This window comes from Achromobacter veterisilvae (assembly GCF_900496975.1).
GTDB classification, from domain to species: Bacteria; Pseudomonadota; Gammaproteobacteria; order Burkholderiales; family Burkholderiaceae_B; genus Achromobacter; species Achromobacter veterisilvae.
The window spans coordinates 162,033-211,727 of the sequence record NZ_UFQC01000010.1 but is presented as its reverse complement, the minus strand read 5'-3'; the positions used below and the strand labels follow the sequence as shown (position 1 = coordinate 211,727).

The following is a 49,695-nucleotide window of genomic DNA, read 5'->3' as shown; positions in this document are numbered from 1 at the left end:
GGCGGGAGCAGGCGCGGGCGTTTGCGCCGCGGCGGGCGCAGGGGCGGCGCTCGAGGCCGCCGGAGCGGGCGGGGCGGAGGGGGCGGCGCCGCTTTCCGCCAGGGCGCGGTCGATGGCCGAGGCGTCCTCGCCCTGCGCCAGCAGCACGCCGATCACGGTGTTCACCGGGACCGAAGCGGCGCCGGCCTGCACCACGATGCGGCCCAGTACGCCGGCATGTTCGGCGTTGATCTCGACGATGGCCTTCTCGGTTTCGATTTCCGCCAGCGCATCGCCCACGGCGACCGCGTCGCCTTCTTTCTTGAGCCACTGGTGCAGCGTGCCGCCCGAGGTGTCGGCCGCGACGGAGGGGAGCTTGATAAGGTGTGCCACGTTGTTCGTCCTATTGTTCGGCGCCGGCCAGGTCCGGCCGGTAGGCGGCGGGATCGTCGTATTCGACCAGTTCCAGCACGTTCCCTTCGGGATCGCGGAAGAACGCCAGCCAGGTGCCGGGCCGCACTTCCATCGGCGCCGGCGTGCTGTCGAACACGACACCCTTGGCCTCCATATCGCGCACCACGGCGGGCAGGTCGCGGACGATGAAGGTGAGGTAGGTCGCGCCCTGCCGGTCCAGGATGGCCTCGCCGCGCGCGGCGGCTTCGGGCGCGGCACTGGGCTGCAGCAGCTTGATGCGTTCGCCATAGGGCGTCTGCAGGCGCGCCACGTCATAGCCGTGCCGCGTCAGGCCGGTGGCCCGCGCCTTGTCGGCGGGGACGCTCACGCGGTTGACGAGCTTCAGCCCGACGACGCCGGTGTAGAAGGCCAGCAGCGCGTCCAGGTCGGCGCAGCAGATGCCGACTTCCATCGGCACGGTCATACGCAGGGGGCCGCTCATGCCTTTTCTCCCAGGTCGGCCAACACGTCTTCCAGGCCGGCCGCGACTTCCTCGGTGTCCGCGAACGCCGCGCGCTCCAGCACCTTGGAGATGCTGGGCGAGGCCTCGCCGCCGGTCACGCGCTTGACGGGCTGGTCCAGCCAGTCGAAGTAGCGGCGCTGGATCTCGTCGGCCAGCATGGCGCCGTAGGAGGTGCCGCGCGCGCCCTGTTCCACGATCAGCACGTTGTTGGTCTTGCGGATGCTGGCGCCGATGGTGTCCCAGTCCAGGCTGGCGCGGTCCAGGGTGCGCAGGTCGATGATTTCCGCGTCCACGCCGGCTTCCTCCGCGGCCTTGAGCGCGCGGCCGACCATGGACAGGTAGGTCAGGATGGTGACCTTGCCGCCGGCGCGGCGCACGCGTGCGCGGCCGAACGGAATCGCATAGTCCAGGTCGTCCGCCGGAACCTCGCCCGACGAGGCGTACAGATCCACGTGCTCGATCACCAGCACCGGATCCTTGGAGGCCAGGGCGGTGTTCATCAGGCCGACGTATTCATACGGCGTGGACGGCGCGACGATGCGCCAGCCCGGCGCGGTGGCGAAGATGCCGGCCGGGTCCATCGAGTGCTGCGAGCCGTAGCCCGTGCCCATCGCGACCTTGGTGCGCAGCACGAAGGGCACGTCGATGTCGCCGCCGAACATATGGCGGGCCTTGCCGATCTGGTTGAAGATCTGGTCGGCCGCGACCCACATGAAGTCGGGGTACATGAATTCCACGATGGGCCTGTAGCGGCCGTCTATGGCCAGGCCGCCGCCCAGGCCGGCGAAGGCGTTCTCGGAAATGGGGGTGCCCAGCACGCGGTCGGGGTACTTGTCCTTCAGGCCGCGCGTGGCGCCGTTGGTGCCGCCCTTCAGGCGGTGCACGTCCTCGCCCAGCACGACCACGCCGCCGTCCGTTTCCATGCGGCGGTCCAGCACGTCGGCCACGGCGTCCACGAACTTGCGTTCCACGGACTGGCCGGCGTAGTCGGCGGCTTCCTGGTAGCGCAGGCCGGCCAGTTCCGAGCCGTCGCTGCGCAGGCCCACGTCGCGGAAGTCGGGACTGGGCCACAGGTCGGTGCGCACTCGGCGCTTGCCGCCGTCGGCCGCTTCCGTCAGGCGGCCGGACACGTCCTTCATCACTTCCTTGCAGCGCTGGCGCAGCGCGTCGACCTCGGCTTGCGAGATCAGGCCGCGGCCGATCATCTCGGCGGCGATGCGGTCCAGCGGGTCGCGCCGGCGCCATTGCGCTTCCTCGTCCTTGCTGCGGTAGCCGAAGGCGCTGCCGGGGAAGGGGCCGTTCTGGTGGAAGAAGCGGTACACGTCCACTTCGACGATGGTGGGGCCGCGGCCGGCGCGCATGTGGGCAACGGCCTCGGACATCGCCAGGTAGACCGCCAGCGGGTCCATGCCGTCCACTTGCCAGGACGGAATGTTGAAGGCCTGGCCGCGCGCCGACAGGCGCGGTTCGGCGGTGGATTCTTCCACCGTGGTGGACACGGCGTAGCGGTTGTTCTCGATGAAGAAGCACAGCGGCGTCTTCCAGGCCGCGGTGAGGTTCATGGTTTCCAGCACGGAGCCGATGTTCACCGCGCCGTCGCCGAAGTAGGTCACCGCCACCCGGTCGGTGCCCGCGTGCTTGTGGGCCCAGCCGGCGCCCGCGGCCAGCGGCACGCCGCCGCCGACGATGGCGTTGGTGCCCAGCGCGCCCGCTTCCAGCCAGCGCAGGTGCATGCTGCCCCCGCGACCGCGGCAATAGCCCTGGGCCAGGCCCATGATCTCGGCCAGCGTCTTCTGCAGCACCTCGTCGATGGCGGGCGTGAGCGGGTTGCGCGGATCCAGGCCCAGCGGCGCGACGTGCTGAAGCGCCTTGGCCAGGAACTGGTGGTGGCCGCGGTGCGAACCGTTGATCTGGTCGCCGGCGCCCAGCGCCAGCACGGAACCGACCGCGCCGCCTTCCTGGCCCACGGACGAGTGCGCGGGGCCGTGCACCAGGCCTTCCGCGGCCAGGTCCAGCACGGCCTCTTCGAAGGCGCGGATCCAATGCAGTTGGGTCAGCATGGTGCCCAGCAGGGCGGGGTCCGCCTGCTGCCAGTCCTTGGCTTCGACCGTCAGTTGCCGCCAGGGCGCTTGGGAGCCAAGCGGTTGGTAGGTGGCCATGAATGAATCTCCAGAATGTGGGTAGGCGTCTTGCGGTTAGAGGTAGCTGTAGCGGCTCCAGCCGCCGTCGGCCACCAGGGTGTGTCCGGTGATGTAGGCGGCCTGGCGCGAGGCCAGGAACACCGCCAGGTCGGCCATTTCGGCCGGCTGCGCCAGGCGACGCAGCGGCGTGCGCTGTTTGAGGCGTTCGGGGTCCAGGCGGCCGCGCGCGGCCAGGTCGCGCACCAGGTCCGTTTCCACGTAGCCCGGCGCCAGCGCGTTCACGCGCACGCCCGCCGGGCCCCATTCGACGGCCAGGGTCTCGGTCAGCAGCACCACCGCGCCCTTGGTGGCGCAGTAGGCGGCGCGGTCGGGCGCGGCCACCACGCCGTACATGGAGGCCAGGTTGACGATGGCGCCCGAGCCGGCGGGCACCATGCGGCGGCCGGCGGCCTGGGCGCACAGGAACACGCCGGTCAGGTTGACGTCCACGGCGCGGCGCCATTCGTCCACGCTGACTTCCAGCGTCGGCTTGTTGGCGGACACGCCGGCGTTGTTGACCAGCACGTCGATGCGGCCGTAGGCCTCCTCGGCCTGGGCGAAGGCGCGTTCGACCGCGTCGGCGTCGGTGACGGAGGCCTGGCAGGCCAGGGCCTCGGCCCCCTGCGCCGCGAGTCCGGCGACGGCCTCGTCCAGCGCCGCGGCGTCCATGTCCAGCAGCGCGATGCGGGCGCCCTGGCGGGCGAACGCCTGCGCCGCGGCCAGGCCGATGCCCTTGGCGCCGCCGGTGATCACGACAGCCTGGCCGCGCAGTTCGGGATGGAGGGGTTCGTTGGTGTTGTCCACGGTACTTGCCTGTAAGAAGGGTGTGGCGCCGGCGGTCAGACCGCCAGCCATTCCTGGACGACGTCCTGGCGCTCATGCAGTTGCGCGGGCGGTCCTTCGAAAACGATGCGGCCGTGGCCCATCACGCTGACGCGGGTGGAAACCTTCAGCGCGATGGTCAGCTTCTGCTCCACCAGCACGACGGACACGCCGCGCTTGTGGATGTCGCGGATCACGTCGGCGATCACTTCCACGATCTTCGGCGCCAGGCCCTCGGTGGGCTCGTCGATCAGCATGACCTTGGGATTGCCCAGCAGCGAGCGGCACATGGTCAGCATCTGCTGTTCGCCGCCCGACAGATTGCCGGCGCGCGTGCCGCGGCGCTCCTTCAGGCGCGGGAAGTAATCGAACATCTGGTCCGCCGACCAGAAGGGCGCGTCGTCGCGCCGGGGCTGTTCGCCCATGCGCAGGTTCTCGTCCACCGTCAGGTTGGCGAACACCTCGCGCTCTTCCGGCACGAAGCCCAGCCCGGCTCGGGCGATCTCGAAGGGGCGCTTGTTGGTGATGTCGCGGCCTTCGACGGCGATGCGGCCGCCGGTCACGTCCACCAGCCCCATGATGCTTTTCATGGTGGTGGAGCGGCCCGCGCCGTTGCGGCCCAGCAGGCTCACGACTTCGCCGCGGCCGATGGCCAGGTCGATGCCGTGCAGGATGTGGCTCTTGCCGTAATGGGCGTGCACGCCTTGCAGGCTCAGCAGGGGGGCGGATGTATTCGTCGGGGTGCTCATACCGTTTCCTCTCCCAGGTAGGCTTCGCGCACACGGGCGTCGCCGCGGATGTCGGCCGGCGTGCCGGTGGCGAGGATCTCGCCGTACACCAGCACGCTGATGCGGTCGGCCAGCGAGAACACCACCTGCATGTCGTGCTCCACGATCAGCAGGGTGCAGTCGCGGGTGACGTCCTTGATCAGTTCGACCGTGTAGTCCACTTCGTGCTGGGACATGCCCGCCATCGGTTCGTCCAGCAGGATGACCTTGGGGCGCGACGCCAGGGTCATGCCGATTTCCAGCGAACGCTGCTCGGAATAGTTCAGGTCGCCGGCGGCCGTGTCCTGCTTCTCCGTCAGCCGGACCTTCTCCAGCAGGCGGTCCACGTCTTCGTTGACCGCGCGGTTGCGCGCGATCGGGCGCCAGAAGTTGTAGACCAGGCCATGCATGCGCAGCACCGCCAGCCGCAGGTTCTCGCGCACCGACAGGCGCGGGAACACGTTGGTGATCTGGAACGAACGCGCCAGCCCCAGCCGGTTGATGCGTTCCGGCGGCAGGCCGCCGATGGAGCGCGACCGCAGGCTGATATCGCCCGAGGTCGGCGCGAACGAGCCCGACATCAGGTGGAACAGGGTGGACTTGCCCGCGCCGTTGGGGCCGATGACGGCGTGGCGTTCGCCCGCCTCCACCTTCAGGTTCACGCTGCGGATGATCTGCGCTTCGCCGAAAGACTTGCGCACGTCGGTCAGGGTCAGGATGTCGTGGCTCATTTCGCGGCCTCCAGCACGGGTGCGGCTTCGGCGTCGTCGCGCCACAGCGCCAGCGCCCAGCGGCAGGCCGCGAGGCCCACGGCGAAGAGCGCCAGCGGAATCAGCCAGGTGGACGGCGCCAGCGGCGCCCAGTCGTGGCCGAACAGCGGGATGGGCGGCCAGCCGGCGTCCGGGTTCATCGCCAGCAGCGAACGGTAGTCGCGGGCGAACATGCGTTGCAGCATTTCCACCGAGAAGACCGTGGCGCAGGTCAGCAGCAGGCCGGCCGCCACCGACACCGCGGCGCGCGGCAGCCAACTGGCCAGGCCGCGTTCGCGCAGCGACTTGGCCGCGCGCTGCACCAGGCCGACCAGCCCGTCCGGCACGAACAGCATCACCAGCACGAAAAGAATGCCCTGGTACAGCAGCCAGGACCGCGTGATGTCGGCCAGCGTCTGCGACAGGAAGGTGAGGATGGAGGCGCCCAGCACCGGGCCGAGGAAGGCGTTGACGCCGCCGATATAGGCGAACAGCACCGCGTCGGTGGACAGCTTGACCTCGAACAGCACGTAGTTGCCGGCCTCGATGTTCAGGGCCTGCAGGCCGCCGGCGATGCCGGCGAACATGGCCGACAGCGCGAACACCATGGTCTTGAGCGTGTGCGGCCGGTAGCCCAGGTAGCGCAGGCGGTGGGCGTTCTCGCGCAGGCCCAGCGTCAGCCGGCCCAGCGGCGTGCGGGTCAGGCCGTAAAGCGCGGCCAGCGACACGACCACCCAGGCCAGCACCAGGAAGTACACCTCGACGTCGGAGCCGAAGGTAAAGCCCCAGGCCGGCATGCGCATGGCGGACAGGCCCGCCTCGCCGCCGAACACGCCCTTCAGGTGCGGCGCCAGCGCATGCAGCAGTTCGGCCAGCGCCAGCGTGATCATCGAGAAATACACGCCGGCCCGCATGGTGGCGAACCACCCGGCGACCAGGCCGAACAGCAGGCCGGCCACGCCGCCGGCCAGCGGCATCAGGGGCGTGGGCAGCAGGCCCGCGCCGCCCAGCGCGTTCATGGCGTGGATGGTGGCGAACGTGCCCACGCCGAAGTACGCGGCGTGGCCGAAGGACAGCATGCCGCCCTGGCCGGCCAGCAGGTTGAAGGCGCAGGCGAAGAGCGCGGCGATCAGCATCTGCACCGCCGCCACCAACTGGCCCGGAGGCAGCAGCCAGGGCAGCGCGCACAGCGCGGCCACGCAGAGGATCAGCAGGAGGATCCCGGAAGTGCGGCGGGTCTGGCTCATGGCTGTTCTCCCTTCAGGCCCGAGGGCTTGACCAGCAGCACCACCAGCATCAGCAGGAAGGGCAGGGTAGCAGCCAGGCTGGAAATCTTCACGGTCATCAGGCCGCCCACGCTTTCGGCCCATTCGCCGGCGCCGAACAGGCCGAACAGGGACGCGAGGCTGGCGTCGATGCCGACGGAAAAGGAACTGATCAGGCCGATCAGCAGCGACGCGATCATCGCGCCTTCGAGCGAGCCCAGGCCGCCCACCACGACCACCACGAACACCAGCACGCCGAGTTCCAGCGCCATGTTCGGGTTGGTGGTGTAGAACGCGCCGGCGACCGCGCCGGCCAGGCCGGCCATCGCCGCGCCCACGCCGAACACGCTCATGAACACCAGCGGCACGTTATGGCCCAGCGCTTCCGCCATGCGCGGGCGGTAGATGGCCGAGCGCACCACGATGCCGACGCGGGTGCGCGACAGCAGCAGGTAGATGACCGCGAACATCGCCAGCGACACGCCGCCCATCAGCAGGCGGTAGAAGGGATAGTCCGCGTCGAACACGCGGAAGGCGGCGAAGTTCAGGAATTGCGGCACCCGGTAGTCGACCGGGAAATCGCCGTAGAACAGTTTGATGAGCTCGGCCACGATGAAGGCCAGGCCGAAGGTCACCAGCAGTTCCTGCGCATGGCCGAACTTGTGGACGCGGCGCAGGAAAAAGCGCTCCACGCCCATGCCCAGCACGCCCGCGATGACGGTGGCCAGCACCAGCGCCGTCCAGAAGCCGGTGACGGGCGTCAGGGTATAGGCGGCGTACGCGCCTATCATGTAGAACGATGCGTGCGCGAAGTTGAGCACCCCCATCATCCCGAAAATCAGTGTCAGGCCTGCCGACACCATGAATAGCAGCAGGCCGTAAATCACGCCGTTCAACAGCGAGACGGTAAAGTATTCCATGTCCGCTCCAGGATTCTTGCGCTAAGACGGCGTGCGTCTTGCGAGCGATCGCGCACTTGTTTTTTCCGGCCCGCGCCGGTGTGCGCATAGTTGTTGCGGGCTTGATGCCACCTTGGCGAGGTGTCAGACACCCATACGCCGGTGGGCCAGGTGTCTGACACCCAATGAGATACCCTTCAAACTTGAAAGGCGCCTACAAGGGTGTCAGACACCCATGCACCGATGAGCCAGGTGTCTGACACCCAATGAGATACCCTTCAAACTTGAAAGGCGTCTACAAGGGTGTCAGACACCCACATGGCATCCCCCCATACAGCATCAATCCGGACGCTGCATCTTGCAGGTCGCCTGGACCGGCGCGGACACGTCGGCCGCGGCCAGGACCTTCACCGGTTCGAAGCCCATATCGGTGCCGTCGGCCTTGTACTTGGCGTTCTTGCCGACCTTGGATACCACCATGGGCAACTGCACCTGGTGGTCTTCGGCGCGCATGGTGTAGGTGCCCAGCGGCGAGGTGTAGGTGACCTTTTCCAGCGCCTTGGCCAGTTCCGGCACCGACAGCTTGCCGTCCTGCGGCTTGACCTGCTTGAGCGCTTCGCCCAGGAAGGTGATGCCGATGACGGTCTGCGGCTCGGTGTAGCTGGGGTAGTGGCCGGTCTTGGCCTTGTAGTCCTCGGCGAACTTGGCGCCTTCCTCGCCCGCGGCCTCGATGTTGTAGGGGTGGGCGATGTAATGGCCCAGCGCCACGTCGCCGGCGTTGGCCAGGTTGCCCACCTGGTCCAGGAACACGGTGGCGAAGCGGACCTTGAGGCCCGCGGCCTGCGTGGCCTTCATCAGCAGCAGCAGGTCGTTGGACCAGTTGCCGGTGACCACGGTGTCGGGGTTGGCCGAGCGGATGCGGGCCACGTAGGGCGCGAAGTCCTGGATCTTGTTGACTTCGTGCAGGGTCTTGCCCACCACCTCGTAGCCGTACTGCTTGGCGAAGCGCTCCGTGGCGCCTTCCATGTCCTGGCCCCAGGAATAGTTCTGGTTGATGGCGTACACGCGCTTGCCCAGGGTGCCGTCGGCCGACATGACCGAGGCGAGCGCCTTGACGCGCACGTCGGCGTTGGTGGTGAAGCGGAAATGGTAGAAATGGCATTTCTGGCCGGTCAGTTCCAGCGCTTCGCCGCCCACGTTCAGGAACACGACTTCCTTGCCCGGGTTGCGCAGATTGTGCTTGCGCACGTCTTCGGTAAGCTGGCCGGAGATGGCCGACGAGGCCCCCTGCACCAGGATCTGCACGCCGTCGGCCACGGCGGCGCGGAAGCGGTCGGAGGCGCCCACCGGGCCGCCCTGGTTGTCGAATTCGACCAGTTCCAGCGGCTGGCCGTTCCAGCCGCCGGCGGCGTTGATGCGGTCGAGCTCATACTTGACCGCGGAGCGGAATATCAGGCCGGTCGAGGCCTGCGGGCCCGACAGCGTTTCGATCAGGCCGACCTTGACGGGCGCGGCCTGGGCGGATGCGGCGATGCCGGCCAGGCATAGCAGGCCGGAAGTGAAAGCAAACTTCATGAGTGTCTCCTCCGTGAATGGGAGTGGGTGAACCCGTGGATCAAGCAAGCGCGCTTATTGCGGCTCTTGTATGCCCAGGAAGCGGGCAATTTCTGCGATCTGTCCTTCCAGCATGTACAGGCCCGGATGCGTGCGGCAGCCGCGCGCGGCGGCGGCGCGCAGCAGGGGCGTGTCGACGCGGCTCATCACGGCGTCGGCGACGACGGTGCCGGCGGCCAGGGCGTCCAGTTGGAAGGGCAGGGGATCGGTGTCGTCCAGGCCCAGCGAAGTCGCGTTGATGGCGATGTCGCAGGGGCCGGGAGCGGAGCTGGCCAGGCTGACGGCCAGGCCGGGGTATTGGCGGCCGAGATGGGCGGCGAAGGACGCGGCCTTGTCGGCGCTGCGGTTGTACAGGCGCAGGCTGGCGGGGCCGGTGTCGGCGATGGCGCAGGCGATGGCCTTGCCCGCGCCGCCCAGGCCGGCCAGGTAGACATGGCGGCCCGCGGGGTCGTGCCCCTGGCCGCGCAGCCCGGCCACGAAGCCCAGGCCGTCGAAGTTGCCGCCGGTGAGCACGCCATCCCGCAGGCGCACCGCGTTGACCGCGCCGCTCAGCCGGGCGGAGGGCGTCAGGGCATCGCACAGGGCGGCCGCGCTTTCCTTGTGGGGCACCGTCACCACGATGCCGCCCAGGTTGGCCAGCCCGCGAAGGCCGGCGAACAGGCCGGGCAGGGCCTCGGCGCGCACGTGGAAGGGAACCATGACGGCGTCGGCGCCGCGCTCGCGCAGCAGCGCATTGAGCCGCTGGGGCGTCTTGACGTGCGCGATCGGGTCCGCCGCGATTGCGAAAACGGTAGTGCTGCCGGTGATTTCCACCTGATTTGTCCCCTGCCGGTGCTGCGGCCTCGAAGCCGTGTGTTGCCGACGCGCTTGCCTGAAAGCGGCAGTTGATTTACGCTTTCGGAATAAGTTGTCAGTCAACTTTATTAAGTTGTCAGATAAATCATAGGGCAAGCGTTTTTCCCGTGTCAAGCGGCCGGTTCAGGAGTTCAATCGGAATTGCAGCGGCGGCCGGGAAGCCGCCGGTCCGCTCGAAAAAGCGCTTCAGGAGACAAGATGATTTCGTTCGAAGGAAAGGTTGCCGTCATCACCGGCGCGGGCAACGGCATCGGCTTGGCCACGGCCCGGCTGATGGCGGCGCACGGCGCCCGGCTGGTGCTGACCGACATCGACGGCGCGCGGCTGGAAGCGGTCGCGGCCGAACTGGACCCCAGCGGCCAGCGCGTCTACACCCGCGCGCTGGACGTGTCCGCTTCGGCGGATTGCGAACGCGTGTTCGAGGCCGCGGCCAAGCACTTCGGGGGGCTGGACCACCTGGTGCACTGCGCCGGCATCTATCCCGAAAACCTGGTCAAGGACACCAGCGACGAGGCCTGGCGCACGCTGATGCGCGTGAACCTGGACGGCACGTTCTACGTGTGCCGCGCCGCCCAGCGCCACCTGCGCCATGACGGGTCCATCGTGCTGCTGACCTCGCTGGCCGCCCAGCGCGGCAGCTACGCGCACGCCGCCTATTCCGCGTCCAAGGGCGCGGTGCAGAGCTTCACGCGCAGCCTGGCGCTGGAACTGGCGCCGCAGATCCGCGTGAACGCGGTGGCGCCCGGCATCATCGCCACGTCCATGACCCATGACCTGATCGGGCAGAAGGGCGGGCAGTTGCTGGAAAGCACGCCGCTGCGCCGTTTCGGCACCGCCGAGGAAATCGCGGGTTCGATCGCGTTCCTGTGTTCGCCGCTGGCCAGCTTCGTCACCGGCGAGGTCATGCAGGTCAACGGCGGCATCTATATCGCGTAAAGTCGAATTCCGCGGCGGCCGCCGCCGCGGCAAACGGGTATTCCGATCAACAGACAGGGCCGCGCGCGCGCGGCCGGCAGGTATTCACGATTCCAATGCAGCCCACCCAAGAACAGGATCCTCCGCGCGCCGCGCCCAAGAGTTCGCTTTCCGCGGCGCTGGGCGACGCGCTGGCGGAGCAGATACGCCAGGGGGTGCTCGCGCCCGGCGATCGCCTGCCCACGGAAAAGCAGTTGACCGAAACCTACTCGGTCAGCCGCGCCGTCGTGCGCGAGGCGCTGGCGCGCTTGAAGTCCGAAGGCCTGATCACGTCGCAGCAGGGCAGCGGCGTTTTCGTCGATCCGAACTTCCAGAAGAACGCGTTCCGCATCGCCGCGCCCACGCCCGGCGACAACCAGGACCTGGAGCACATCCTGGAGCTGATGCTGTCCATCGAGGTCACGGCGGCGCGCTACGCGGCCCAGCGCCGCACCGAGGCGGACCTGAAGAAGATGCGCCAGGCGCTGGTGGGCATGGAATACGCGCTGCTGAACGACAAGCTGGGCGACGAAGAGGACTACCAGTTCCACCAGGCCATCGTGCAGGCCACGCACAACCCGCACCTGGTGGCGCTGAACGACTACCTGGAAGCCAATGTCCGGCGCGTCATCCGCAGCGCGCGCAACAACACGGCGCGCATGTACGCCGAGCGCATGGCCGCGGTGCAGAGCGAACACCAGGCCATCTTCGCCGCCATCGACGGCGGCGATCCGGACGCCGCCGGCCAGGCCGCCGAACAGCACCTGCGCAACGCCGCCGACCGCCTGCGGCTGTTCCAGGCGGAGCGTCCCGCGCCTGTTTAGGGCGTTTTTGCTGCGGAATCCCGCAGTCCGGACATCGGCGGCTCAAGAAAACTCCTACCTCATGCGTTCTCAGGCGAAGGTCTGCTCCATCTCCCGCCGGAACTGCACCGCCGTGGCGCTTTCGTCGAATTCCACGTCGCGCCAGCGGATCGCCTGCGATTGCCGCACCGGGTTCTTCAGCTTGACCTGGTGCGACAGCCCCAGCGGCAGGTAGCCGTCCGCCACCGAATCGCGGGCCGGCATCAGCCGGCCGTACACCGTATAGCCGCCTTCGCCGTCCAGGATCTGGCCGGCGGGGAGGTCGCGCTTGGCGGTGGCGACGACGTCGCCGTGCCAGCCGGCGGGCGCGCCGGTGGGCTCGCGCCGCAGGCCCACGCTGGCCACGCTGATGCCCAGTTCCAGCCCGATCAGGTGATAGGGTTTGTACATGGCCGTGAAGTTGCCGCTGGGATCCGTGACCAGCCCGTATTCCTGGAAACAGCGGCGCACGTAGTCGCTGTCCGCCGCCAGCGTCACGTAGACGCCCCAGCGCAGGTCGCGGAACACCGGCCGGCCGTCGCGTTCCAGCGAGGAAATCACTTCCACCTGCCCGCGGTGGTGCAGGATGCCGCCGCTTTCGCGCGGGCGCAGCACGCGGGCCAGGTCGTCCACGCCGCAGGGCGGGAAATGCAGGCCGGAAGGCGAGGGCAGCAGCCCGGTGGCGTTGGACACCGCGGCCATCTCGATGGCGCTCTTGGTGCCGTCCAGGAAGCTGTTGAACATCTGCGCGTTGAAGTCGCCCGCCGCGACCATTTCGGCGGTGAAACCGTAATAGGGCCAGACGGTGTCGGGCGTGGAGGTATGGAATTCCGGCAGGTACTTGGTGCCCTTGCCCGCGGCCATGACTTCGAAGCCGCTGGCGCGCGCCCAGTCCACCATTTCGCAGATCAGGGCGGGCTGGTCGCCGTAGGCCAGCGAGTAGACGATGCCCGCCTCGCGCGCCCGGCGCGCCAGCAGGGGCCCGGCCAGCGCGTCGGCCTCGACGTTGACCATGATGATGTGCTTGCCGTGTTCGCAGCAGGCCAGCACGTGGCCGATGCCCGCGGCCGCCTGCCCGGTGGCGTCGATGACGATTTCGACGTCGGGGCTGGCGATCAGGGCGTAGGGGTCGTCGCTGAAGTAGACCTTGCCGTTCTTCAGGGCGTCGCCGGTGCTGGTGGCGTGGAGCGCCGTGGCGGGCCAGCCGACGCGGGTGAGCGCCGCGCGGGCGCGGTCGGGGGCGAGGTCCGCCACCGCCACCAATCTCATCCCCGGCGTGCGCGGGGCCTGGCTCATGAACATCGCGCCGAACTTTCCGGCGCCCAGCAATGCGACGCGCAACGGCTTGTGATCGGCTTCTCGCTGCTTGAGCAGACGGTGCAGATTCATGGTGCGGGCTCCTCCGTGTTGGGGGTACGGCAACACAGAATAGTCCCAAATCATGACCGTTGAACAGGACTCACTCTTCTGCCGTATGCCGCTCAGCCGTCATGCTTCAGCCCGGCTACGTGGGCCGTCACCATGTCGAACATCGCTCGGGCCGGACGCGAGAGCTGTCTGTTCTTTCGGGTGAGGACGAAGACCTCCCGCTTGAAGCTATTGTCTTCGATGGCGCGGATGGTGAGGGTGGGGCGCCGGAACTGGTAGAGCGTGAGCGTGGGGACGATGGTCAGGCCCACGCCGCTTTCGACCATGGCGCTGGCGGTGGCCAGATGTTCGACCTCCAGGACGGTATTGAGCGTATGGGGTCCGAAGGCGGCGTCCACGCGCTGGCGCACGCTACTGTGGCTGACAAAGTTGACGATGGGGTACTGGGCGATCTGCTCCAGGGTCACGCGCTTGCGCTGGCGGGCCAGGGGATGGTCGGGCGGGCAGATGAGGTGCAGTTGATCCTGCCACAGGAGCTGGCGTTCGAGCTTGGCGGCATAGTGGTCGACAGTGGCGATGGCGAAGTCGATCTCGCCATTGCTGAGCAATTCCACGCATTCTTGCGACATGCCGTCGCGCAGCACGGTGGTCACGCCCGGGTATTGGGCGCGGAATTGCCGGAAGACGGGCGGCAGCCAACTGGCCGCCACCGAGGGCAGGGCGGCGACCTGTACTGTTCCGATGCGCCCCGCCGCGTAGTCCTGCAGATGTTGCAGCGCGGTGTCGGTTTCATACAGGGAACGCCGCGCAAAGGACTCGAACAGCTTGCCGAAGGCGGACAGTTCGATATTGCGGGTGTTGCGCACGAAGAGCTGCGCGCCCAATTCTTCTTCCAACGACTTGATCAATGCGCTGAACGCCGGCTGCGACAGGCCGATTTCGGCCGCCGCGCGGGTGAAGTTCTGGTGATCGGCGGCGCTGACGAAGGCGCGGAGCTGGCGGGTGGAGAGGTTCATTCCAATTGATTTGGTTTTTGGATGAATGGTTTTGAAATTTCGATTTTACTTCTGAGTTTGCGGCTCCCACAATCCGTTCATTCCAACAACATGACGAGACAATGGTGACGCCGCTCTGGATAGGATGTGGGGCCGGTTTTTCGGGGGATCGCCTGGACGCGCCCCTGCCCGTGGTGCGCACCCTGGCCCGGCGTGAAGGACGCCGGGTATTGATTCTGGAAACGTTGGCCGAGCGCACCCTTGCCCTGGCCCAATTGGCCCGCCGCGAGAACCCGCAAGCCGGTTACGAGCCTCTGCTAGAGCCTTTGCTGCGCCCGGTGCTGGAGCTGTGCCTGCGCGAGCGCATCGCCATCGTGAGCAACTTCGGCGCCGCCAATCCAGAGGGCGCCGCCCGGCATATCCTGGGCCTGGCGCGAGAACTGAAACTGCGCGCCCCGCGCGTGGCCGTGGTGCGCGGCGATGACCTGCTGGCGCGCGAGGACGCCGAGGCCGTGATCGGCCTGGCCGGCCTGGCGCGGCCCGCCTCGCTGGTGAGCGCCAATGTCTATCTGGGCGGAGAGGCCATCGCGGCCGCCCTGCTCGATGGCGCGGATATCGTGGTGACGGGCCGGGTAGCCGATCCCTCGCTGGTGAGCGGCCCGGCCCTGGCGCATTTCGGCTGGGCGGCCGATGACTGGGACCGCCTCGGTCCGGCGACTATGGCGGGCCATCTGCTGGAGTGCGGTTCGCAGGTGACGGGCGGCTATTTTGCCGACCCCGGTTTCAAGGACGTGCCGGGCCTATGGAATCTGGGGTTCCCGGTGGCGGAGATTCTGCCCGACGGGCATTGCATCGTCGGCAAGGCCGAGGATACCGGCGGCGTGGTCGATCGCCGCACGGTCACCGAGCAGTTGCTTTACGAAGTGCACGACCCCTCGGCCTATCTGACGCCGGACGTTTCAGCCGATATCAGCGCGGCCACGGTCACCGAACTGGGGGGCGACCGCGTGGCCTTGAATGGGGTGCGCGGCCATCGCCGTCCCGACACGCTCAAAGTGAGCGCCTTCTATGAGGGCGGCTGGCTGGGCGAGGCCGAGATTTCCTATGGCGGCCCGCGCGCCGAGGCGCGGGCCAGATTGGCCGCCGACGTGATCCGCCATCGCCTGGGCGAGGGCCTGCGCGTCGATCTCATCGGCGTGCAGAGCCTGCTGGCCGACGACGACGGCCGTCTGATGCGCGGCCTGCCCGACAGCGGCGCGCGCGACGTGCGTCTGAGGGTGGCCGGCAAGTTCGCCGAGCGCGCGGCAGCCGACACCCTGGCGCGCGAGGTCAATGCGCTTTATTGCTGCGGGCCCGCCGGCGGCGGCGGGGTGCGCAGCGCCGTGCGGCGGCGTCTGGAGACGCGCTCGGCCTATATCGACCGCGCGCTGGTGAACGCGAGCCATGAGGTGCTGGCATGACGGCCGCCAAGCGGGTGCATTTATTCGAGATCGCGCATGGCCGCACGGGCGACAAGGGCAATCGCTCCAATATCAGTGTCATTGCCTATGACCCGCGCCATTACGACAGCATCGTTGCCCAGGTGACCGTCGCGGCCGTGCGCCGCGTGTTCGCCCACCGGCAGCCCGGCGAAATCCGCCGCTATCTGCTGCCGCAACTGGCGGCGATGAATTTCGTCATCGATGACGTGCTGGATGGAGGCGTCAACGACGCCCTCAACCTGGATTCGCACGGCAAGTCGCTGGCGGGGTATTTGCTGGACCTGGAGATCGATCTTCCCGACGACCCGCGACCCCCGGGTTGAATCCACAGCCATTACAACAGCCGCCAAGTACGGCACACCAACCACCGGAGGAGACACATGAAGACATTGAAGCATTGGCTATTGGCGGCGACGGCCGCCGTCGCCTGCTCGGCGCAAGCCCAGGACATCAAGATTTCGTACAACGGCGATATTTCGGGTTCGCCCTCGGCCGAATCGGGCCAGATCGGCGTACTGGGCATCACGGCCGCGGTGGACGACATCAACAAGCGCGGCGGCGTGCTCGGGCGCAAGCTGACGTTTCTGGTGCGCGACGACCTGGGCCAGCCGCCCAAGTCCATCCAGAACATGACCGACCTGATCGACCGCGAGCGGGTGGCGGTGGTTTTCGGGCCGACCAATTCGGGCAATGCGCTGGCCTGGAAGCACATCGCCAACCAGAAGAAGATGCCGGTGCTGGTTTCCAGCGCCTCGAGCACGGCCATCACCGAGCCGGCCGGCAACAATCCCAATTATCTCTTCCGCATTTCCATGGTGGACCGCGATCAGGCGGCCGCGCTGGTCGCCTATGCCGCCAAGAGTCCGCAGTCCAAGAAGATCGGCTTCTTTGTCGAGACCACGGGCTATGGCCAGGCGGGCCTGAAGGACATGGAGCAGATCGCCGCCCTGCACGGCATCAAGCCGGCGGTGATCGAGAAGTTCGACGCGCGCGACACGGACATGACGTCGCAGTTGGGCAAGGCCAAGGCGGCCGGCGTCGACACGCTGGTGGTCTGGGCCCAGGCCGCGCCTCTGGGCCATCTGGTGCGCAGCATGGAGAAGATCGACTACATGCCGCGCGTGCTGACGACCTGGGCGGCCTCGTTCAGCGGTTTTCCACAGGTGGCGGGCAACAAGCTGATGGAGTGGCCGGTATTTCTGACCACCTCCAGCGAGGCGAAGTCGCCGGCGGCCAAGTCGCTGCTTGAGCGCATCGGCCCCAAGCTGGCCAACCCGTCGATGTTCTGGGCGGCGACCCAGGCCTACGACACGGTGCTGGTGTGGGCAGCCGCCGCCGAGCAGGCCAAGAGCCTGGATGGCGAGGCCGTGCGCCGCGCGCTGGAAAACCTGCAACAGCCGGTCGACGGCCTGGTCAAGCAATACACGCAGCCGTTCTCGGCCGCGAATCATGAAGGCCTGCAGGCGCAGGACTACCATTGGTCGCGCTGGCAAGGCGGCGTCGTGGTGGACTTCAAGGATCCGGTGCTCGATGCCATGACGCCGGCCGACTTCAAGAAGTAAAGGCAAAGTATGTCGACAACCATACTTCAGGCCTTGATCGGCGGGCTGACGATGGGCGGCATCTATGCCTTGATCGCCCTGGGTTTCAGCCTGACCTACACGACCACGCGGACGCTGAACTTCGCGCAGGGCGATTTCGTCTCGGTGGGGGCTTTCGTGGGCCTGGGCACAGTAGGGTTGGTGGGAAGCGCGCTGGCCATAGATCCGGCGACTTCGCCCTGGGCCTATGTGCTGGCCGCGATGGCCGCTACCGTGGTCATGGGCGTGATGGGGCTGCCGCTCTATCTGGCGGCCATCCGGCCTTTTGCCGGCAGGCCCGGCATGTCCTGGGTCATGAGCACCATCGGCTTCGGCATCATCATGCAAAGCGCCGCGCTGTCTCTCTGGGGACCGGGCGCGCGCATGGTGGCGGCCCCCCTGGGCGATGAGGTGATCCGCGTGGCGGGGGCCGGCTTCAGGTCGCAGGAGATCGTGGTGCTGGTGCTGGCCATGCTGCTTCTGGGGGCGGTGGACTTCGCCATGCACCGCACCTCGCTGGGCCGCAGCATGCGGGCCGTCGCCCTGAACCGCGATGCGGCCGCCCTCATGGGCATACGCGTCACGCGCGTCATGGCGCTGACTTTCGTGGTGAGCTCGGCCCTGGCGGGTTTGAGCGGGGTGCTGATCGCGCCCATCGTCTCGGCTTCGCTGTTCATGGGCGTGGTGATCGCGCTCAAGGGCTTTTCGGCCGCCATCGTGGGCGGGCTCACGAATCTGCGCGGCTGCATGCTGGGCGGCATCCTGATCGGCCTGGCGGAATCCTTCACGGGCCTGTGGAGCGCGCAGTGGCGCGAAATCGTGGTGTTCGTGGTGGTGATTGCGGTGCTGGCGGCCTTTCCCAACGGCCTGTTCGGCAAGACACTGGTGGAGAAAGTATGAGCGCGGCCCAGACTCAGGCACAGCCGGCGCCGCGCCCACGCGGCAGCCTGCGGCCGGGCGCCGTCGTGGTGGCGGCCTTGCTCGCCGTCCTGGCGCTGGTGCTGAACAATGATTTCTACCTGCGCATCATGTTCATGTGCGGGGTCTATTATCTGTGCGCGGCCGGCATGAATGTGCTCGCGGGCTATGCGGGCCAGAAGTCCCTGGGGCAGGCCGGCCTGTTCGCGGCCGGCGCCTATGCGGTGGCCTTGCTGACGACGCGATGGGAATGGCACCCGGCGCTGGCGCTGGCGGCGGCTCCCGTGGTGGCGGCCGGGGTCGGCCTGTTGATCGCCTTGCCCTCGTTGCGCGTGAAAGGCCCCAGCCTGGCCTTGGTGACGCTGGCCTTCGGCATCGTGGCCGAGAAACTGGTCACGGAATGGACCGACGTGTTCGGGGGCGCCCAGGGCATCTACGGGATCGCGCCGCTGGCCATCGCCCAGACGCCGTTCTCCTTGCAGCAATGGGTGTGGCTGGTGATAGGGTTGAGCCTGGCGGTGCACCTGGCGCTGGCGCGCGCCTTCCGCGGCCGCTTCGGGCGGGCCCTGCTGTCCTTGCAGTTCGACGAGATCGCCGCCGCTTGTTCGGGCATCGCGGTCTATCGCTACAAGACGCTGGCCTTCATGGTGGCGGCGGCCCTGTGCGGCCTGGGCGGGGCGCTGGTGGCGCAGCAGAATCAGTATTTCAATTCCGACTTCATCACCTTTCACCTTTCGGTCTTCATTCTCCTGCTGGTCCTGCTTGGCGGCGCGGGAACGATTTACGGCCCCCTGGCGGGCGCCGTCGTGCTGACGCTGGCCGAAGTGTTTCTGGCGCAGTGGCCGTTTGCCCAGCATTTCGTCTATGGCGGGATGCTGCTGTTCGCGCTCTATCTCATGCCGCGCGGCATCGTCGGCCTGTTCGACCGTTGGCGGCCCGCGCCGCCCGAGCTGCCGGCCGCGCCGAACGGTGCCGAGCTGCCGGTGCGCCCGGTCGCCAAGGGGGTTCCCTTGCTGCAACTGTCGGGCATCTGCAAGAACTTCGGCGGCGTGGTGACGGCCCAGGATGTCAATCTGGTGCTGGAGCCGCAGCGCATTCACGCGCTGATCGGCCCCAACGGGGCGGGCAAGAGCACGCTGATCAACATTCTGACCGGCGTCATCCCGCCGACCGCGGGCACGCTGACCCTGCAAGGCCGCGACATGACGCGGGCCGGCGCTCACAGGCTGGCGGCCGCCGGCGTGGCGCGGACCTTCCAGAACCTGCGCCTGTTTGGCGCCATGTCGGTGCTGGACAACGTGCTGGTGGGCGCCCATTCGCGCTTGGGCCAGGGCGTGCCGGAAGCGCAGGCGCGGCAGGAAGTCATGGCGGTGCTGGCGTTTACCGGCCTGCTTGCGCACGCCCAGGCCCGGGCGGGCAGCCTGCCTTATGGCGTGCAGCGGCGCGTGGAACTGGCGCGCGCGCTGGCCAGCCGCCCGGCCTTGCTTCTGCTCGACGAACCGGCCGCGGGCCTGAATCCGCAGGAAACCCGCGAACTGGGCCAACTGGTGCGCCGCATCGGCGCGCTCGGCGTCGCGGTGCTGATGGTCGAGCACGATATGAGCCTGGTGATGAATATCTCGGATCACATCGTCGTGCTGGATAGAGGCCTGGTGATCGCGGAGGGAAATCCCAAGGAGATCCAGAGCAACCCGCGTGTGATCGAGGCTTATCTGGGCAGCGACGCGGGATTGGAGGAGTGATGCTCGATATCGACGACATGGAGATCTCGTATGGCCCGGTGCGCGCGGTGCGCGGTGTGTCGATGCGGATCGCGCAGGGCGAGATCGTCGCCTTGCTGGGAGCCAACGGCGCGGGCAAGAGCAGTCTTCTGCGCGGCGTCATGGGCCTGGTGCCGGCCAGCGGGCAGTTGCGTTTCGAGGGCCGCGACCTGCGCGGGCTGCCCACGCCCCAGCGCGTGATGGCCGGCCTGGCCATGGCGCCCGAAGGCCGCCAGGTATTCACCGACCAGACCGTATACGAGAACCTGCTGCTGGGCGGCTACCTCATCCGCCGGGACCGGGAGCGCGTGGCGCGCCAGATCGAGGGCTATTTCGAGATGTTCCCCAGGCTCAGGGAGCGCCGCGAGCAGGTCGCGGGCACCTTGAGCGGGGGCGAGCAGCAGATGCTGGCCATCGCCCGCGCCCTGATGTCCAACCCCCGGCTGCTGATCCTGGATGAACCCTCGCTGGGCCTGGCGCCGCTGGTGACCGTGGATATTTTCCGGGGGCTCAAGCGCCTGCGCGCCGAAGGCATGACGATTCTGCTGATCGAGCAGATGGCCAACCAGGCCCTGGCAATCGCGGACCGGGCCTATGTGCTCGAGGGCGGGTCGGTGATGCTGGAGGGGCCGGCGGCCGAACTGCGACGCGATCCGCGCATACGCGAAGCCTATCTGGGCGGCGAGTTCGCCGCCTGACGCCTCTTATTCATTGAACAAGGATTTGCCATGACACTCCCGCAATACGGTTGCTTCATCGACGGCATCTGGGGCCCCGCGCGTTCGGGCGGCGCGATCGAGGTATTGGACCCCGCCACCGGCCACCCCATCGCCGCGATTGCGCGCGGCCAGGCGGAGGAAGTGGATGCCGCTGTGCAGAGCGCGCGGCGCGCCCTGCGCGGCTGGGCCGAATGCCCGCCGGTGCAGCGCGCGCGCGTACTGGCCGAGATCGCCCGCCGCATCACGCTGGAGCAGGAGCATCTGGCCCGCCTTGAGAGCCAGGACACCGGCAAGCCGCTCAAGCAGGCGCAGGCCGATGCCGTGGCCGCCGCGCGCTTCTTCGAGTATTACGCCGGAGTGGCCGACAAGGTGTTGGGCAGTTCCATCCCGCTGGGCGCGGAATACTTCGATTTCACGGTGCGCGAGCCCATCGGCGTGACCGCGCAGATCGTCCCCTGGAACTACCCCTTGCAGATCGCCTCGCGCGGCCTGGCGCCGGCGTTGGCCACGGGCAATACCGTCGTGATGAAGCCGGCCGAGCTGGCCTGCCTGAGCGTGCTTGAGCTTGCCCGCATCTGCCACGAGGCGGGCTTGCCGGCGGGGGTGCTGAACGTCGTGACCGGGCTGGGCCAGGAGTCGGGCGCGGCGCTGGCCGCGCATCCGGGCGTGGGCCTGGTGGTATTCACCGGTTCGGTGGCTACCGGCAAGGGGGTGATGAAGGCGGCCGCCGAGAACATCGTGCCCGTGCTGCTGGAACTGGGGGGCAAGTCGCCCAATATTGTGCTGGCCGACGCGGACCTGGACGCGGCCGCGCCGCTGTTGCTCAAGGCGGCCTTTCCGCATGCCGGGCAGACCTGCTCGGCGGGCACGCGCATCCTGGTGCAGCGCGGCGCGCACAAGGCGCTGCGCGAGCGCCTGGCCGCGCTGGCCGCCCAACTGCGGGTGGGGCCCGGCTTGAACGATCCGGATATCGGCGCGCTGGTCAGCCGCGACCAGCAGCGCAAGGTGCTGGAATATATCGACATCGGCCGTGACGAAGGGGCCGAGGTCATCGTGGGCGGGCAGCCGCTGGCGGGCGCGGATCTGGATGCCGGCAATTTCGTGATGCCCACCTTGCTCGACGGCGCCCATCCCCGGATGCGGGTGCACCAGGAGGAAATCTTCGGGCCGGTGCTGACCCTGGTGCCCTTTGACACGATCGACGAGGCCGTGGAAATCGCCAATGGCACGGAGTATGGCCTGGTCGCCGGTATCTGGGGGCGCGACGTGGGCCAGACGCACAGGCTGGCGCAGCGCGTGCAGGCCGGGCAGGTCTTCATCAACTGCTATGGCGCCGGCGGCGGGGTGGAACTGCCGTTCGGCGGTTACCGCAAATCCGGCTTCGGCCGCGAAAAAGGCCTGGACGCTTTGTTGTCCTACACCCAGGTCAAGAATATCTGCATCCGCATCTAGGTCATCGCCATGAACGCTGTTTCGAGTTTTGCCTGCCCGACCCGCCTGGTGTTCGGCGTGGACGCCCACCAGCAACTGCCGGCCATCGTCGCCGCCGGCGGCGCGCAGCGTGTGTTTATGGTGGTGGATCCGGCCCTGGTCGAGAGCGAGATCGCGCGCGCGATCATGGCCAGGCTGGGCGAGCGCCAGCTACCGCTGGCCGTGTTTGCCGAGGTCGAGCCCGACCCCAGCGACACCACGGTGCATGCGGCCTACGAACGCTGCCGCGCCCATGGCGGCGAGGCCATCATCGCCATCGGTGGAGGCAGCACCATCGACGTCGCCAAATCCGTGGCCATCCTGATGACCAATGGAGGCCGGATCGCCGATTACGAGGGCATCGAGAAATTCAGCGTACGCCCCATGCCGCTGTATGCCGTGCCGACCACGGCAGGCACCGGTTCGGAGGTGTCCGGCGCCTGCGTGGTCACCGACACCGAGCGCAACGTCAAGATGGCCATCCGCCATGCCGCCTTCAGTCCGGCCCAGGTCGCCGTGCTGGACCCCCTGGCGGTCAGCTCCATGCCGGCCCATGTGGCCGCGCATGCCGGCATCGATGCCTTCGTGCATGCCTTCGAGTCATATCTGTCCAAACTGGCCAACCCCTTTTCGGACGCGGTCAACCTGCACGCCATGACGCTGATCGCCGGCAGCATCCGGCAGTTCGTGGCCAATCGCCGCAATACCCGCGCGGCGATGGACATGCTGTGCGGCTCTTCGATGGCGGCGATGTCCTTCGGGGTGACGGGCCTGGGCAACGTGCATTGCATGGCGCTGCCGCTGGGCGCGGTGTTCCATGTCCCGCACGGGCTGGCCAATGCCTTGTGCCTGCCCACGGTGGCGGAATTCAACCTGATCGCCAACCCGGCGCGCTATGCGGACGTCGCCGGCATCCTCGGCGTGGACCGCCGCGGCCTGTCGCAGCTTGAGGCGGCGCGCCGCGCCGTCGAGGCGATACGTGAACTCTGTGCCGATCTGGGCATCCCGGCCCGCCTGCGCGATGCCGGCGTCACGGAAGATTCGCTCGATGAACTGGCGCGGCGCAGCTATGCGGCGGACTACAACCGCTGGAATCCGCGCCACACCACCGAGGCGGATTTCCGCGCCTTGTTCCGCCGGGCCTACTGAGGACGCCTGTCGGATCCCCGGCGCGCGCGGCCGGCGGACGGGGCTCACTCGTCCGCCGTATACAGCTCTCCGGCCAGCACGCTGCGCCAGTTCTGCCAAGTGATGCGGGGACGGTCCGCGACCTCCCGGTTGTAGGGCGCGTCGAACAGGATGTGCTTCCAGCGGGGCTTCATCGCGCCGTCGATCGCGGGTTTGTCGTCGATCAGCAGGTCGCCGTGCACCAGCGTCTTGTCCTTGGTCAGGATCAGCCGGTTGGTGGCCTCGCGCCCCAGGTGTCTTTCCACCCACAGGTATTTTTCCGCCACGCAATTCTCGAACTGGGAGAGCGGCGACGAGCAGATGCGCACGTCCATGCCCAGCGCCAGCAATTCCTTCACCGCCTCCAGGGAGCCGGGCACGGGCGGCAGGTCGCGGATGAAACCGGGCGCGGTGTAGATGGCTTCGGCCATGCCGCGCAGTTCGGGGGCGTAGTCCTGGCGGATGTAGAAGGATTTGCGGTCCTCGAATTCCACGGGCGGGATGCCGGGATGGCGCGCGCGCCAGGCGTCGATGAAGGCGTGTTCGAAGTCGGCGAGCACGCCGTCTTGGTCCAGCAGGATGATCATGGCGATCCGGCGGTGGTTGCGACCGTCCGATTGTGCCAGAGCGGGACGTTAGCCAGATTGCGGCCGGGACTGCGCCACGATGCGGTAGCGGCTGCCGCCCGTGAGCGACTCGGACGCGACCAGCACCATGCGGTCATAGGGCCACAGCAGGGGCGCCGGCGCGTCGGGGGGCGGTTCCGGGCGCTCGATGTTGCGCAGCAGGGTGACGTGGGGGCGGAAGGGATGGGGCGGCGCGCCCAGGCCGAACCCGGCCAGCCATTGCCATAACCCGTCATGCGCGGCCTGCAGGCCGGCGGGCGTGTCGCCGGGGCCGGCCCACAGAATGCGCTGGCGGCTGAATACGCCGTAGCGGTCCAGTTCGATTGCGCCGGGATCCAGGCGTTTTTCGGGGGTGGCGGCGGCCAGTTCGTCCGCCAGCGCCGCGTCCACCGGCCCCAGGAAGGCCAGGGTCAGGTGCAGGGTTTCCGTGCGCATGGCGCGGCCGCCGCAATTCGGCCGGGCCTGTTCCGCCCAGGCCGCGAGCGATCCGGCCAGCGCGGGCGAAGGCCACAAAGCGTAGAAAAGGCGGACGGTCGACATGCCATGATTGTAGGGGCGCGACCGCGCGGTTCAACTGCCCGCGGTTTCCGGCCTGCGCCGACGGACGACGCCCGTGTCGAAACGCTCCACGCCGGGGCGGGCGGGGCGGTCGAAGCGTTCCACGCCCGGCCGGGAAAAACGTTCGACGCGCGGCGGGCTTTCCGTCTTGGCCTGCACGCTCTGGGCGGCGGCCTGTTCGCGCCTGGCGATGATTTCCTCGGCGCGCTGGTGGTGCGGCGCCATCTTGCGGACCATTACCCGGCCGTCCCGCGGGAAGTAATTGATGCGGCGCGCATGCACGTCGCCCAGGTCCTGCGCCTTGACCGGGATGCCTTCCGTTTTCAGGTACGTGAGCACGAACTGGCCGTTGCGCTCGCCGATGTTCATCTGCTGCATGGCGGAAAGCACCGCGCCGCCGCCGAACACCTTGGCTTCCAGGCGGTCGCGCACGGCGCCGGCCTTCAGCAGTTCGTTGATCAGCACTTCCATGGCGAACGCGCCGTAGCGCATGGTGGCCGAGGCGGGTGATTGCATGTCGCCTTCCGGCAACATGAAATGGTTCATTCCGCCCACGCCCTTCACGGGGTCATGGATACAGGCGGCGACGCACGACCCGAGCACGGTCGAAATCATCAGGTCTTCGTCGGTGACGTAGTACTCGTTGGGCAGTACTTTCACCGCCTGACACTGGAACGCGCTATCGAAATAGTGGCGCGTCGCGCGGGCTTCAAGACGGGCGGCCATGGGACGGAATAAGAGGGAAGGACGGCGAGTGGAGCACGAAAGGAACGGTTCGGTAAAACGGCGATTGTGTCAAAAAGTGTAAGAAAATGTCGCTTTATTCTTGCATATCCAAGCGTCGAGTGGGGGAATTCGTGTGTAACCGTCGATCCGATCCAGGATTGCTCTGGTGTGTCCCCAATTAATATGGGCCGGCGGAGCGCCCGTTTGCCCGCGCCGGGACGCCTCCCGGCATCCTACACAGGCGGACGGGAACCGTTCCCCGGATCACGGGGAGGAAGCGGGGCTATACGGGGCCTTTGGGCGGCCGCTAGAAGCGCGTGCTGCGGGTGACCGACCAGCGGGCGGACAGCGCGCCCAGGGCGGCCGCGGCGGCCACCGCGCCGATCAGCACCGCCGGACCGGGCAGGTGCAGGGCGAATTCCGCCCCGTAGCTGCGGGCCAGCCCGATCAGGGCGTCGTTCAGCGGGGCCAGGGCGATCGCCGCCACGCCGATGGACAGCAGCGCCGCCACGGCGCCCGAGAGCGCGCCCAGGTACAGGAAGGGGCGGCGCACGAAGGACTCGGTCGCGCCGACAAGCCGCGCCACGCCGATTTCCTCGCGTTGCGAGAGCGCCTGCATGCGCACGGTGTTGAAGACGGTCGCCAGCACCACCACCGCGACGCAGGCGGCCAGGAACCCCAGGCCGATGCGGGCGAAGCGCAGGATCGCCTCCAGCCGCTGCACCCAGGCGCTGTCCAACTGCACCAGGTCGACGTGGTTCCATTGCTTCCAGGCCGCCGCGAGCTTGTCCGCCCGCCCGGCCAGGTCTTCGCCGTCGGCCAGCGTGACCACCACCGCGTCCGGCAGCGGATTGCCTGGCAGCACGGCCAGCGCCTGCTGCCAGGCCGGGTTCGCGCGAAGGGCCGCCAGGGCGTCCTCGCGGCCCACCACGCGCACGGCGCGGACGTCCTGCCCGTACTCGCCCTGGATGCGCTTGGCCACGTCGCCGGCGGCGCCGGCCGGGGCGTCCACGCGCATGAACACGGTGACTTCCGGGGTGACGGACATTTCGCGCGCCACGGGCTGCACCGAAACCAGGATGGCGCTGCCCAGGAGCGGCAGGGCCAGGGCCAGCGCCATGACCAGCAGGTTGGCCAGCGAGGAGAAGGGTTGCTTGAGCAGCCGGCGCAGGGTGACCATCAACGCGTAGCGGTGCTGCCGCAGCCAGGCGTTCATGCCGTTTCTCCCGGTTGGCCATGCCCGGGCGCGGCGCGCCCGGCGCCCGCCTCGGGCGGCTGGGCGCCGCCGTGGGAGTCGGCGAACTTGCCCGGTTCGATGCGCAGGGTGCGGGTGGCGTAGCCCGCCATGAGTTCCTGGTCGTGCGAGGCGATCAGGGTGGTGACGCCGACGCGGTTGAAGTCGCGGAAAACATTCATGATGCGTTGCGCGTTGTCGTGGTCGAGGTTGGCGGTGGGCTCGTCCGCGATCAGGATCGCCGGACGGTTCACGATGGCCCGGGCAATCGCCAGGCGCTGTTGCTCGCCGCCGGAAAGCTCGATCGGATTCAGGTCTTCCTTGCCCGACAGCCCCACCTTGTCCAGCGCCGCGCGGGCGCGGGCGGCGGCCGAATTCCAGGCGTGCCCGGTGACGGCCAGGGGCAGCATCACGTTTTCGAACGCGCTGCGGTCGAACAGCAGGTGGGTGTCCTGGAGGATGACGCCCACGGCGCGCCGCAGGTAGGGCCGGGCGCGCGCGGGCAGCTTGTCCAGTCGCTGGCCGTTGACCTGGATGGACCCCCGGCTGGCGGGTTCCAGCCCGCCGATCAGCTTGAGCAGGGTGGACTTGCCGGCGCCGGATGGCCCCGACACGAAAACGAACTCTCCCGCGCTCACGCGGAAGTTGATGTCGGCCAGGATATTGCGGCCGCGACCATATGATTTGAATACGTGCTGGAATTCGATCATGGCGGCTGTCAGATGAAGCCGCAATAGTAACTCGGGGACAGTAAGGTGGCCTAAGGCGACAGAGGGATGGGGCCCGGGAAGTTCCCCGGCCGCCCCGGTGCGACGTCCCTCTTTTCGCAGGAAAACAGCGTTTCATTTCATCCAGTGTCCCTATATTTCAAGGGAATTCCCGGATGCGCCGCGTGCGGCCCGGACGCTACCATCCGCCCCATGCGTAGGCCCAACCCGGCCTCGCGCGAATTCGCCTTATCCCACACGGAGAACACGATGAAAGTACTGAAACTCGCTGCTGTCGGCGCCGCCTTGTTCGCTGCATCCGCGGCAGCCAACGCGGGCGCGACCTTCGATAACGTTAAGAAAAAGGGGTTTGTCCAGTGCGGGGTTTCGACGGGCATTCCGGGATTTTCCATCGCTGACAGCAAGGGCGAATACAAGGGCATCGACGTGGACCTGTGCCGCGCCATCGCCTCGACCATGTTCGGCGATGCCACCAAGGTGAAGTTCACGCCCCTGAACACGCAGCAGCGCTTCACCGCGCTGCAATCCGGCGAAGTCGACGTCCTGACCCGCAACACCACCGTCACGCTCACGCGCGACACGACGCTGGGCCTGATCGGCGTGGGCGTGAACTACTACGACAGCCAGGGCGTCATGGTGTCCAAGGACCTGAACGTCAAGAGCGCCAAGGAGCTCAACGGCGCCACGATCTGCGTGCAGCCCGGCACCACGACCGAACTGAACCTGGCCGACTGGTTCCGCGGCCAGAAGATCGAATTCAAGCCGGTCGTGATCGACAAGTACGACGAAATCATCCGCGCCTTCTCGGCCGGCCGTTGCGATGCCTTCACGACCGACAAGTCGCAGTTGGCCTCGACCCGCACGACGCTCGAGAATCCGGACAAATTCGTCATCCTGCCGGAAGACTTCTCCAAGGAGCCCCTGGGCCCCATGGTCCGCCAGGGCGACGAGCAATGGTTCAACATCGTCCGCTGGTCGCTCAACGCCATGCTGGAAGCCGAGGAGTACGGCATCACCAAGGCCAACGTCGATGAAATGACCAAGAGCACCAATCCCAACATCCAGCGCATCCTGGGCGTGACCCCGGGCATGGGCAAGAACCTGGGCGTGGACGACAAGTGGGCCTACAACATCATCAAGAACGTGGGCAACTACGGCGAAAGCTTCGAAAACACGCTGGGCAAGAACAGCGCGATGAAGCTGGAGCGCGGTTTGAACGCCTCTTACAAGCAAGGGGGCTTGATGTACGGCTGGCCGGTGCGCTGACGCGCGGCTGCCTGGTAAAACGGAGCCTGGCGCTCCGTTTTACCTAGGGCCTGTTGACACCCGACGGAGCGTCGCACAGGCCCTAGCCCGCCACGCGCGGGCGGCAGGAGTGGGCGGCAGGGCCTCGGTCCTCGCCGCCTGATGTCCGACTTCTGTAGATTCATATGACGACTCCCGATAAAAACGCCCCGCTTTCGGCACCTCCCAGGCGCCTGAACTGGAACGACCCCGGCGTACGCTCCGTGGTCTACCAGGTGCTTGCGCTGGCGGCGGTTGCCTGGGCCGTGTGGTTCCTGGTTTCAAATACCCTGCACAACCTGTCCGTGCGCAACATCGCCACGGGCTTCGGCTTCCTCAGTCGAGAGGCCGGGTTCGCGATCGGCGAAACGCCCATCGCCTATTCCCCCGCCAGCGATTACGGCCGCGCCATCCTGGTCGGCCTGCTCAACACGCTGCGCGTGGCCATCATCGGCATCGTGCTGGCGACGATACTCGGCACGCTGATCGGCATCGGCCGCCTGTCCAAGAACTGGCTGGTCGCGAAGGTCGCTTCGGTCTACGTCGAAGTGATGCGCAACATACCGCTGCTGTTGCAGCTTTTCTTCTGGTATGCGCTCATCACGGAAAACATGCCGGGCCCGCGCCAGGCGCACAATCCGCTGCCGGGCGTGTTCATCTCCAACCGCGGCCTGAAAGTGCCGGCGCTGGAAGGGAATTCGCTGGACTGGATGCTGATCGGGCTGGGCGTGGCCATCGTCGCCATCATCTTCCTGGGCCACTGGGGCAAGAAGCGCCAGGAGGCCACCGGCCGGGTGTTCCCGCTGGGCCGCGCGGCCATCGGCCTGCTCATCGGCCTGCCCATCGTCGGCTGGCTGGTCAGCGGCGCGTCGCTGACGCTGGACATGCCGGAACTCAAGGGTTTCAACTTCTCGGGCGGCCTGACGCTGTCGCCGGAATTCGCCGCGCTGCTGGCCGGCCTGGTGATCTACACGTCGGCGTTCATCGCCGAAGTGGTCCGCTCGGGCATCCAGGCGGTGAACAACGGCCAATGGGAGGCCGCGGGTTCGCTGGGACTGCGCCGCAAGCAGGTGCTGCGCCTGGTGGTCCTGCCCCAGGCATTGCGCGTCATCATTCCCCCGATGACCAGCCAATACCTCAACCTGACCAAGAACAGCTCGCTCGCCGTGGCCATCGGCTATCCCGACATCGTCTCCGTGGTGAACACCACGCTGAACCAGACCGGGCAGGCCATCGAGGGCATCCTGATCATCATGGCCGCGTACCTCACGGTCAGCCTGTCGATCTCGATCTTCATGAACTGGTACAACAAGCGCATCGCGCTGGTGGAGCGTTGAGATGAGCAGCACTACGCATACCCCCACCGAGGCCATGCCGCCGCCCAGCTCGCACGTGGGCGCATGGGCCTGGCTCAAGTCCCGCCTGTTCTCGTCGCCGCTGAACATCCTGATCACGGTGCTGCTGGCGTGGTTCCTTCTCATGGCGGTGCCGGCGCTGGTGGAATGGGCCTTCATCAAGGCCGACTTCAACGCCGCCAACGCGCAGGAGTGCCGCGCGTCCGGCGGCGCCTGCTGGGCGTTCATCGTCGAGAAGCACCGGCTGATCCTGTTCGGCACCTATCCGTTCGACGAGCAGTGGCGCCCCTTGATCGCGACCATCATCCTGGTCGCGGTGATCGTGTGCAGCGGCATCCGCCGTTTCTGGAACTGGAAGCTCGCCATCATCTGGACCGTGGGCCTGACGGCCGTGGCGGTCCTGATGTGGGGCGGCGTGCTCGGCCTCACGTACGTGGAAAACGCGCGCTGGGGCGGCCTGCCGCTCACGCTCATCCTGTCCACGTTCGGCATCGCCTTCGCGTTCCCCATCGGCGTGCTGCTGGCCCTGGGCCGGCGTTCGAAGATGCCCGCCATCAAGGCGCTGTGCGTCGTGTACATCGAGCTGATCCGCGGCGTGCCGCTGATCAGCCTGCTGTTCATGTCGTCGGTGATGCTGCCGCTGTTCCTGCCGGAAGGCTTCTCCATCGACAAGCTGCTGCGCGCCCAGATCGCGATCATCATGTTCGCCGCGGCGTACATCGCCGAAACGGTGCGCGGCGGCTTGCAGGCGATCCCGAAGGGCCAGTACGAAGGCGCCGATTCCCTGGGCCTGAGCTACTGGCAGCAGATGCGCAAGATCATCCTGCCGCAGGCGCTGAAGATCGTCATTCCGCCGCTGGTCAGCATCTTCATCGCCTTGTTCAAGGACACGTCGCTGGTGGTGATCATCGGCATTTTCGACCTGACGCTGGCGGCCAAGGCGGCCTTGTCCGACGCGGCATGGCGCGGATTCGGGGTGGAGGCGTACCTGTTCATTTCGCTCATCTACTTCGTCTTCTGCTTCTCCATGTCCAAATACAGCCAGGCGCTGGAAAAACGCCTGGCCACGGGACACGCACGCTAGAACCTTGCAGCGCGCCCGCCCGAGGCGGGCGCGCACCGCGATACTTACGGGAGTACAGGCATGTCTGATGCCATCATTCGAATGCAGGACGTGAACAAGTGGTACGGCCAGTTCCACGTGCTGCGCAACATCAACCTGGAAGTGGCGCCGGGTGAACGCATCGTGGTGTGCGGGCCGTCCGGCTCGGGCAAGTCCACCATGATCCGCTGCATCAACCGCCTGGAAGAGCACCAGAAAGGCCACATCATCGTGGACGGCACGGAGCTCACCAATGACCTGAAGCACATCGAGACCATCCGCAAGGACGTCGGCATGGTGTTCCAGCACTTCAACCTGTTCCCCCACCTGACGGTGCTGGAGAACCTGACGCTGGGCCCCATGTGGGTGCTGAAGAAACCGCGCGCGGAGGCCGAAGCCACCGCCATGAAATACCTGGAACGCGTGCGCATTCCCGAGCAGGCCACGAAGTTCCCCGGCCAGTTGTCGGGCGGCCAGCAGCAGCGCGTGGCGATCGCGCGGTCCCTGTGCATGAACCCCAAGATCATGCTGTTCGATGAGCCCACCTCCGCGCTGGACCCGGAAATGGTCAAGGAAGTGCTGGACGTGATGGTGAGCCTTGCCCAGGAAAGCGGTATGACCATGATCTGCGTGACCCACGAAATGGGCTTCGCGCGCAAGGTCGCCAACCGCGTGATCTTCATGGACCGCGGCGAAATCATCGAGCAGAACAGCCCGGACGAATTCTTCGACAATCCGCAGAACGACCGGACCAAGCTGTTCCTGAGCCAGATCCTGCACTGATTCCGGCCTCGAATTGCCCGGAACCCCCGCCGCAAGGGTTCCACGAAAGAATCCCCGCGCAGCGCTACGCCGCGTGGGGATTTTTTTCGGCCCTACAGCGCCGCGGCGCTGCCGAGGATGACAGTGCTCTGGCTGGACAGCGTGCCGCCATTGCCGTGCGCGAGCGCGGTGTGGCAGTCGGCGACTTGCCGCTCGCCGCATTCGCCCCGCAGTTGGCGGACGGCTTCGATGAGCGCGAAGATGCCGTACATGCCGGGGTGGCAATACGACAGGCCGCCGCCGCTGGTGTTGACGGGCAGTTCGCCGCCGGGCGCGATGCGGCCGTTTTCGACGTAGCGGCCGCCTTCGCCTTTGGGACAAAAGCCCAGGTCTTCGAGAAAGAGCAGCGGCGTGATCGTGAAGGCGTCGTAGAGCTGCAGGACGTCGATGTCCCGGGCCGCGAGACCGGCCATGCGATAGGCCTGGGCGCCGGACGCCACGGCAGCCGTGGCGGTAAGGTCCGGCATGGCGGAGATCGAATAGTGCCCGAGCGCCTCGCCCACGCCCAGCACGTAGACGGGCGGGCGGCGCAGGTGGCGGGCGCGCTCGGCGCTGGCGAGGACTAGGGCCCCGCCGCCGTCGGTGACCAGGCAGCAGTCGCGCAGGGTGAGCGGCTCGCTGATCATGGGCGAGGCGAGGACGTCTTCGACGGTGAGCGGTTTTTTCTCCCAGGCGGACGGATTGCGCAGCGCCCATTGCCGGGCGGCGACGGCGATCTCGGCGAGCTGCCGGCGGGTGGTCCCGTACTGGTGCATGTGGCGCGAGGCGGCCAGCGCGTACGAGCTGGCGGTGTACAGGGGCCGGTAGGGAGCTTCATGCGGGTTGGGGTCGGGCGCGGCAACGTTGGCTCGCCCCAGGCTGCGTTGGGTGCTGCCGTAGGCGATGACAGCCACCTGGCACAGGCCGGCCTCGATGGCGGCCTGCGCGCGCGCGACCATGGTCATGAATGAGGCGCCGCCCATGTTCGTGGCGTCGTGATAGCGTGGCTGGATGCCGAGGTATTCGGCCAGCGCCAGCGTGGGCATGCGGCTTTGCGAGGTGGTCGCGAACAGCCCGTCGACCTCGTCCAGGCGCAGGCCGCAGTCGTCCAGCGCGCGCGCCGCGGCCTGCGCCATGAGGTCGAGGGGGCCGAGGCCGGGCATGACTTTGCCCAGGTCGGATTCGGCGGCGCCGACGATGGCGACGCCGCCGCGTTGCAGCGTGGGGGTCATGCCGACTCCTCGATATCGAAGACGGGATAGGGGGCGCCGCCGTCTGGAGGCGTATGAGCGCGCATGCGCACGCGCATGCCGATGGCGGGCTCGCCTTCGACCCGGCTCATGAGGCGAAAGCCCTCGTCCAGGTCGATCAGGACGACGTTGTAGGGATCCTGGTCGCGCGGATGCACGACCGTCACGGCGTGCACGGTGCCCAGGCCCGCGCTTAGCCGCCATTCGAGCGCCGGGTTGCCGGAGCCCGGGCCGATTACGCGCGGCGGAAAGACCGCGCTTTCTGTGCGCGTATCGTACTGATAGGCAAGGTGCCCGGCCGACAGGTGGCGGTGGTAGATCGCCAGCGGGGATTCCTGTTGCGTCATGGGAGTGTCCATTCAAACGATGCGCTGTTCGCGCAGCCTGGCGATTTGCTCGGCGCTGTAGCCCAGGAGCGCGCTCAGCACGCTGTCCGTGCTGTCGCCCAGCCGCGGCGGCGGCAGGTCGTAGCGCGGCGGCGTATCGCTCAGCCGCAAGGGGCTGGCGATGGTGGACACCAGGCCGTCGATATCGGCGTGGGCGGGCCGGGAAATGTCCACGCGCAGGCCGCGGTGCCGCACCTGGGGATCCTGGAACACTTGCTGGTAGCTGTTGATGCGGCCGCAGGGCACGCCGTTCGCTTCAAGCCTTTCGATCCAGTCGGCGGCGGGTCGCGCCAGCATGCTGCGCGCCAGTTCGGGCACCAGGGTATCGCGGCCCTGGATGCGGCCCGTGACTTTGGTCCAGCGCGTATCGGCGGCGAGGTCCGGGCGCTCGATGGCCGCGCAATAGCGTTGCCATTGGTCGTCGTTGCCCACGGCCACGACGATCTCGCCATCGGCCACCGCGAAGACCTGGTAGGGAACCAGACTGGCATGGGCGTTGCCGTAGCGCTTGGGGTCGTTGCCATTGGCGAAGTAGCCGGTGACCTGGTTGCCGCCCAGGGCCACGATGCAGTCGAGCAGGGCCATGTCGATGTACTGGCCCAGGCCGGAGACATCGCGGTGATTCAGCGCGGCGAGGATGGCGATCGTGGCATACATGCCGGTGATGACGTCGGCGATGGCGATACCGGCTTTTTGCGGGCCGCCGCCGGGCAGGTCGTCGCGTTCGCCGGTAATGCTCATGAGGCCGCCGATGGCCTGGAAGACGAAGTCATAGCCCGGCTTGCTGGCGCTGGGGCCCTCCTGTCCGTAGCCGGTGATGGAGCAATACACCAGGCGCGGGTTGATGGCGCGCAGGCTGGCGTAGTCCAGCCCATAACGCTTGAGGTCGCCGATCTTGTAGTTTTCGATGACCACATCGCTTTGCGCGGCCAGTTCGCGCACGATGCGCTGGCCCTCGGGTTTGGAGATGTCGAGGGTCAGCGATTTCTTGCCACGGTTGGCGGCCGCATAGTAGGAGGAGTCGCGCGTGTCCTGGCCCGCGCCGTCGCGGATCCAGGGCGGCCCCCAGGCGCGCGTGTCGTCGCCCGTGCCCGGGCGCTCGATCTTGATCACGTCCGCGCCCAGGTCGGCCAGGTTCTGCGTGCACCAGGGGCCGGCCAGGATGCGCGAGAGATCCAGCACCCGGATGTGGGAGAGCGCGCCGCGCGCCGGCGCGTTGCTCGAGGGAGTTGCCGTCATGCCTGCTCCTACTGGATGGTGATGTGGGCGTCGTCGATGACCTTGGCCCACTTGTCCATTTCCGCGTTGACGAAGCGCGCGTACTCGGGCTGCGTCATGGTTCCCGGCACGGCGCCTTGCTGCGCGAACTGCTCCTGGATGGACGGAGAACGCAAAGCGGCCAGGACGTCGCCGGATATCTTGGCGAGCAGCTTGGGATCCATGTTGCCGGGCGCGTACAGGCCGAACCAGGCCGTGGCCTCGAAACCCTTGACGCCCGCTTCATCCAGCGTCGGCACATCGGGCAGGGCGGAAGAGCGTGTCAGCGAGGTCACGGCCAGGGCTCGCAGCTTGCCGGCCTTGATGTGCTGAAGCACGCCGGGAACCGAGTCGAACATGATGGGGATCTGGCCGCCCAGCAGGTCGTTCAGGGCCGGCGCGGCGCCTTTGTAGGGAATGTGGACCATGGACACGCCGGTCATGGACTTGAACAATTCACCGGACAGATGGTTGGCGCCGCCAGTGCCCGCCGAGCCGAAGTTCACCTTGCCGGGGTTGGCCTTGGCGTAGGCGATCAGGTCGGCCACGCTATTGATGCGATTGCGCGCGGCGAAGTCCGGGTTGATCACGAGCACGTTGGGCACCGCGGCCACCTGCGCGACCGCGGTGAAGTCCTTCCTGCTGTCGTAGCGCAGATTCTTGTATAGCGCCGGGTTGATCACGTGGTGCGTGGCCGTCACCATCAGCGTGTAGCCGTCGGCGGGCGTGCGGGCCAGTTGTTCGGAAAAGATCGTGCCGCTGGCGCCGGGTTTGTTCTCGACGACCACGGGCTGTTTCCATTCCGTGCCCAGCGCGTTGCTCAGCATGCGTGCCAGGATGTCGGTGGTGCCGCCGGGCGGAAAGGGCACGACCAGGCGGACGGGATGATCGGGAAAGGCCTGGGCGTGCGCGCCCAGGGGCAACAGGCACAGCATCCCCAGGCACAGGGAGGCCGCAGTATGCAACCAGCGATTCATTGTTGTCTCCTCGGTTTTTTTTGAACCGGTATCCGCGCGGCGGATACCGGAGGCTTCAGCGGGGGAACTCCACCATGGCTTCGCCTGACGCCACGGTCTCGCCGCGTTGGTTGAGCACTTGCACGTCCAGCGTCGCCCAACGGCTTTGCTCGGTCTTGCGCGTGGCCGTGATCACCGCCAGCGGGGTGATGGTGTCGCCGGGTTTGACCGGCGATTTCCAGCGCGTTTCCAGGCGGCGCTGCACACCGCCGCGCTCGTAGAGCCAGTCGGTCAGCATGCGCGTGATCACGCCGAAGTTGTTCATGCCGTGCATGATGATGCCGCCGAAGTTGGTGCGGCCGAAGTCGCCCTGCATGTAGTTGTCGTCCAGGTGCAGGGGGTTGTAGTCCAGCGAGGCTTCGCAGAAGGCGCGAATGGATTCGCGGGTGGGCGAGAAGGGCGCCCCTTCGATTTTCTGGCCGATCGCGAGCGAGTCGAAAGCTTGGGTCATCTTGGTGCTCCTTACATGGGCCGGATAGTCCAGCCGCGGCCGGAGCAGATCACTTCGTTGTTCTGGTTGAAGAAAACGTTGTCGTGCACGACGAACAGGCGGTCCTTGCGGATGAACTTGTCGAGCGCGCGGGCTTCCAGCCGGATGACGTCGCCCGGGCGCGCCGGGATGTTGTAGCTCCAGGATTGGCCGGCATTGACCGTGCCCGGGCTGCGCATCCAGTCATCGGCAGGCGTGCAGGAGAACATCAGGAGGATGTGGATGGCCGGCGGGGCGATCAGGCCCTTGTAGGGGGACTTCAGCGCATAGGCTTCGTCGAAGTACAGGGGGTGCATGTCGCCGACGACGCGGCAATACTTTTGAATGGCTTCCAGCGTCAGGGTGTAGGGAATCGTCTTGCGAGGCTCGCCAGGGACGATGTCGTCCCAGATCTTGCGCGTGGCGGCGTCTTTCCAGAAGTCTGTCTCGAATGTGGTTTGAGTCATGGCCTTTCCAGGGCGGGTTGTGGGGAAGGCGCATTGCCGGGCCCGGACTTGCGCAGCACGGTCACTCTGTCTATAATGACCGCTAGGCGGATATATTCATCCGCTATACGGTCATTCTGAGAGTTGAATGCAGACGTGTCAAGCACGTATGCAGGAGCATCTATGGCAACGCCTGAAAGCGAATCCTTCGTCCGCACCTTTGCGCGCGGACTCAAAATCATCGAAACCATGGGGCAGGGCGAAGCGCGCCAGACGCTGGCCGACGTTGCGTCGGCCGTGGAGTTGCCGCGCACCGCGGTGCGCCGCTTCCTGATGACGCTGGTCGAACTGGCTTTCGTGAAAAGCGACGGCAAGCACTACTGGCTCACGCCCAAGGTGCTGCGCCTGGGGCTGTCCTATCTGTACACGCTGCCCTTTTGGCGGCAGTCGCAACTGGCGCTCGAGGAACTGGGCGCGCGCATAGGCCAGTCCTGCGCGGTCTCGGTGCTGGACGAGGAAGAGATCGTCTACGTGCAGCGCCTGCATACCAAGCGCATCCTGCCCATGAGCCCTTCGCTGGGCAGCCGCCTGCCGGCGCATGCGGTATCGATGGGCAGGGTCTTGCTGTCGGGCCTGGAAGACGACGCGCTGCAAAACTATCTGCAAGCGGCCAGGCTGAAAAAGATGACGGCCGCCACGGTTGTGGACCGGGACCGGTTGCGCGAGGCGATCCTGCTTGCGCGAGAGCAGGGCTATGCCTGGGTGGACAGCGAGCTGGACGATTCCATCGCCGGTCTGGCGGTGCCGGTGCGCGATCAAGACGGCACCATCGTGGCGGCCGTCAACGTCAGCCTGACGGCCGGCACCTACCAGGAAGAGGCCGCGGTGGCGGAGTTTCTCCAGCCGTTGCGGCAGACGGCGTCGCAATTGCGGGCGACGATGGTGGGGTTGCGCTAGCTTTCTGACAAAGCCACCGTGCTCGTCGTGCCCTGCCCGCCATCCGTCCGGGCTTCCAAGAAACCGCGCAAGGCGGTTTTTTTTTCGCCAGCCCTGGCGTGGCGCTCGGCTCGCATCACATAAGCAATTCTTAACTGTCGGCGGACGAGTTCTTGATTGTGCGGGCTGTCCGCGTGGCCCATCATAGGCTCACGCTGCCGGTCCGCCCGGCGCTCCCCGGAACTCGACATAAGGTGTCTGCAACCATGGCCGATCTGGAATCCCGCCTCGACAGGCAATCCCCTGCCTATCAGCGCAACCGCGAACAGATGCTGACGCTGCTGTCGGAACTGTCGCAACTGGAGCAACGGGCGGTGGACCGGTCGGCGCAGGCCGCGCCCGCGTTCCACAAGCGCGGCAAGCTGCTGCCGCGGGAACGGCTGGCGGCGCTGATCGATCCCGGCAGCCCCTTTGTGGAATTGATGAAGCTGGCGGGCTATTGCGGCATCGAGAACCCGGATCCCGCCACCAGTGTGCCGGGGGCAGCCATCGTTTCGGGCGTCGGCGAGGTCTGCGGCGTGCAATGCATGATCGTTATCAACGACGCCGGCATCAGCGCGGGCGCCATGCAGGCCATGACGGCCCAGAAGGTCATGCGGTGCCAGGAGATCGCGCTGGCCAACCGGCTGCCTTTCATCCAGTTGGTCGAGAGCGCGGGCGGGAATCTGAAGAAGTACCGCGCCGAACGCTTCGTCCATGGCGGCGGCATGTTCTACAACCTGGCGAAACTGTCCGCCGCCGGGATTCCGGTGGTATCCCTGGTGCACGGTTCCTCGACCGCGGGCGGAGCCTACCTGCCGGGGTTGTCCGATTACGTCGTCATGGTGCGCAACCAGGCGCATGCCTTCCTGGCGGGCCCGGCGCTGTTGCAGGCCGCCACCGGAGAGACCGCGACGGAAGAAGAACTGGGCGGAGCGGAGATGCATGCGTCGGTGTCGGGCCTGGCCGATTACGTGGCCGACAACGACCGCGAGGCCATTCTCCAGGTGCGCGACATCGTGCGCGCCTTCGGGTGGGCGGGGAAAGAGGACGTCCGCGCCGCCGCGCCGCCCCGGCATGACGTCCAGGACCTGCTGGGCATCATGCCCGCCGATTACCGGGTGCCTGTGGATATGCGCGAAGTGATCGCGCGGCTGATCGATGGATCCGATTTCCATGAGTTCAAGCCCGACTACGGAGCGGCCACGGTCTGCGGGTATGGGACGCTGCACGGCACGCCGATAGGGCTGCTGACCAACAACGGTCCGCTCGATACGGCTGGGTCGACCAAGGCCGCGCAATTCATACAACTGTGCTCGCAGTTGGGCAGGCCCATCGTATTCCTGCAGAACATCACGGGGTTCGTGGTGGGCCGCGCGCATGAAGAGGCGGGCATGATCAAGCATGGCGCCAAGCTCATCCAGGCCTTGTCCAATGCCGGCGTGCCGCGCCTGACCGTTCTCTGCGGCGCCTCGTTCGGCGCCGGCAACTATGGCATGTGCGGGCGCGCATTCAAGCCGGATTTCCTGTTCTCGTGGCCGAACGCGAGGACCGCCGTGATGGGGGGCGAACAAGCCGCCATGACCATGCGGCGCGTGGCCGAGAACAGCGCCAGGCGCGCCGGCACGGCGCCCGATTCCGCCGCGCTGGAAGCGGAGAGCCAGGAAATCGTGCGGACATTCGAATTGCAGTCTTCCGCCGTGCATACCAGCAGCCTGCTGCTGGACGACGGCGTGATCGACCCGCGCGCCACCCGGGACGTTCTGGGAGTGGCGCTGGCCGCTTGCACGCGGTCGGCAAAGCGCGACGTTCATCCGATCCAGTTCGGCGTCGCGAGATTCTAACGAGGAGATTCCATGTTTACCCACGAGCACATCGCGTTGCAGGACGGCGTACGCCAGTTGATCGAGAAAGAGATCAATCCTTATCTGGACCAGTGGGAGGAGGCGGAGATCTTCCCCGCCCACGAAGTCTTCAAGAAGCTTGGCAAGGCGGGTTACCTGGGAGTGAACAAGCCGACCGAGTTCGGCGGGATGGGCCTGGACTATTCCTATGAAATCGCGTTCTGCGAAGCGATCGGTTCGGTGCGGGCCGGCGGCGTCGGCATGGCGATCGCGGTGCAGACCGACATGGCCACGCCGGCGCTGGCGCGTTTCGGCAACGACTCGGTGCGCGAACAGTTCCTGCGGCCTTCGATCGCCGGAGACTACGTGGCCTGCCTGGGCGTATCCGAAACCGGGGCGGGTTCCGACGTCGCTTCGCTGAAGACGACCGCCCGCAAGGACGGCGACGATTATGTGATCAGCGGTTCCAAGATGTGGATAACGAACGCCACGCAGGCCGATTGGATGTGCCTGCTTGCCAACACCAGCGACGACAAGCCGCACCGGAACAAGTCGCTGATCTGCCTGCCGCTGAAGCAGGACAACGGCAAGCCGGTGCCCGGCGTCACGATGAGCAAGATCAAGAAGGTGGGCATGTGGTCTTCCGATACCGCGCAGGTGTTCTTTGACGAAGTCCGCGTGCCGCAGCGCTACCGCATCGGCGAAGAAGGCATGGGCTTCACCTACCAGATGCGCCAGTTCCAGGAGGAGCGCCTGAGCGGCGCGACCCGCCGCGTGACGGCCCTGGGCGATGTGATCAACGACACGATCGACTACACGCGCCAGCGCCAGGTCTTCGGCAAGCCGCTGCTCGACAACCAGGCCGTGCATTTCCGGTTGGCGGAGTTGAAGACGGAGGTCGAGATGCTGCGCGCCATGGTGTACCGCGCGGCGCGGGTGCACATGGATGGCGGCGACATGACGGAGCTGGCGTCCATGGCGAAGCTGAAAGCGGGGCGCCTGTGCCGCGAGGTCACGGACTCGTGCCTGCAATACTGGGGCGGCATGGGATTTACGTGGGAAAACGCGGTGTCGCGCGCATGGCGCGACCTGCGCCTGATCTCCATCGGCGGCGGCGCCGACGAGATCATGCTCACCATCATCTGCAAGCACATGGGCATCCTGCCCGCGCGTGCGGCCTGACGCCGCGAGGGGTGGACACGATGAGATTCGATACCTTGCTCGTCGCCAACCGGGGAGAGATCGCGCTGCGGGTCATCCGGGCGGCGCGCGCCCTGGGCCTGCGCACGGTCGCGGTGTACTCGGACGCGGACGCGGAGTCCCGTCACGTCCGGGAGGCCGACATGGCGGTGCGCATCGGCGCCGCGCCAGCGCAGGCGAGCTACCGCAATGTGGACGCGATTCTGCGGGCCTGCGCTTTGACCGGCGCGCAGGCGGTGCATCCGGGCTACGGCTTTCTTTCCGAGAATGCCGAGTTCGCCCGCGCCGTGGCGGAGGCCGGGCTGACGTTCGTGGGGCCGCCGGCCGAAGTCATCGCGCTGATGGGGAACAAGGCCCGCGCCAAGGAGGCGCTGCAACGCGCCGATGTGCCGACGGTGCCCGGCGCGCAAGGCATCTCCGACGACCGGGAATTGTCGGCGCGGGCTCGCGCCATCGGCTATCCGGTATTGCTGAAGGCGGCCGCGGGTGGCGGCGGACGCGGCATGCGGCTGGCGCAGGACGACGCGGCGCTGGCGCAGGCGCTGCCGCTGGCCCGCTCCGAAGCGCTGGGGGCTTTCGGTTCCGATGAGTTGATCCTGGAGAAGGCCATCCTGGCGGCTCGCCATGTCGAAATACAGGTGCTGTGCGATGAGCATGGCAATGCCTTGCACCTGGGAGAGCGGGACTGCTCGCTGCAGAGGCGCTACCAGAAGCTGGTCGAGGAAAGCCCGTCGCCCGCGGTGTCGCCGGCGCTGCGGGAGCGCATGGGCGCCGTGGCGGTGCGCGCGTGCCAGGCGATAGGCTATGTGGGGGCGGGCACGCTGGAATTCCTGCTGGACGAAGCGGGCGGTTTCTATTTCATGGAGATGAACACGCGGCTGCAGGTCGAGCACGGCGTGACCGAGCTGGTCACCGGCATCGACCTGGTGCAGTGGCAACTGAGGGTGGCCCAGGGCGAGCCGCTGGCCTTCCGGCAGGAGGACGTGCGCAGCCGCGGCCATGCGATGGAGTTGCGCGTCTGCGCGGAAGACCCGGCCTCGGGCTTCGTGCCGCAGGTCGGCACCGTGCTCAGATGGATCGAACCGCCCGGGCTGCGCGTCGATACCGCGCTGGAGGACGGCCTGGAAATCACGCCGCACTATGACTCGATGCTGGCCAAGTACCTGGCGTGGGGCGAAACGCGGGAGGAGTGCATCCGCAAGCTGGCGCGGGCCTGCGAGGCCGGCGGTTTGCTGGGAGTCCGTTCCAACCTGCATTTCCTGGCGCGGGCGATCGATCATCCAGAATTCCGCGACGGCGGCGTGACGACGACCTTCCTGGCCGGGCAGGACATGGCGTCCGCGCACTGGCGGGCGGAGCCTTCGGAGCATGCGCTGGCCGCCGCGGCGCTGGCGCTGGCCGGCTGGCCCGCGGGGGGCGCCCCGCAAGGCCTCGCCGCGCCCGGCGAGGTGGCGCTGGACGATGCCTCCGACGGGAAGCCCAGGCTTTTGCGCGTCGCGCAGGAGGCCGATGGCGGCTTGCTGGTGCGCGCCTGGGATGGGCACGTCGCCGAAGGCGAATGCCGGCAGATCCGGATCGACGCGGCTCATCGCCGCGACGGCGAGATGGCGCTGGTCCTGGGCGGCCTGCGCCGGCGCCTGCGCGTGGCCCTGGAAGGAGGAACGGGCATCGCCTGGGTGCAGGACGGCGCGAGCGTCTGGCGCTTCCTGCGGGCCACGCGTTTCGCCGGGCGTGAAGACCAGCAGCCCGGCCAGGCCCGGCTGCTGCGGGCGCCGATGAGCGGAAGAGTGATCAGCGTCGACGTGCGCGATGGAGATAGTGTGACGGCGCAGCAGACCGTACTGGTGCTGGAGTCCATGAAGATGGAAATGTCGATCACCGCGGGCGCGGCGGGCATTGTGGCAAAACTGGCCGTTGCCGCGGGAGACCAGATCAGCACGGGGAAGGCCTTGATGGAGGTGCAGCAATGAACGCGAACCACGACGAGAGCCGGGCGCGCCGGCCGAAAGAGACCGTGCACGTCGGATGCGCCTCGGGTTTCTGGGGCGACTCCCAGATTGCGATTCCGCAACTGCTCACGGCCGAGAAGCTGGACTACATCGTCTTCGACTATCTGGCCGAGACGACCATGTCCATCCTGCAGCGGGCGCGCATGCGCAACCCCGAGCTGGGATATGCGACGGACTTCGTCAGCGTGCTGCGTCCGCATCTGAAAACCCTGCTGGAGCGGGGCGTGCGGCTGGTGTCGAATGCCGGCGGACTGAATCCCCAAGCGTGCCGCGACGCCATTCTGGCCTTCGCCCGGGAACAGGGCCTGTCGCCTCGCATCGCCGTCGTCACCGGCGACGACGTGGCCGAACTGCATGCCGAATTCACCGATGCGCAGGGCTGCCGCCTGCCGGACCTGAACGGCTTCGGGCCTTTGTTGTCGGCCAACGCATACCTGGGCGCCTACCCCATCGTCCAGGCGCTGGCGCTGGATGCGGACATCGTGATCACGGGGCGCGCGGTGGACAGCGCCTGCGCGCTGGCCGTGGCGATACACGAGTTCGATTGGGTGTTTTCGGATTACGACAGATTGGCGCAGGCCAGCCTGGCCGGCCACTTGATCGAGTGCGGTCCGCAGGCGACCGGCGGGCTCTTCACCGACTGGGAGACAGTCCCGGACTGGGCCAATATCGGTTATCCGATAGTGGTGCTGGGCCCGGATGGCGGTTTCGACCTGACCAAGCCCCCCGGAACCGGCGGTCTCGTCAACCGGGCCACGGTGGCCGAGCAACTGCTGTACGAAATCGGCGACCCCGCCGCGTACGAACTTCCCGACGTGGTCTGCGACCTGCGGCAGGTTTCCATCCGCGAGACGGGGCCGGACCGGGTTCGGGTGGAGGGCGCGCGCGGACGGGCGCCTTCCACGCGCTACAAGATCACCGCAACAGGACACGCCGGCTATCAGATCGGCATCATGATGGCGATCCGCGGGCAACGGGCGCGCGCAAAAGCCCTGCGCACGGCGGAAGAGCTGCTGCGGCGCACGCGCAAGCTGCTCGCGCTCAACGGCCTGCCCGACTACACGTCCACCGTGGTGGAGCTGTTGGGGGCGGAAGCCATGTACGGCGGCAACGCGCGCGAGAACGACAGCCGCGAGGTGATCCTGCGCATCGCCGCCTCGCATGCCGAGCGCAAGGGGCTGGAGTTCCTGCAGAAGGAGTCCGCTTCGGCCGGGACGTCGATGGGGCCGGGCACGCGCAGCCACTTCGGCGGCCGTTCCGATATCCAGGCCATCATCAAGACGGGATCGTTCTACATCGCCAAGCAATGCGTGCCGGTCTGGCTCGACTGCGGCGACGTCCACGCCGAGGTCATCGTGCCGGAAAACGGCGAGGAGGGCCCGTCGTTTCCGCCCGCGGCGCAGCAGGCTTGCGCGTCGGCGCCGGCGAGCCCGGACGGCGCCCTGCGGGTGCCGCTGGCGAGGCTGGCCTATGCCCGCAGCGGCGACAAGGGCGACGATTCGAACATCGGCGTGATCGCGCGCTCCGAGGCCTATTGGCCCGTGCTGTTGCGCGAGCTGACCGCCGAGCGGGTGCGCGAGTACTTCAGCCATCTGGTGCAGGGCGACGTGTCGCGCTTCGAGCTTCCGGGGACGGGGGCAGTCAATTTCGTGCTGCGGCGCGCGCTGGGCGGCGGCGGTTCGTCCAGCCTGCGCTCGGATCCCTTGGGCAAGTCGTACGCCCAGATGCTGTTGGACCTGGAAATTCCTTGTCCCGGCGAAATCCTGCAATAGCAGGAGCAAAAGGATGGGAGGAGACTACAAATGGAACAGACCCGCAGGGCATTCATTCAACTGGCCGGAGCCGGCGCGCTGCTGGCCGCTTGTGGCGGCACCCGCGCGCAGACGCTGGACAAGACGGTCCATGTGACCGTGGCATACGGCGCGGGCGGCGCGACCGACACCATCATCCGCTATGTCGCGGACAAGATACGCGAGAAGGTGGGCAGCCCGGTCATCATCGAAAACCGGCCGGGAGCCGACGGCAACATCGCCGCCGAGTACGTATTGCGGCAATCCGGCGACGGCTACAACCTGCTGGTGTCGGGGCCGTCCACGCACGCGGCCAATGCCAGCATCTACAAATCGCTGGCCTACGATCCCGAGCGCGACTTCACGCCGCTGACGACACTGGCGACCGCGCCGTATTTCCTGGTCGTCAATCCGCAGCGCGTGAAGGCGGAAACATTGCAGGCATTCATCGCCGACGCGCGGGCCTCCAAGGGCAGCCTGAGCTTCGCCAGCGCCAACGTCGGCGGCCGCATCGCCGGCGAGCGCTTTCGCGCGATGACAGGCATCAGCGCGGTGAACATTCCGTACCGCGCCAGCACGCAGGCCATGACGGATCTGCTGGGCGGCCAGTACGACTTCTATTTCTGCGACGCCGTCACCGCGACGCCCCAGATGCGGGCCGGCAAGATCCGCGCCCTGGCGGTGTCCACCGCCACCCGCGTGCCCGCCTTTCCGGACGTGCCCACTGTGGCGGAGCTCGGCTATCCGGGCTTCGACGTGTCGTCGTGGATCGCGATCTGGGCGGCCGCCTCGACGCCGCCCGCGGTTTCGCAGCGCCTGGCCGCGTGGATCAACGGCGCGCTCGACAATCCGGAGGGCCGCCGATTCCTGACCGATCGCGCTTTGCTGCCGCAGCCTGGCTCGCCCGAGGACCTGCGCGCGATCCAGCGGCGCGACACGGTGGAGTGGGGCAAAGTGATCGTGGCCGCCGGCATGCAGCAACGGTAGCGGCGGTCAGGAGGGGATGAATAATTCGCTGAGCTTGCGGGCGCCGTCGGAGTTGTCGCCCGCGCGCATGTAGAGATGGTAGCTGGCGGAGGGCAAGGTGGGCAGGCCGAGTTCTTCGCCCACCACCTTGAGGCCGGGGGTGAGCATCTCGATGGTGCGCGGGGTGATGCCCAGGCCGGCCCGCAAGGCGGCGCGCACGCCGGCCAGCGTGGGCGTCTGGAAGGCATTGCGCCAGGGGCGGTTTTCTTGCTCCAGGCGGTTCAGCGCCATGCGCCGGAAGACGCAGGGCGAGTCCACCAGCACCAGGGGCAAAGGGAGATTTTGCTGATGATGGAAATGCGTGCCCGAAATCCAGACCACGGGCGAGGTCCGAAACGTGATGCGGGGGAACTCGTCGAATTGCTCGAGTTCGAGCAGCAGGTCGATGTCGCCGCGCCGCAGCGCCGACGCCAGCCAGCGGCTGCGATTTACCTGGATCTCGATGCGCATGCCGGGATAGGTGCGCGCGCAGAGCGCCAGGTAGTCCGGCAGGATCGTGTCCACGGCGTCGGCGCATACCCCGATGCGCGTGGGCGCGGCGAAGACGCTCTTGTTCATCGCGCGGCAGGTTTCGTCGTTCAGCGCGAGCATGCGCCGCGCGTACTCGCGCAGTCGCACGCCCTGTTCGGTAAGGCGCTTGTGCCGTCCCACGCGCACCAGCAGTTTGCAGTCCAGCAGCCGCTCGAGCCGTTGCATCTGTTGCGAGACCGCGGCCTGGGTGCGGAACACCTGGTCGGCCGCGCCCGCGAAATTCTCGCGGTCGGCCACCGCCAGGAAAGTCCTGAGCAAACCTATGTCCAGATCGCGCACCGCCATGAGATTTCCTTGTGTGCCAGCGTACGCAGACGATTATCCGGGGCCGCGGGCGTCGGGCACAAGCCCAGCCTTTCCCCAAGTCCAGGGAGACAGCCGTGAATTCCGCTATTGATCCGAATCCTTTGCACAGGGTGTATGAAGGCCTGCGCGTGCTCGACTTGTCGCAGGGAATCGCGGGGCCTTACTGCGCGCAGATCCTGCGCCAGATGGGCGCGCAGGTGACGAAGGTGGAACCGTTCCATGGCGACTGGGGACGCAGCATGGGCGTGCCGCGCGGAGGATTCAGCGCCATTGCGCTGGCCTTCAATCGGGGCAAGCGCAGCCTGGCCCTGGATGCCCAGACCGATTCCGGCCGCGAGGTCCTGCACAGGCTGGCGGCGCGCGCCGACGTGGTGGTGCAGAGCTTCCGCCCCGGCGTGGCGGACCGCCTGGGCGTGGGTTATGCCGCGCTGCGCGGCGTCAATCCGCGCCTGGTCTACGCATCGATCTCGGGGTTCGGCCTGTCCGGCCCTTATGTCGACCGTCCGGGCACCGATTCGGTGGTGCAGGCGCTCACGGGCCTGACCACCGCGAATTGCGACGGCGCGGGGCTGCCCCAGCGGGTGAAGCCGTTCGTCGGCGATCTGTCTTGCGGCGTCTACACCGCCAATGCGATCGGAGGCGCCCTATTCGCGCGCGAGCGCGGTCAATCGGGCACGCACATCGACGTCAGCCTGCTGGCCACCATGGCGGCATTGCAGAACAGTTCCTTGATCGACCACGCGTTGCGCCGCGGAGAACCGGCCACCAGCGTCACGTATCCCCAGGGAATCTTCAGCACGGCGGACGGTTATGTACTGGTGTTCGCGATGAACAACGCGATGTTCGCCGCGATCTGCCGGGTGATCGGGCGCGACGACTGGCTGACGGATCCGCGCATGGACACGCCGCAGCGCCGCATACAGGCCGGCGACGAGATCAACGCCGGGGTGGCGCAGGCCTTGCGCTCGCGTCCCACCGCGTACTGGACCAACTGCTTCCGCGAAAACGACATCCTGTACGGCGAGGTCAAGGACTACGACCAGTTCCAGGAAGACGAGCAGGTGCGGCATCTGGGCCTGGTGCAGACGCTCAGCCAGCCGGGCCTGGGCGAGGTGCCATTCGTCGGCCTGCCGGGCGTGCATACCGGAGGCGATCCGGCCGATGGGCGTGTGCCGTCGGTCGGCGAGGATACGCAGGCGGTGCTCCGGGAACTGGACTACTCGCCGGCCGACATCCAGGCGCTGGCACAGGAAGGGATTATCCAACTGGCGGCGGCCCCGGCCGCCGCAGTGTACTGAAGGAGCGGTAACCATGAACCTGGCGCAATCCAACGGCGCGGCGGACGCGCCGCTGCTCACTCGGCGCGACGGCGCGGTTTTTCATCTGATCCTGAACCGGCCCGAGACGCGCAATCCGCTGGGCGGCGAAATGGTCGAGCGGCTGGAGGACGCGCTCGGCCAGGCCGAATCCGACGCCGCCGTGAGAGTCGTGGCCGTCAGCGCGGCCGGGCCGGCGTTCAGCGCGGGCGGCAATCTGGGCAATATCGCGGACCGGATCGCCGCGAGGCCTGGCGCCGACGGCCAGGATCCGGTCGCCCTGGGCAACCGGCGTTACGGACGCTTCCTGGAGCGTTTTGCCGGCAGTTCCAAGATCACCGTGGTGCTGGCGCAGGGCGCCGCCATGGGCGGGGGCGCGGGCCTGGTCTGCGCCGCCGACCTGGCCGCCGGTTCGCGCGATTCGCGTTTCGGCTTTCCCGAAGTGTCGATCGGCCTGGTGCCGGCGCAGATTCTTCCCTTTGTCGCCGCCCGCATCGGCCTGCAAGCAGCCCGGCGGATGATGCTGACCGGCGAACGCATAGACGCGGATGCGGCGCGCGCCATCGGCCTGTTGGACTATGTGTTCGATGCCGGGCGGGACTGGGAGGAGGGAATCGCCGGCGTGCTGCGGCGCTGCGTGGACGCCGCCCCGCGCGCCGCCGGGCAGACCAAGCGGATGCTGCGGGGCTTGTTCGGCCAGCAGCGCTGGCACGAAGAAGAACTGGGGACCTATCTGGACTCGGCCTCGCAATCCTTCGCCAGCCAGTTACGCACCGAAGCGATCGAGGGGATCGCCGCAGCCAAGGCCAGGCGGCGGCCGGATTGGAACGCGGCGCCTTCGGCCACTTGACACGAGGCGCGAGGGGGGCCGGACACCCGAGTACCGGAGAACTTTTCCGGTTTCTCTTTGTTACGCTCATCTCATCCCTGCGGTATGCTACTGACCGCTATCGATACAGAGTGAGGAGAACAATCCATGAAGCCGACCCCCCGCAGCGCCGTGCGCCGCGCCTTGCTGCAAGGCGCCGTGGCGCTGGCCGCGACCCTGCCTTTCGCCGCGCCCGCCCTGGCGCAGGCCACCGATTTCCCGACCAAGCCCCTGCGCTTCGTCGTGCCTTACCCGCCCGGCGGCCCGCTGGACACCATGGCCCGCATGCTGGCCGAGAAGGTGCGCGGCTCCCTGGGCCAGCCCGTCATCGTGGAAAACCGCTCGGGCGCGGGCGGCAATATCGGAGCCGATCTGGCGGCCAAGGCGCCGGCCGACGGCTATACGCTGGTGATGGGCGCGGTCGCGACCCACGCGATCAACCCCTGGCTGTTCGCCAACCTGCCGTACGACCCCGTGAAGGATTTCGCGCCGGTCACGATCGTGGCCTCGGTGCCCAACGTGCTGGTGATGAATGTCGAATTCGCCCAGAAGAACAAGATCGAGAAGCTGTCGGACCTGATCGACTACGCGAAGAAGAACCCCGGCAAGCTGAACTACGGTTCGGGCGGCAACGGCAGCGCCGGGCATCTGTCGGGCGAACTGCTGAAGGCGCGCGCCGGCATCAACGTCGAGCACATCCCCTATCAGGGCGCGGCGCCCGCCCAATTGGCGCTGCTGTCGGGCCAGTCGGACTTCATGTTCGACAATCTGGCAGCCTCGGCTCCGCTGATCAAGGACGGCAAAGTGAAGGCGCTGGCCGTCACCACCGCCAAGCGTTCGTCGCTGCTGGCCGACGTGCCCACGGTCGAGGAATCGGGCGTCAAGGGTTTCGACCTGGGCACCTGGTTCGGCGTGTTCACCACGGGCGGCACGCCCGCGCCGGTGGTCGCCAAGCTGAACAAGGCCTATTCGGAAGCGATGCAGCAGCCTGACGTGAAGCAGCGCCTGCTGACGATGGGTTCGGAGGCGGCTCCGATGTCGTCCGAGGCGTTCGCCGAATTCGTCAAGAACGAGAAGGCGAAGTACCAGGAGATCGTGAAGATCTCCGGCGCCAGCCTGAACTAAGCGCTGCAACGCCACGGGCGGCCGCCGCAAGGCGGGCCGCCCGTTTTTTTTAGTTTCTGCCGGGCTGTGTAGGATGGGTGGAGCGCGAGATCCTCTCCACAAGAACCCCGCTCTTCAGCGCGCGAAACCCATGCGGCCGTGGGCAGACTGTTTTCTCCATCGGCCGA

Annotated in this window: 47 protein-coding genes; 23 read left to right on the top strand and 24 right to left on the bottom strand. The window is 67.3% G+C overall.

Translation table 11 applies throughout. The features are described from left to right. The 10 genes from AVE30378_RS11830 to AVE30378_RS11785 form a co-directional block, all read right to left on the bottom strand. A partial coding sequence (locus AVE30378_RS11830) for a biotin/lipoyl-containing protein (RefSeq protein WP_129241050.1) occupies window positions 1-372 on the bottom strand: 372 nt, incomplete at its 3' end. Window positions 373-382: 10 nt separating this feature from the next. Then, on the bottom strand, window positions 383-874 hold the full coding sequence (locus tag AVE30378_RS11825) for a VOC family protein (RefSeq protein WP_129241049.1): 492 nt from the start codon (window positions 872-874) through the stop codon (window positions 383-385). After that, window positions 871-3,054 (bottom strand): alpha-ketoacid dehydrogenase subunit alpha/beta, encoded by a 2,184-nt coding sequence (locus AVE30378_RS11820; RefSeq protein WP_129241048.1) that lies wholly within the window; start codon window positions 3,052-3,054, stop codon window positions 871-873. Before AVE30378_RS11820 ends, AVE30378_RS11825 begins: the two co-directional genes overlap by 4 nt. Window positions 3,055-3,090: 36 nt before the next feature. Next, on the bottom strand, window positions 3,091-3,879 hold the full coding sequence (locus tag AVE30378_RS11815) for an SDR family NAD(P)-dependent oxidoreductase (protein ID WP_129241047.1): 789 nt from the start codon (window positions 3,877-3,879) through the stop codon (window positions 3,091-3,093). A gap of 35 nt (window positions 3,880-3,914) precedes the next feature. Next, window positions 3,915-4,646: an ABC transporter ATP-binding protein gene (locus AVE30378_RS11810; RefSeq protein WP_129241046.1), complete on the bottom strand. Its 732-nt coding sequence runs from the start codon at window positions 4,644-4,646 to the stop codon at window positions 3,915-3,917. Beyond that, window positions 4,643-5,395, bottom strand: a complete 753-nt coding sequence (locus AVE30378_RS11805; protein WP_129241045.1) for an ABC transporter ATP-binding protein — start codon at window positions 5,393-5,395, stop codon at window positions 4,643-4,645. The genes AVE30378_RS11810 and AVE30378_RS11805 overlap by 4 nt, the downstream gene beginning before the upstream one ends. Further along, the gene (locus AVE30378_RS11800; RefSeq protein WP_129241044.1) at window positions 5,392-6,660 is read right to left on the bottom strand and encodes a branched-chain amino acid ABC transporter permease; all 1,269 of its coding nucleotides are present in this window, start codon (window positions 6,658-6,660) and stop codon (window positions 5,392-5,394) included. The genes AVE30378_RS11805 and AVE30378_RS11800 overlap by 4 nt, the downstream gene beginning before the upstream one ends. After that, on the bottom strand, window positions 6,657-7,598 hold the full coding sequence (locus AVE30378_RS11795; RefSeq protein WP_129241043.1) for a branched-chain amino acid ABC transporter permease: 942 nt from the start codon (window positions 7,596-7,598) through the stop codon (window positions 6,657-6,659). The genes AVE30378_RS11800 and AVE30378_RS11795 overlap by 4 nt, the downstream gene beginning before the upstream one ends. Before the next feature lie 318 nt (window positions 7,599-7,916). Then, complete coding sequence (locus tag AVE30378_RS11790) at window positions 7,917-9,152, bottom strand: branched-chain amino acid ABC transporter substrate-binding protein (protein ID WP_129241042.1); 1,236 nt, start codon at window positions 9,150-9,152, stop codon at window positions 7,917-7,919. Window positions 9,153-9,206: 54 nt separating this feature from the next. Then, window positions 9,207-10,004: a shikimate dehydrogenase family protein gene (locus AVE30378_RS11785; protein WP_129241041.1), complete on the bottom strand. Its 798-nt coding sequence runs from the start codon at window positions 10,002-10,004 to the stop codon at window positions 9,207-9,209. A gap of 240 nt (window positions 10,005-10,244) precedes the next feature. Between AVE30378_RS11785 and AVE30378_RS11780 the strand changes: the two genes are divergently transcribed. Then, complete coding sequence (locus AVE30378_RS11780; RefSeq protein WP_129241040.1) at window positions 10,245-10,982, top strand: SDR family NAD(P)-dependent oxidoreductase; 738 nt, start codon at window positions 10,245-10,247, stop codon at window positions 10,980-10,982. Between the two features lie 95 nt (window positions 10,983-11,077). Further along, window positions 11,078-11,824, top strand: a complete 747-nt coding sequence (locus AVE30378_RS11775; RefSeq protein ID WP_129241039.1) for a FadR/GntR family transcriptional regulator — start codon at window positions 11,078-11,080, stop codon at window positions 11,822-11,824. Window positions 11,825-11,893: 69 nt separating this feature from the next. Here the strand turns inward: AVE30378_RS11775 and AVE30378_RS11770 are convergent, their stop codons facing one another. Both AVE30378_RS11770 and AVE30378_RS11765 read right to left on the bottom strand, forming a co-directional pair. Next, the gene (locus AVE30378_RS11770; protein ID WP_129241038.1) at window positions 11,894-13,231 is read right to left on the bottom strand and encodes an NAD(P)H-dependent oxidoreductase; all 1,338 of its coding nucleotides are present in this window, start codon (window positions 13,229-13,231) and stop codon (window positions 11,894-11,896) included. Between the two features lie 92 nt (window positions 13,232-13,323). Beyond that, entirely contained in the window at window positions 13,324-14,226 is a 903-nt protein-coding gene (locus AVE30378_RS11765; protein WP_129241037.1) for a LysR family transcriptional regulator, read from the bottom strand. A gap of 101 nt (window positions 14,227-14,327) precedes the next feature. On the opposite strand from AVE30378_RS11765, the gene AVE30378_RS11760 reads away from it, so the two are divergent. Genes AVE30378_RS11760 through AVE30378_RS11725 form a run of 8 tightly spaced genes read left to right on the top strand, consistent with a single transcriptional unit; the run spans window position 14,328 to window position 23,282 of the window. Next, window positions 14,328-15,665: an acyclic terpene utilization AtuA family protein gene (locus tag AVE30378_RS11760; RefSeq protein ID WP_129241036.1), complete on the top strand. Its 1,338-nt coding sequence runs from the start codon at window positions 14,328-14,330 to the stop codon at window positions 15,663-15,665. Continuing rightward, window positions 15,662-16,009, top strand: a complete 348-nt coding sequence (locus AVE30378_RS11755) for an AtuA-related protein (protein ID WP_129241035.1) — start codon at window positions 15,662-15,664, stop codon at window positions 16,007-16,009. Before AVE30378_RS11760 ends, AVE30378_RS11755 begins: the two co-directional genes overlap by 4 nt. Before the next feature lie 57 nt (window positions 16,010-16,066). Further along, a complete protein-coding gene (locus AVE30378_RS11750) occupies window positions 16,067-17,248 on the top strand; it encodes an ABC transporter substrate-binding protein (RefSeq protein ID WP_129241034.1) in 1,182 nt (393 codons plus the stop codon). A 9-nt stretch (window positions 17,249-17,257) separates the two neighbouring features. Then, a complete protein-coding gene (locus AVE30378_RS11745; RefSeq protein ID WP_129241033.1) occupies window positions 17,258-18,166 on the top strand; it encodes a branched-chain amino acid ABC transporter permease in 909 nt (302 codons plus the stop codon). Next, window positions 18,163-19,926, top strand: coding sequence for a branched-chain amino acid ABC transporter ATP-binding protein/permease (locus AVE30378_RS11740; RefSeq protein WP_129241032.1), 1,764 nt, complete (start codon window positions 18,163-18,165; stop codon window positions 19,924-19,926). Before AVE30378_RS11745 ends, AVE30378_RS11740 begins: the two co-directional genes overlap by 4 nt. Next, a complete protein-coding gene (locus tag AVE30378_RS11735; RefSeq protein ID WP_129241031.1) occupies window positions 19,926-20,642 on the top strand; it encodes an ABC transporter ATP-binding protein in 717 nt (238 codons plus the stop codon). The genes AVE30378_RS11740 and AVE30378_RS11735 overlap by 1 nt, the downstream gene beginning before the upstream one ends. A 30-nt stretch (window positions 20,643-20,672) precedes the next feature. Beyond that, window positions 20,673-22,115 (top strand): aldehyde dehydrogenase family protein, encoded by a 1,443-nt coding sequence (locus AVE30378_RS11730; RefSeq protein ID WP_129241030.1) that lies wholly within the window; start codon window positions 20,673-20,675, stop codon window positions 22,113-22,115. 9 nt (window positions 22,116-22,124) lie between these two features. Beyond that, window positions 22,125-23,282, top strand: a complete 1,158-nt coding sequence (locus AVE30378_RS11725) for an iron-containing alcohol dehydrogenase (RefSeq protein ID WP_129241029.1) — start codon at window positions 22,125-22,127, stop codon at window positions 23,280-23,282. 44 nt (window positions 23,283-23,326) lie between these two features. Here AVE30378_RS11725 and AVE30378_RS11720 read toward each other — a convergent pair whose 3' ends face one another. The 5 genes from AVE30378_RS11720 to AVE30378_RS11700 form a co-directional block, all read right to left on the bottom strand. Beyond that, window positions 23,327-23,887 (bottom strand): 5'-3'-deoxyribonucleotidase, encoded by a 561-nt coding sequence (locus AVE30378_RS11720; RefSeq protein ID WP_129241028.1) that lies wholly within the window; start codon window positions 23,885-23,887, stop codon window positions 23,327-23,329. A 48-nt stretch (window positions 23,888-23,935) separates the two neighbouring features. Then, window positions 23,936-24,466, bottom strand: a complete 531-nt coding sequence (gene thpR / locus AVE30378_RS11715) for an RNA 2',3'-cyclic phosphodiesterase (protein WP_129241027.1) — start codon at window positions 24,464-24,466, stop codon at window positions 23,936-23,938. Window positions 24,467-24,496: 30 nt separating this feature from the next. Further along, window positions 24,497-25,210 (bottom strand): chemoreceptor glutamine deamidase CheD, encoded by a 714-nt coding sequence (cheD, locus tag AVE30378_RS11710; protein ID WP_129241026.1) that lies wholly within the window; start codon window positions 25,208-25,210, stop codon window positions 24,497-24,499. Window positions 25,211-25,517: 307 nt separating this feature from the next. Further along, window positions 25,518-26,426, bottom strand: coding sequence for a cell division protein FtsX (locus AVE30378_RS11705; protein ID WP_129241025.1), 909 nt, complete (start codon window positions 26,424-26,426; stop codon window positions 25,518-25,520). Continuing rightward, a complete protein-coding gene (locus tag AVE30378_RS11700; protein ID WP_129241024.1) occupies window positions 26,423-27,154 on the bottom strand; it encodes a cell division ATP-binding protein FtsE in 732 nt (243 codons plus the stop codon). Before AVE30378_RS11700 ends, AVE30378_RS11705 begins: the two co-directional genes overlap by 4 nt. 267 nt (window positions 27,155-27,421) lie before the next feature. On the opposite strand from AVE30378_RS11700, the gene AVE30378_RS11695 reads away from it, so the two are divergent. The 4 genes from AVE30378_RS11695 to AVE30378_RS11680 all read left to right on the top strand — a co-directional run bounded on the left by AVE30378_RS11695 (window position 27,422) and on the right by AVE30378_RS11680 (window position 31,696). After that, the gene (locus tag AVE30378_RS11695) at window positions 27,422-28,438 is read left to right on the top strand and encodes an amino acid ABC transporter substrate-binding protein (RefSeq protein WP_129241023.1); all 1,017 of its coding nucleotides are present in this window, start codon (window positions 27,422-27,424) and stop codon (window positions 28,436-28,438) included. 164 nt (window positions 28,439-28,602) lie between these two features. After that, window positions 28,603-29,793 carry an amino acid ABC transporter permease gene (locus AVE30378_RS11690; RefSeq protein WP_129241022.1) on the top strand — a complete coding sequence of 397 codons (1,191 nt, stop codon included), beginning with the start codon at window positions 28,603-28,605 and terminating at the stop codon, window positions 29,791-29,793. Between the two features lies 1 nt (window position 29,794). Further along, window positions 29,795-30,895: an amino acid ABC transporter permease gene (locus AVE30378_RS11685; protein ID WP_129241021.1), complete on the top strand. Its 1,101-nt coding sequence runs from the start codon at window positions 29,795-29,797 to the stop codon at window positions 30,893-30,895. Window positions 30,896-30,955: 60 nt separating this feature from the next. Continuing rightward, a complete protein-coding gene (locus AVE30378_RS11680) occupies window positions 30,956-31,696 on the top strand; it encodes an amino acid ABC transporter ATP-binding protein (RefSeq protein WP_129241020.1) in 741 nt (246 codons plus the stop codon). A gap of 92 nt (window positions 31,697-31,788) precedes the next feature. Here the strand turns inward: AVE30378_RS11680 and AVE30378_RS11675 are convergent, their stop codons facing one another. The 6 genes from AVE30378_RS11675 to AVE30378_RS11650 are packed head-to-tail and all read right to left on the bottom strand — an operon-like array spanning window position 31,789 to window position 36,559. Next, on the bottom strand, window positions 31,789-32,946 hold the full coding sequence (locus tag AVE30378_RS11675; protein WP_129241019.1) for an acetyl-CoA acetyltransferase: 1,158 nt from the start codon (window positions 32,944-32,946) through the stop codon (window positions 31,789-31,791). After that, window positions 32,943-33,311, bottom strand: coding sequence for a Zn-ribbon domain-containing OB-fold protein (locus AVE30378_RS11670; protein ID WP_244235023.1), 369 nt, complete (start codon window positions 33,309-33,311; stop codon window positions 32,943-32,945). The genes AVE30378_RS11675 and AVE30378_RS11670 overlap by 4 nt, the downstream gene beginning before the upstream one ends. 12 nt (window positions 33,312-33,323) lie before the next feature. Next, window positions 33,324-34,589, bottom strand: coding sequence for a CaiB/BaiF CoA transferase family protein (locus tag AVE30378_RS11665; protein WP_129241017.1), 1,266 nt, complete (start codon window positions 34,587-34,589; stop codon window positions 33,324-33,326). 8 nt (window positions 34,590-34,597) lie between these two features. Beyond that, window positions 34,598-35,584: a Bug family tripartite tricarboxylate transporter substrate binding protein gene (locus tag AVE30378_RS11660; protein ID WP_129241016.1), complete on the bottom strand. Its 987-nt coding sequence runs from the start codon at window positions 35,582-35,584 to the stop codon at window positions 34,598-34,600. Window positions 35,585-35,639: 55 nt separating this feature from the next. Beyond that, the gene (locus tag AVE30378_RS11655) at window positions 35,640-36,074 is read right to left on the bottom strand and encodes a MaoC family dehydratase (RefSeq protein WP_129241015.1); all 435 of its coding nucleotides are present in this window, start codon (window positions 36,072-36,074) and stop codon (window positions 35,640-35,642) included. Between the two features lie 11 nt (window positions 36,075-36,085). Further along, complete coding sequence (locus tag AVE30378_RS11650) at window positions 36,086-36,559, bottom strand: MaoC family dehydratase (RefSeq protein WP_129241014.1); 474 nt, start codon at window positions 36,557-36,559, stop codon at window positions 36,086-36,088. 162 nt (window positions 36,560-36,721) lie between these two features. Between AVE30378_RS11650 and AVE30378_RS11645 the strand changes: the two genes are divergently transcribed. The 6 genes from AVE30378_RS11645 to AVE30378_RS11620 all read left to right on the top strand — a co-directional run bounded on the left by AVE30378_RS11645 (window position 36,722) and on the right by AVE30378_RS11620 (window position 45,343). Then, window positions 36,722-37,495 (top strand): IclR family transcriptional regulator domain-containing protein, encoded by a 774-nt coding sequence (locus AVE30378_RS11645; RefSeq protein WP_129241013.1) that lies wholly within the window; start codon window positions 36,722-36,724, stop codon window positions 37,493-37,495. Window positions 37,496-37,740: 245 nt separating this feature from the next. After that, a complete protein-coding gene (locus tag AVE30378_RS11640) occupies window positions 37,741-39,357 on the top strand; it encodes an acyl-CoA carboxylase subunit beta (protein WP_129241012.1) in 1,617 nt (538 codons plus the stop codon). A 12-nt stretch (window positions 39,358-39,369) separates the two neighbouring features. Further along, window positions 39,370-40,539, top strand: a complete 1,170-nt coding sequence (locus AVE30378_RS11635; RefSeq protein WP_129241011.1) for an acyl-CoA dehydrogenase family protein — start codon at window positions 39,370-39,372, stop codon at window positions 40,537-40,539. A 20-nt stretch (window positions 40,540-40,559) separates the two neighbouring features. Further along, entirely contained in the window at window positions 40,560-42,527 is a 1,968-nt protein-coding gene (locus AVE30378_RS11630) for an acetyl/propionyl/methylcrotonyl-CoA carboxylase subunit alpha (RefSeq protein WP_129241010.1), read from the top strand. Continuing rightward, complete coding sequence (locus AVE30378_RS11625; RefSeq protein WP_129241009.1) at window positions 42,524-44,338, top strand: acyclic terpene utilization AtuA family protein; 1,815 nt, start codon at window positions 42,524-42,526, stop codon at window positions 44,336-44,338. Before AVE30378_RS11630 ends, AVE30378_RS11625 begins: the two co-directional genes overlap by 4 nt. A 30-nt stretch (window positions 44,339-44,368) precedes the next feature. After that, a complete protein-coding gene (locus AVE30378_RS11620) occupies window positions 44,369-45,343 on the top strand; it encodes a Bug family tripartite tricarboxylate transporter substrate binding protein (protein ID WP_129241008.1) in 975 nt (324 codons plus the stop codon). Window positions 45,344-45,349: 6 nt separating this feature from the next. On the opposite strand, the gene AVE30378_RS11615 is transcribed toward AVE30378_RS11620, so the two are convergent. Continuing rightward, complete coding sequence (locus AVE30378_RS11615) at window positions 45,350-46,198, bottom strand: LysR family transcriptional regulator (protein WP_129241007.1); 849 nt, start codon at window positions 46,196-46,198, stop codon at window positions 45,350-45,352. A gap of 95 nt (window positions 46,199-46,293) precedes the next feature. On the opposite strand from AVE30378_RS11615, the gene AVE30378_RS11610 reads away from it, so the two are divergent. The 3 genes from AVE30378_RS11610 (at window position 46,294) to AVE30378_RS11600 (ending at window position 49,528) form a co-directional block, all read left to right on the top strand. Continuing rightward, window positions 46,294-47,517 (top strand): CaiB/BaiF CoA transferase family protein, encoded by a 1,224-nt coding sequence (locus AVE30378_RS11610; RefSeq protein ID WP_129241006.1) that lies wholly within the window; start codon window positions 46,294-46,296, stop codon window positions 47,515-47,517. 13 nt (window positions 47,518-47,530) lie between these two features. After that, a complete protein-coding gene (locus tag AVE30378_RS11605) occupies window positions 47,531-48,385 on the top strand; it encodes an enoyl-CoA hydratase/isomerase family protein (RefSeq protein WP_129241005.1) in 855 nt (284 codons plus the stop codon). A 126-nt stretch (window positions 48,386-48,511) separates the two neighbouring features. After that, window positions 48,512-49,528: a Bug family tripartite tricarboxylate transporter substrate binding protein gene (locus tag AVE30378_RS11600; protein ID WP_129241004.1), complete on the top strand. Its 1,017-nt coding sequence runs from the start codon at window positions 48,512-48,514 to the stop codon at window positions 49,526-49,528. Window positions 49,529-49,695 lie beyond the last annotated feature (167 nt).

Excerpts from the sequence above, each read along its gene's own strand:
- AVE30378_RS11695 (WP_129241023.1), top strand. The coding sequence starts at position 27,422 with ATGAAAGTACTGAAACTCGCTGCTGTCGGCGCCGCCTTGTTCGCTGCA.
- AVE30378_RS11705 (WP_129241025.1), bottom strand. The coding sequence starts at position 26,426 with ATGAACGCCTGGCTGCGGCAGCACCGCTACGCGTTGATGGTCACCCTG.
- AVE30378_RS11800 (WP_129241044.1), bottom strand. The coding sequence starts at position 6,660 with ATGAGCCAGACCCGCCGCACTTCCGGGATCCTCCTGCTGATCCTCTGC.
- AVE30378_RS11780 (WP_129241040.1), top strand. The coding sequence starts at position 10,245 with ATGATTTCGTTCGAAGGAAAGGTTGCCGTCATCACCGGCGCGGGCAAC.
- AVE30378_RS11615 (WP_129241007.1), bottom strand. The coding sequence starts at position 46,198 with ATGGCGGTGCGCGATCTGGACATAGGTTTGCTCAGGACTTTCCTGGCG.
- AVE30378_RS11770 (WP_129241038.1), bottom strand. The coding sequence starts at position 13,231 with ATGAATCTGCACCGTCTGCTCAAGCAGCGAGAAGCCGATCACAAGCCG.
- AVE30378_RS11665 (WP_129241017.1), bottom strand. The coding sequence starts at position 34,589 with ATGACGGCAACTCCCTCGAGCAACGCGCCGGCGCGCGGCGCGCTCTCC.
- AVE30378_RS11605 (WP_129241005.1), top strand. The coding sequence starts at position 47,531 with ATGAACCTGGCGCAATCCAACGGCGCGGCGGACGCGCCGCTGCTCACT.
- thpR (WP_129241027.1), bottom strand. The coding sequence starts at position 24,466 with ATGTCGACCGTCCGCCTTTTCTACGCTTTGTGGCCTTCGCCCGCGCTG.
- AVE30378_RS11735 (WP_129241031.1), top strand. The coding sequence starts at position 19,926 with ATGCTCGATATCGACGACATGGAGATCTCGTATGGCCCGGTGCGCGCG.
- AVE30378_RS11810 (WP_129241046.1), bottom strand. The coding sequence starts at position 4,646 with ATGAGCACCCCGACGAATACATCCGCCCCCCTGCTGAGCCTGCAAGGC.
- AVE30378_RS11820 (WP_129241048.1), bottom strand. The coding sequence starts at position 3,054 with ATGGCCACCTACCAACCGCTTGGCTCCCAAGCGCCCTGGCGGCAACTG.
- AVE30378_RS11765 (WP_129241037.1), bottom strand. The coding sequence starts at position 14,226 with ATGAACCTCTCCACCCGCCAGCTCCGCGCCTTCGTCAGCGCCGCCGAT.
- AVE30378_RS11740 (WP_129241032.1), top strand. The coding sequence starts at position 18,163 with ATGAGCGCGGCCCAGACTCAGGCACAGCCGGCGCCGCGCCCACGCGGC.
- AVE30378_RS11730 (WP_129241030.1), top strand. The coding sequence starts at position 20,673 with ATGACACTCCCGCAATACGGTTGCTTCATCGACGGCATCTGGGGCCCC.
- cheD (WP_129241026.1), bottom strand. The coding sequence starts at position 25,210 with ATGGCCGCCCGTCTTGAAGCCCGCGCGACGCGCCACTATTTCGATAGC.
- AVE30378_RS11645 (WP_129241013.1), top strand. The coding sequence starts at position 36,722 with ATGGCAACGCCTGAAAGCGAATCCTTCGTCCGCACCTTTGCGCGCGGA.
- AVE30378_RS11775 (WP_129241039.1), top strand. The coding sequence starts at position 11,078 with ATGCAGCCCACCCAAGAACAGGATCCTCCGCGCGCCGCGCCCAAGAGT.
- AVE30378_RS11685 (WP_129241021.1), top strand. The coding sequence starts at position 29,795 with ATGAGCAGCACTACGCATACCCCCACCGAGGCCATGCCGCCGCCCAGC.
- AVE30378_RS11635 (WP_129241011.1), top strand. The coding sequence starts at position 39,370 with ATGTTTACCCACGAGCACATCGCGTTGCAGGACGGCGTACGCCAGTTG.
- AVE30378_RS11700 (WP_129241024.1), bottom strand. The coding sequence starts at position 27,154 with ATGATCGAATTCCAGCACGTATTCAAATCATATGGTCGCGGCCGCAAT.
- AVE30378_RS11805 (WP_129241045.1), bottom strand. The coding sequence starts at position 5,395 with ATGAGCCACGACATCCTGACCCTGACCGACGTGCGCAAGTCTTTCGGC.
- AVE30378_RS11670 (WP_244235023.1), bottom strand. The coding sequence starts at position 33,311 with ATGACGCAACAGGAATCCCCGCTGGCGATCTACCACCGCCACCTGTCG.
- AVE30378_RS11790 (WP_129241042.1), bottom strand. The coding sequence starts at position 9,152 with ATGAAGTTTGCTTTCACTTCCGGCCTGCTATGCCTGGCCGGCATCGCC.
- AVE30378_RS11720 (WP_129241028.1), bottom strand. The coding sequence starts at position 23,887 with ATGATCATCCTGCTGGACCAAGACGGCGTGCTCGCCGACTTCGAACAC.
- AVE30378_RS11650 (WP_129241014.1), bottom strand. The coding sequence starts at position 36,559 with ATGACTCAAACCACATTCGAGACAGACTTCTGGAAAGACGCCGCCACG.
- AVE30378_RS11675 (WP_129241019.1), bottom strand. The coding sequence starts at position 32,946 with ATGACCCCCACGCTGCAACGCGGCGGCGTCGCCATCGTCGGCGCCGCC.
- AVE30378_RS11725 (WP_129241029.1), top strand. The coding sequence starts at position 22,125 with ATGAACGCTGTTTCGAGTTTTGCCTGCCCGACCCGCCTGGTGTTCGGC.
- AVE30378_RS11660 (WP_129241016.1), bottom strand. The coding sequence starts at position 35,584 with ATGAATCGCTGGTTGCATACTGCGGCCTCCCTGTGCCTGGGGATGCTG.
- AVE30378_RS11625 (WP_129241009.1), top strand. The coding sequence starts at position 42,524 with ATGAACGCGAACCACGACGAGAGCCGGGCGCGCCGGCCGAAAGAGACC.
- AVE30378_RS11745 (WP_129241033.1), top strand. The coding sequence starts at position 17,258 with ATGTCGACAACCATACTTCAGGCCTTGATCGGCGGGCTGACGATGGGC.
- AVE30378_RS11600 (WP_129241004.1), top strand. The coding sequence starts at position 48,512 with ATGAAGCCGACCCCCCGCAGCGCCGTGCGCCGCGCCTTGCTGCAAGGC.
- AVE30378_RS11680 (WP_129241020.1), top strand. The coding sequence starts at position 30,956 with ATGTCTGATGCCATCATTCGAATGCAGGACGTGAACAAGTGGTACGGC.
- AVE30378_RS11755 (WP_129241035.1), top strand. The coding sequence starts at position 15,662 with ATGACGGCCGCCAAGCGGGTGCATTTATTCGAGATCGCGCATGGCCGC.
- AVE30378_RS11750 (WP_129241034.1), top strand. The coding sequence starts at position 16,067 with ATGAAGACATTGAAGCATTGGCTATTGGCGGCGACGGCCGCCGTCGCC.
- AVE30378_RS11655 (WP_129241015.1), bottom strand. The coding sequence starts at position 36,074 with ATGACCCAAGCTTTCGACTCGCTCGCGATCGGCCAGAAAATCGAAGGG.
- AVE30378_RS11690 (WP_129241022.1), top strand. The coding sequence starts at position 28,603 with ATGACGACTCCCGATAAAAACGCCCCGCTTTCGGCACCTCCCAGGCGC.
- AVE30378_RS11825 (WP_129241049.1), bottom strand. The coding sequence starts at position 874 with ATGAGCGGCCCCCTGCGTATGACCGTGCCGATGGAAGTCGGCATCTGC.
- AVE30378_RS11640 (WP_129241012.1), top strand. The coding sequence starts at position 37,741 with ATGGCCGATCTGGAATCCCGCCTCGACAGGCAATCCCCTGCCTATCAG.
- AVE30378_RS11760 (WP_129241036.1), top strand. The coding sequence starts at position 14,328 with ATGGTGACGCCGCTCTGGATAGGATGTGGGGCCGGTTTTTCGGGGGAT.
- AVE30378_RS11620 (WP_129241008.1), top strand. The coding sequence starts at position 44,369 with ATGGAACAGACCCGCAGGGCATTCATTCAACTGGCCGGAGCCGGCGCG.
- AVE30378_RS11795 (WP_129241043.1), bottom strand. The coding sequence starts at position 7,598 with ATGGAATACTTTACCGTCTCGCTGTTGAACGGCGTGATTTACGGCCTG.
- AVE30378_RS11630 (WP_129241010.1), top strand. The coding sequence starts at position 40,560 with ATGAGATTCGATACCTTGCTCGTCGCCAACCGGGGAGAGATCGCGCTG.